Consider the following 57,671-nt stretch of genomic DNA (forward strand, 5'->3'; position numbering starts at 1 on the left):
GTTCACCTCGAGGTTATGAGGGGAAGAGTTCGTGATTTCAAGGCCGCCCATATCCTGCAGCCGCATCAGGATGCGGTGCCGGGCTTCGTCATCCTCCGTATGGTAGCCGAATTTAAGCCACTCCTTCCCTTCGATGGAATCCGTCCAGTGATCCTTGTTGTAGACTCTTTCCACGGAGTAGGCCCAAAACCAGCAGCCTTCGGCGACCGCGATGGCATGCATATCCGAGATCAGCTTCGGGTCCATCAGCGAGCGCTGATGCAGCCGATGCGGGGCACGCCACACTTCGCTGCCGTTGACCGTGATCATCGGCGTCGAAAGTCCGAGTTCCTCCCCGTAAGGAAGCGCGCTCTCGAAGCTTCTTCCCGTCGAGAGGCATACGTGGACGCCTTCTTCTTTCGCCCGCTTGATCCACTCGGCCGTGTCCGGCGAAATGGTCTGGTCGCTCGTCAGCAGCGTCCCGTCCATGTCCAGCGCCAGCATTTTATATTTCGTATTCATATCGCTCCTCCTATTTGTACGCATTTTCACGTTTCACACACACATACGGACATTTTACCATAAGCCGCTTGGGGCCACAAAAGTGTTTTTAAAGGCTCTGCCCGAGCCCTTCCGAAAGCTGCAAGGCGGCAGGCATGCAAAAGGGCAGGTCCGGGTGCCCCCGAATCCTGCCCTCGAGATCTATAACGATCCAATGAGTTCAAAAGAAGATCGAATGCCGGCTTATTGGACGCCGTTCGTCGTTCCGGTCGTTCCGTTTGCCGCCTGGTTGTTTGCAGTTCCTTTCGGCACGCCGTCCAGGCCGTAAACCTGGTCGTAGGCGTCGAATATTTTCCGCGCGACGGGAGCGGCGCTTTGCGAGCCGAAACCGCCTTCCGGAATCATGACTGCGACGGCCAAGACCGGATTATCTCGTGGTGCATAGGCGATGAATACGCCGTTATCGACCGGCTTGTGTCCGACCTGCTGCGTCGATGTCCCCGTCTTCCGGGCAAAATCGTAAGGGAAGTCGCCAAAAGCGGAGACCTCACTTTTCATGCCGCGCCGGATTTCGTTCCAGTAGGATTTCGGGAAACTTACCGTGTTCAGCACCTCAGGCTTGAAGGTTTTGACGATGTTGCCCTTCTCGTCGGTAATTTTGCTGACAAGCTGCGGCTTCAGCCGTTTGCCTTCGTTGGCCAACATCACCGTGTATTGCGCCAGCTGCAGGGTCGTGTATTTCCCCTGCTGCCCGAACGACGCGTACGCCATCGCGGACTGGACACTGCCCGCCTGTTTGATGTTCGTATACTCCTTGCGTCCTTTCCATTCGCCCGGCAGGCCGCTGCCCGTCAGGACGCCAAGCCCGAATTTGGTCATATATTGGTCCCAAATCTCGATACTATTGTCCTTATATTTGTCGTAAAGCCTTTTGCCGATCATATCGACCATAAACGCGTTGGAGGATTTTTCGATCGCGCGCGCCGGGTCCATGCCGCCGTACACGTGGCCTCCGGAGTTTTGCACGCGCGTCTGGTGGCCTTCCTTGCCGAAGTAAGCCGCTCCTTTATCCTGATAATACGTATTGGTCGTTATCAAGCCCTCATTCAAGCCGACCAGCACGCTGAGCGGCTTCTGGGTCGAACCGAGCAGGACGACCGACTCCGGATGGTCGCCTTTTTTCCCCGGATTAAACGAACGGATCGTTCCGTTCAAGTATATGTTCTGGATTTTTTTCCAGTTGTCCGGCGAAACGCTGCCCGTCTGCCAGACGTTTGCATCGTAATCCGGCATGCTGGCCATGGCGACGACATTTCCCGTCTTCACTTCCATCGCGACGGCAAACCCCGTCGTCGCATTCGGGTGGGTACGCCCGGACACCGGGTGGGTATGCAGCCAGCTCAGCTGATCCATGATCGCCTGCTCCGTGGCCAGTTGCACTTGTTTGTTGATCGTGCTGTAAATGTTGTTGCCTTTGACCGGCGGAACGACTTCGTCCACGCCTTCCGGCAAGTTTCGCGGGTTGATCGGCACTTTTTTATAGCCGTTTTTCCCGCGAAGCTCGTCCTGGTACATCAGCTCGAGTCCGTCGAAGCCGACGAATTCGGGTTCCGTGTACACCAGGCCGGGATCGGGCGTGACGTCGCTGCTGCGTTGCTTTTCGTCGATTTCCTTATATTTGCTCAGGCTCTTCGAACCGCTGAACGTGCGGATATACCCGATCGTTTGGACCGCAACGGTCTGCGGATCGTAATGGCGGACGCTTTCCTCTTCGATCGAAATGCCGGGAAACTCGGATTTATGCTCGCTGAAATAAGCGATTTCCTTTTGGCTCAAATCCATTTTGATCCGCCGCGGGGAATAACCGGCGTATTTTTTGTAATCCAAGTCCATGGCGTCGATGATGTCCTGCTTCGTCATCTTTTCAGCGGCAGGATCCCCGTATTTATCGAATACGTCCAGCAGGCGCTGGGCGATCTGCTCCGCTTCGGGACGGTTTTTGCTGCCGTTTTTTTGGCTGTAATCCTTCATTAACGTAATGTAAAGCGATTGCGTCGGGGTCGAGTAAGCCAGCGGCACGCCTGCCGCATCATAGATGGTGCCCCGAATCGGCGGAAGCGGTACGTCCTTGACGATGTTGCTGGATTCCTTCTCCGTGAGCGTAGGCCCTTCGACAAACTGCAAAATGGCGAGTCTGATAATGATGACGCAAAAAATGATGAACGTGCTGAAAAAAAACAGGTTGATCCTTAAGTTCAAATTTCCTTTTTTCTTCGTTTCCTCCTGTTCCGGATTGTCCGGTGTATATTCGGTCACCGGCCTCCCTCCTCTCTGCCTGAACATGATCGGTTCGGATTTTTGAAAAATCCTCGTCTGAAAATAACATTCATATTTTAGCACAGATGGAGGGTGCTCGGCATCTTTCCCTACCGTTCGACACGAAAGGCTTTTTTGCGCAAGCCGGAATGCCTTTTTTCAAGAGACGTATCCCCGTGAATTGAAGCCAGGGAGCCCCGCTGCTCTTGGGGAGATGCATACATACGCAAGAAAAAAACGGCAGCCCGGACGTTCCGGGCTGCCTCGCGCAGACTTACTGCTGTTTGTTGTTATCTTGTTTTCCCGCGGTATCCAAACCGGCTTGGTTTTGCAGCTGCTTTTTCGGCACGCCGTCGAGGCCGTACACCTCATCATAGGCGTCGAATATTTTGCGGGCGATCGGCGCCGCGCTTTGCGAGCCGAATCCGCCCTCCGGAACGACGACCGCGACCGCCAGCTTCGGATTGTTGCGAGGAGCGTAAGCGATAAACACGCCGTTGTCGATCAGTCCGTCTTCCCTCGAAGCCTGCTGCGAGGTACCGGTTTTCCGGGCAAAATCGTACGGGAAACCGGCGAAGGCGGCGCTGACGTTCGTGTTCATTCCTCTGCGAATGAGCTTCCAATACGAAGGATCGAATTGGACTCGGCTCAACACTTCGCGTTTGGTCTGTTTCACGACGTTCCCGTTTGCGTCGGTAATTTTTTTGACGATCTGCGGCTTGATGCGTTCCCCCTCGTTCGCCAGCATGACGGTATACTGAGCGAGCTGCAGCGGCGTATATTTCCCGCCTTGGCCGAAGGAGGCGTACACAAGCGCGGCTTGGGCGCTGCCGACCGATTTGGGGATGTCCTCCGAGGTGCCGTATTCTTTTTTTCCGAGCCATTCGTTCGGCAAGTCGATCCCCGTAGCGACGCCCAGCCCGAATTCCTCCATATATTTGTTCCATACGTCGACGCCTTTTTTGCCGTACTTTTTGTAGAGGGCATTGCCGACCATATCCACCATGAACACGTTCGAAGAATTTTCAATGGCGTCGGCAGGGGTGCGGAAATAACCATAGGCATGCCCCTGGGAGTTTTGGACGCGCGCCTGATGTCCCTCTTTCCCGAAAAAGGCTTCTCCGGTATCAGTATAAGGCGTCGTCGTCTTAAACAGATTTTCCTTTAACCCGATCAGTACGCTCAGCGGTTTGATCGTCGAGCCGAGCAGGACGGCCGAATCGAATTCATGCTTCGATTTGCCGGAGCTCAGCGGCGTGATGGCGCCGTTTTGATAATTGTTGTTCAGTTTATTGAAGTCCTCCGTGGAGGACGCCCCCGTCTTCCAAATGTTCGTGTCGTAATCGGGAATGCTGGCCATGGCCACGACGTTGCCGGTATCGACCTCCATGGCCACCGCGTAGCCGGTCACGGCCTCGGGATGCGTTCTGCCGGATACCGGGTGGGTATGGAGCCATTCCAGCTGGTCCTTGATCGCCTGTTCCGTTTTCAGCTGAACCTCTTTATTGATCGTCAGCCATACGTCATTTCCTTTGACCGGCGGTACGATGTCCACCACTTCTTCCGGAATGTTGGCGGAGCTGACCGATACGACCTTATAGCCGTTTTTCCCTCTCAATTCGTCCTGAAACGAGAGCTCGACCCCGTCGAATCCGACTAGCTCGTCTTTCGTGTACGTTTCGTCGGGTTTCGTGCCGTCTTTGCTATCCTGCCGCGCCTTGTCGTACGCTTTCAGGCTTTCCGTGCGCTTGAACGATTTGACGTAACCCACGGTCTGCACGGCCACCGTCTGCGGATCGTAATGCCGCAGCGTTTCTTCGATGATTTCGATGCCCGGAAACTCGGATTTATGCTCCATGAAATATTGGATTTCTTTTTTATTGAGATCCGACTTTATCCGCCGCGGCGTATAACCGCTGTCCCGTTTGGATTCGAGATCCATTGCTTCGATCACGTCTTCCGGGGTCATCGGCTTGGTGCCCGGGTTTCCGAATGTTTTAAACGCGGCCGCCATCCGTTTCGCCATATCCTCGATTTCGGGACGGTTTTTCTTTCCCTTATCCGAATTGGCGTTGTAATCCTTCATCAGCGTAATATACAGCGATTGGACCGGCTGCGAATAAGCCAGCTTCACCCCGGCGGCGTCGCGGATGTTCCCGCGGTCCGGCGGGAGCGGAATGTTTTTCGTATTCTGGTTCGCTTCTTTTTCGGTCAGCGTCGGCGCTTCCACGAATTGGATGACCGCAAGCCGGACGATGACGACGCAAAAAATGATGAACGTGCTGAAAAAAAACATGTTAATGCGCAGATTCAAGCTATTTTTGCTTTCCTGTTCCATTTCCTCCGGCGATTTCCCGGACAAGAAAAAACGCAAGTTCCTCTCCCCCTTTTTCCTGCGCGTTTACCGAATCAAGCTTTATGTATCCCGATGTCCTGCTCTTATAAATTTTAACATATAAAACCATTAAAAGGAAAACCCGCCGCCATCTCTTTTTTACGTCTTCGCAGCCAAACAAGGCCCAAACGAAGGCTCCAACCCCATCCTATTTCCCGGGCCATAAAACACGCTTTCGGCGGCATGCTTCCTTATGGAAGAAAGCCCCGTTTAGCGGCCGTGATTCTCATTGAAGGAGAAAGAACCGTTCAAAGCTGCGGGAAGAAGGACGCGAAGTAGACGTGGGGGGCATTGAGTCGGCCCTTGCAGGAGCATGGAATGGAGGGAGTCAGCCAGAGACTGGGGCCAGCCTGTCGGCTGTGGCGGTTTTAAATGCCGGCATGTCCCCGATCGTTCGCGCCAAAAAACCTATCATCGTCATTCAGCCATATACCGCAAGCCATTTTTTCAATTCGCGTTTCATCATTTCGCGATACTGCGCGGGCTCGATAATCTCCGCCTCGGATCCGAATTGGGACAGCCAGCTCATAAAGCCCGGAACATCTTCGACGGTGACGTCGATGATGACGCTCCCGTCTTTCTCCTCCGATTGCGCCAGAGGAATGATCGATTCCTTTTCCTTGTATTTGGGGATCGCCGCAGCGGTGAGTCTTATCTTAAAATCTACCGTTTCTTTCTCTTCATTTCCTCGGAAATGTGGGTGCCATTCTTGCTGCATATTGGTATGTACTTTGATAAAAACGTCATCCAGCACGACGACCCGCGCAAAATATTTTAACCTATAGGTATACAGTTTTCCCGTATTATGATTTCGTCCCACGAGGTAAAATCGGTGCTGCCAAGGAACAAGGATATACGGATCGATTTTGCCGTACAGAAGCTCGTTTCGCTCGGGAACGTAATATTCCGCTTGAATGATTTGCTGCGACAACGTCGCAAACAAGATCGGGATAAGATATTGCGACTGTTCCTCCGTTTCCTCGTTCCAGGCCCCTTTTGCCATGAGACTGTCCTGATCGTCAAGCTCGGTCTCCAGTCGTTCCGCCCGTTGTTTGTGATGGGCTGCCATCACCTTTTCGTAAGCTCCTTCAAATCCGCCGGGGAGCAGCGGCTTGACCTGGTGCATCACCTTCGCCAGCGCCGTAAAGGATTGAAGCTCCTCTTCGGTCCAATCAAGCGGATACAAGGCAAAGCTGCCGATAAACCTGTAACCTTTTCCGTATCCGAGATGAGTGATGGGTATATGCATGGCGCTTAACGCTTCCATATCGCGATAAATGGTACGTTCGGTGGTACTGCACCTCTCCGCAAGCTCTCTGGCCAAAATGCCCGGTTTGGCTTGAACGAGAGTAATGATACGCATCAATCGAATCAATCTGTCAGTCATGTGGATTCTCCTAGCTCGTATAGTAAATTAGACTCATATCCATTTTGCGTAATGTAGTCCATTCGACTTGCAGCAAAGTGAATCCTGCCTGATAAATCCGATCCCGCTTACGGCCGCTGACGTCAACCGCAGGCGCTTCGAAAACAGGGGGCTAACCATTTTTGATCTTCAGAACCTTATGATTCCGGTACGTCCCGATATAATGCTCGCTAAGCTGATAAAGCATGTCCGCCTCTTCCAGCAAACGTTCGTCCGTATGGCGCGCCGCTTCGATCAGCATCTCGTCCCCTTTTCGGCGCAGCAGCCATTCCCCGCGTTCGATGTCGCCGTTTTCGAACAAATGGATGGCTTCCTTCAAAATGCTTTGGGTTTCCAGCAGCATGACGTGTTTCCTGACATGAAAGCTCTCCGGCTGTTGCAGCAATCCGGTATGGTACGTGTAGTTCATATATAATTCCTTCACAGGAAGTTCCTTGATCCGTTCCTTGTTTTTTTCTTTGAATTTCCACTGGGCGGACAAAACGCCATGCATGCCGGCGCTTTGGGGCTGAAGAGCAAGCTCGATGGCCAGAAACTGCTTCACGCCGTCATACAGATGACCAAGAGGAATCATGAGTGATTGACCCAGGTTTTTCATCGCCTTCGCTCCGTGGATGCGGACCAAAGCAACTTGCGGTTCAAGCCATAAGTGCAGTTGCACATCTTGGGCGATCAGTTTGGGCGTGTTTCTTCTTCTGGATTGGCGGAAGGATCCCCCGTACCACTCAACCAACAAAGTGACTGTATTGGAGCCGCTTGCAAGAATATGACTCCGGTTCCATGTAAAATTTTCCTGAATACCTGAATGCAAGGATTTCACCCCTCTTCATGTCATCTTTCTATCGTACCAAGATCGACTGACATCATTATGTCATGGAACGTATGTTCGCATGATATATTTCTTTCATGTTAGCATATTTTCAACAGCCAGCGAAGATATTTGGCGATTTTTAATTCCCCCCCATCCTTGCTCAGATGCGCAAAAAGACCTACTCAATACCCATTATAGTATATAAGAACTACACAAAAATAAATGTCGAATTGTGTAACTATGGGTTGAAATAAAAATATTATTTTGCCGGGCGCGCAGCAAACTTCACACTTTCGGCCCATTTCGGCAAAAACACCGAAAAAAGCCCGAATCCCTTCGGATTTCGGACTTTTACGCACGGTTATGATATGATGTAAAAAAGGGCTGGATCATTCCTATAAACGAAGGCAGGCTTTCAGCCCGCCACCGGTCCGGTTCCGGTACCGGACGCCTTGTCGGCTAGCGGGTTCGCCGCTACCGGCGCGTAAGTGACCTTGTCGATCCAGATCTCCCTGCCGACAGGTTTGCCGTTTACCGTGATCAGCATTTTTTTGTATTGGTGTTCTTTTTCCATAACGATCTCTCCTTTTGCGTTTGACGATTTTTCTTCTTAGCGAACCTTTCGCGCAGCGCCTGCAGGCCTTGCGGGATATCGGCTGTCTATGTACAAACATGTACAAGCTTTTTTAACATTGGAATGGGAAGCGGGATCCATCCTGGAAGGGACGGTATCCGCTTCTTTACGATATTTTTTTAAACGGGCGAACCTGGAATGAAACAACCGGGGCTTGTTCCATTTTATGCATCAGGTGGTGTAATCATGACCAAAAGAAAACGGCGCAACGGTTTCGCTTTGCCGCAATTCGCCGTCCTATTTCTGATTCTCTTCTTCGGCCCGGCTCTTTTTCCGCCTCCCGCAAGCGCCAATTATTTTAACGATTTCTATAACGGCGTGGAGAAGTTTTCCGGTCTGCCGGGGGAAGTCAACGAACTGAAGGAAAGCTATCGGCAAACGCTGGACGAGCTGGATCGGGCCAAAGAAAGCGCCAAGGCATTCGAGGAGCAAAACGCGGAGCTCGTGCAGCAAAACCGTCAGCTGGCCGAAACCGTCAACGAGCTGAAGAAACAAAGCGATCTGAAGGACGCCAAAGCCCGAAAATTCAAAACGATGCTGATTGCCGTCATTTTGCTTGTGGCAGGGTATTTTATCGGGATACGCGTACTGAGGTTCTTGATGCGGCGTTCGAACCGTCGAGTGCGGCGGTAGCCTCGGATCGCACCAGAAAGGGGAAAGCGTTTTTGAATATCGATATCCGGGAATCCGGGGGAGAAGTCGGCCAAGCCGTTGATTTTGCGCTTCGTTCCGGCGAAACCGTGCATATTCTTCATCCGGAGCAAATCATCACGTACCGCGGGCCTTCCGACGGCCGCAGCGACCGTTTGATGAACGTCAAGGGTATGTACCGCAAAAAGAAGCTGATTCAGGCGGATCTAAGCGGGCCGTGCGAGTTTACCGCCGCCCTGCCTCCCGGGTTTGCCGTCAAAGCGGTGGAGCTTCGGGAAGGCAGCGATTTGCTGTACGATTTCCGCAACATTTTCTTTTACAGTTCGGGCATCGAAATGCAGGCGCGGATTCTGCACATCAAAAACATGCTGATCACGAAAGACGCGGTCAAAATGAAATTTTCGGGCGCGGGCACGATCGGGCTGTTGACGGAAGGCGCGGTGTACGAAGCCGAACTTCGCCAAAGCGAACCGCTTTACGTGGATGCCCGCAGCCTCGTCGCTTATCCCGAAAACGCCAAGCTGGAATTGACCGTATACGGCAACACGCTGGCCAGCCAGCACATGAACTACCAATGGAAAATGACGGGCAGCGGAACGGTGCTGTTCCATGCGGGACCCAAAGGAAGGCGCCTGCAAAAAGAGATGGACCAGGACCATATTTTAAAGCGGATATTGCGCGAGGTGATTCCTTTCGGAGGGGTCATCATCAAGTAAGGGGTATACGCCTACCCATTATCTGTCATATAATCTCCTTATCCATTCGATGAGATCAGGAGGTCCACATGTCAGTTCCAACCGTCAATACCGCCGCGCCGCAAAAAGAACGGCAGCCTCTGGCCGGCACCGACGCCGGCGCCACCGTCTTCCGCATCCTGATTGCGATCAGTCTCGTTCATTTGTTCAACGATTCGATTCAGTCGGTCATACCGGCGATCTTTCCGATTTTGCGCAGCTCGATGCATTTGAACTACACGCAAATCGGCTGGATTTCCTTTGCCATAAATTTCACTTCTTCCATCATGCAGCCCGTAGTGGGCTGGTTTGCGGACCGCAAGCCGAAGCCGGCGCTGCTGCCGATCGGCATGGGATTTACCTTTACGGGCATGCTTCTTCTTGCCTTCGCGGAATCTTATCCGGCGGTGCTGATTGCCGTCGTCTTCGTCGGCCTTGGTTCGGCGGCCTTCCACCCCGAGGGGTCGAGAGTCGCCCATATGGCTTCCGGCTCGCGCAGAGGTTTGGCCCAGTCCATCTTCCAGGTCGGCGGCAACGCCGGCCAGTCCCTCGCTCCGATGCTGACGATGTGGATCTTCATTCCGCTCGGATTGTTCGGGTCGATCTGGTTCACCCTTGTCGCCGGAGCGGGCATCGCCGTCCAGATGTACATCGCCAGATGGTACGGCCGCAAGCTCCAAAGCGGAGCCCAGGTAAAGAAAAAGGCGCAAGCGCGCCGGTTGAAACCCGAGGTGCGCACCAAGGTCAGATTTGCGATCGTCATGCTTGTCGTGCTGGTTTTCGTCCGTTCCTGGTACAGCTCTTCGATCAGTACCTTTTTTCCGTTTTATTTGATCGATCATTTCGGACTCAGCGTCGACGACGCGCAAATATTCATTTTCCTGTTCCTTGGCGCGGGAGCCGTGGGCACCTTCTTCGGCGGTCCGGTCGCGGACCGGATCGGCAAGCGAAACGTCATTTTTGCTTCCATGGTGCTTGCCGCGCCGCTGGCGCTGCTCCTGCCGCATGTCGGGTTATGGGGCGTCGGCGTCCTCCTTGCGCTGCTTGGGCTGATCGTCTTCTCCAGCTTTTCGGTCACCGTCGTATATGCCCAGATGCTGTTTCCGGGAAAAATCGGCACCGTATCGGGGCTGATTACGGGTCTTGCATTCGGGCTGGGCGGCCTCGGGGCGCTTGTGCTCGGCAAATGGATCGACCTGGCCGGCGTCAATACGGTCATGGCCATTTGCAGCTTCCTGCCGCTCCTGGGCATCCTGACGTTCCTGCTTCCTTCCGACCAGCAGCTGAACCGGTGGTCCGGCGAAAGCGACGAAACGAAATCCTGATCCCGCGGGCATGGCCATCAACGATCCGAATCGTTGATGGCCATGTTTTTTTCGTTCAGCCGCGCCAAAATTCTGCGCTTGCGGTACAGCATTTTCCCCGCCTCCGCCACGTCCCCGATCGTCTCTTTATTGCTGATGGAGCCGAAAATCATGCCGGCTACCGGAATGAGCTGAAACAGCTTTTTCGTGCCGAAGCTGTCCCGGTACGTTTGCACGACCTCCCGCCATCCCTGGATTTGGGAAAAGACCTGGAGCTCCTTGTCCTCGCGCTCGAACAGCGCAAGCTCTTCCAGCACCGCTTTTTTTCCGACGACGTCGGCGGAAGCGAACTGAAGGCATTTTACGATAAAAATCCGTTCCTGCTCCGTGCGGGGATCATAACCGTAACAAACCGCGATTTCCTGCAGCACCTTCAGCGACAAGCCTAATACCATGGGAATGTCCGCGGCCAGCGTAAACACGCCGCCGACACCCGTCGTCGCGCCCTGCACCGCTGCGAATTTGACGCGTCCGCGGATCAGCTCCTCCGCCGTCCGGTCCATGATCGCAAGCGGCAGCTCCCGCGCCTGTTCCAGCGTAAGCCCGCCTTGGGGTTCGTCAATCGTTCCCCCTGCCGCCAAAGTTCCGCTATATTGCTGCCGATTCTGCTCAAGCAGCCTGAGCACGCTTTTGGGCTGAACGAGATATTGCCCGCCGGTCTGCATAAACCTTCCCATTTCCCCGAGCAAATCCCCAAGCTTATCGCGGATCAGCTTCGGCGTGACTTTGTCCAGCAGCATAAAAGGAAGGCGGCTCAGCTTCTCCCAGAAAAAGACCTGCTTCTGCTCCTTCTCCCATGCTTCGATGTTCTGCAGTTCCTTTTGCAGATCAATGTCTTCATCCCAATCTTCTTTCATATTTTTATACGCTCCTCTCATGAACCCGCCTTTTAGGCAAACGAAAATCATTCTTCGGGTATCACCCCTGCAAGTCGGAAATACTGAGGACAAAGGGAAATTAAATCAATAGGCCTTCCCGCTCCTTGAACCTTTTGATCAAAAATTCGCTGTGGACGCCCGTGATGCCTTCCAGCTTCCGAAGCCTTGCGAGATAGCGCTCGACGTGCTCCTGATCGTCCATCAAGGCATGAACGTGCAGGTGCGGGCCGCCGCTCATCTGATATACGCTCGTAATTTCCTCGTCGCCAAGCAGCTGCTCGGCGACGGTTTCCAGCCGGCTCCATTCCACGTCGATGTTAAAATATACGGACATGTTTTTGCCTGCTTTGATCGGATTGACCGTCACGGTAAATTTGTCGATGATCCCCTGTTCCATCAGATGGTTCACCCGTTCCCGGACGGCCGCGCGCGTCAGATTGACAAGCCTGCCGAGCTCGGCGTGGCTCAGTCTGCCGTTATCCAGCAAATGTTTGAGGATCATTTCGTCTTTTTCGTCCAATTGTTTAAATCGCATGGGTCTTCCTCCTCTTCCATGTTAGCGAGCCTCCTTCGGAACGGCTGCCGGTATTTTACAATGTAATTAAAATCGCAATTAAAACATCCGATTGTATATTAATTATTTTACAATCGTTGTATAATAAACCGGTAATCGATTCGATTGTCAAATCAATCTACTTCCTAGTTTACAAGTACTACGGAGGAAAAAGCAATCGGGTTCATTTTTATCGAGAGGAAGGTGTTCTACCTTGGTCATGTATTCATTGGAAATCCTTCTGATCTCCATTTTGGCCGGCATCGTCGGATCCGTTCTGGGGCTGGGAGGGGGCATCATCGTGACTCCGGCCTTGACGCTGCTTTTCGGCGTCAGCATCGAGCATGCCATCGGCGCCAGCATCATTTCCGTCATCGCGACGTCGAGCGGATCGGCGATCGCTTATATACGCGACCGCATCACCAATCTTCGCGTCGGCATGTTCCTTGAGATCGCCACGACTGTCGGCGCCATTACCGGCGCCTTTATCGGAGGACTGATCGCCCCCAATCTTCTGTATATCATTTTCGGCCTGCTGCTGGTCTATTCGGCGGTCAATATGATCAAAAGAAAAAAAGGCGGCCAGCAGGAGCAGATCGCCATGCATCCCGCCGCCGCCAAGCTGAAGCTCGGGGGAAGCTATTACGACAAAGCGTCTCAAGAGCAAATCACTTATAATGTAGGAAATGTGTATGGAGGGTTCGGCGTCATGTACGGCGCGGGCGTCGTATCCGGGTTGCTTGGCATCGGCAGCGGCAGCTTTAAAGTCATGGCGATGGACGTGTTCATGAAACTGCCGCTGAAGGTTTCCACCGCGACGAGCAACTTCATGATGGGAGTCACCGCCGCCGCCAGCGCGGGCGTATACCTGCTGCGCGGGGATATCGATCCGCATATCGCCGGGCCCGTCGCCCTTGGCGTACTTGCGGGGGCTACGATCGGGGCGCAGATCATGCAGCGGATGAAGAGCAAAACGATCCGCATGCTGTTTATCCCGGTGCTCCTTTATGTCGCGTTTCAAATGATTTATGAAGGAGTGGCATTGTAGCATGAACGAAAACAGCGAAATTCAAGACGTCGAACTTGCCGTCAGCCGCTGGCTCCGGATCGGCGTTATCATCAGCGCCGCCGTCATCATCCTTGGCCTCATCCTGCTTTTTATTCAGGGCGGAAGCGGGTACCCCGGAGACACTTACCCGCACGATCTGCCGGACATTTTCCGCGGTCTGATCGAGCTCAAGCCCTATGCCGTGATCACGGTGGGATTGATGCTGCTGATCCTTACGCCGGTGCTGCGGGTCGCGATTTCGATTTGGGTTTTTGTCCGGGAAGGCGACAAGCTGTACGTCGTTATCACGTCCATCGTTTTGATCATTCTGATCGTCAGCTTTGCGCTTGGCAAAGCCTGATAGAAGGAGCAGACAGCGCGAGCAGGAGGCTTCTATCTGTCGGATGCTTCCATGATGCCATGAAAAAAAGCAGAAGGAGCCCTTCTGCTTTTTTGCTTTTCTTCGTCCATTTTAAGCCGCTGCGGGAACTGCATTCCCTTGCCGAACATAATCTACTGTGAGTACGTTATGCGTTTTATCCGGTTGAATCAAGGTTTATGAAAGGAGTGTTCTGTACCCATGCGTGGAAAGAACTGCAATGCCTCCGTCAGTCAGCGCAGCGCTTCTAATAGCCAGCGAAACCATTCCCTTAATCAACGCAATAACTCCCTTAATCAACGTAACGGCTCCCCCGGCCAACGCAATAACTTCCTTAGCCAACGCGCTACCAAAGAGCTTGCCCTGGTTGCGGCGGTTTTGTTTTTGATCGCGGCAACGATCAGCCTTTATCTGGCATGGCTGGACTTGCGGGGAGGCGGCACGGAGGAGGTTCTGGTGTAAGGTCCAAGGCGGTCCCGGCCCCTGCTTTACCCTTTTGGCCCGTCTGCTTTCGGGAAACGGACGACGACCTCCGTTCCGATCCCTTTGCCGCTCTTGAATTCGATCCGCCCCTGCATCGCTTCAATGATTCGGAACGTGACCATCAGCCCGAGGCCGGTGCCTTTCGTTTTGTTCGAAAAATAAGGCTCGCCAAGCCTTGCAAGTTCGGCGGGCTCCATGCCTTCGCCGTTGTCCTGGATATGGATGACGATTTCATGCTTTTGGGCGTAAGCCCAAATCAGGATTTGTCCTTCCTCCCGCAGCGCTTCAATGCTGTTTTTGACGATATTGATAAAGGCCTGCTTGAATTTCGAAGAATTCCCTTGAACATATAAGCCTGGCGGAATTCTTGACGTAATTTTGCTCCCTTGGAAGTTCGCCATCGGAATCAGAATCCCTTCAATATGACGGAACTCGTCGGCCAGGTCCAGCAGCTGAACCTGGTCGATTTCCGGTTTGGCGAAGGTCAGAAAATCGGTGATGATGCCCGAAGCGCGGTCAAGCTCCTCCAAAGCGAGGTTCAGATATTCCTTTTCCTTGCTTCCCGACTTTTTTTCCAGCAATTGCAGGAACCCGCGCGTCACCTGGAGCGGATTGCGCACCTCATGCGCGACGGACGCCGCAAGCTCGCTGATGATCTCCATTTTCTCCGAGCGCTGAAGCTCCGTATTGAACCTTTCCAGTTCCTTCGAATAGATGAGAATCTGACGGTGGTTTTGCGCAAACCGTTGGCCAAGCACGGCGATCAGCGCGATCGCAAACCCGAGCACCCCCCATTTCCACCAAAACAGCTCGTATTTCCCCCCGCTGCCCAAATAGCAAGCCATTTCAACCATGACGGTGAGGCCGAACACGGCAAACCCCAGCGTAAAAATCAACGCGTTCCGGTTCCCTTTGGCCGCATACCAGGTGGAGCTCGCAATCAGCAGAACGACCTGCAAAATGATCAGGTAACCGAGCGTTTTGACCGAAAACAGGTCGTAAATGGCGATAAGCCGGTCGTGGAGCGCGACGTTAACGGCCAGTAAAACGAGACAAAAAGCCGAATAAACGACTTGGAATTTCCGGAAATGCCGGATCAGATGTTTATACCCCGTGCCGACCGTTTTTTCGAAGAAAAAAGTCGTTGCCGGCAGCAGCGTCAGCAGCGCCATGTCGTAAATGACCAAAAAACACTGTCCGTATCGGTTAAACAGGCTGTATAACAGCGGCGAATAAGTCAAAATCAAAACGCCGATCGACGTCAGCACGGCCGTTAACGCCAGCCAGGAGGCCAAATGGCTTTTGCGCATAAACAAAGCGGGAATCAGCATCATGACGCCGAGGAAAACCATGGAGCTGCCCAAAATCAAATCGTCCATATTGGATTGGACGTACTGCTTAAGCAGCGACGCGTAATCCCCCGAAAGAACGTCCCCCCCGATTCCGATCCGGTTCCGCTCCTTCTCCGACACGATTTGGACCTGCAGCGTTTTCCCTTCGTCTTCGGGGCGCAACGGAAGCAAAATTTTATGGACGTCATACATATAGCTGCGGGCCTGCTCGTAAATTTTTCGTTCGTTTAGATAAATCACGATCCGTTCGCCGTAGACCTTTTTCAGCAGCAATGCCGGAGTGCCTTCCGGCAGTCCCGGCACGACGGTCCGGTACCATGCCTCTTTGTCATGTTGGGCGGGCCGGGGAAGCTCCCGCAGCGAATCAAGCCGCCGCCAGCCCCCGTCTTTCTGGTCCGGCTCCGAAAGCGGCGGGCTCCATTTGAACTCCCACTCCCACCGGCCATCCCCCTCCCCCGAAGCCGAAGCCGGCACAGCCGATAAAGAAATGGCGCCAAGGAAATTTCCTATGACGAGAACCAGTAGAATGATGACTTTTTGCAACGATATTTTCATAGGACACACCCCAAATTGGTTCGAATGATGTAAGGCCAACCGACAAAATCGCCCGGCATTCCGCAACATCTCTTTGGGTTCATTATGTTCGATTCCAAAACTTTGCGCAATTTCCCGACACCGAAATGGTTCGGAAGTCCGGCAGGCATGCGGCATTTTACAGCCCGAACCAATTTAAGGTTTATTTCCGTCCGTTTCGGGTAAGGGTAAATATGAATCCCAGACCATTGCATGGAACTATTTCATGAAAAGGAGATGAAGCGAATGCCCGAACCTTACAAATCCGAAGCCGACTGGACCTATGAACGTTATCAAAATGCCGGGGACCATCCCGCCGAGGACGGCCTGCCCGCGGACGATTTACGCGACGTGAACACCGAAACGGCGCAAAGCATTTCCGCGGAACCTGACGCGGCCGACGTGGAATTTTATGTCCGTTCGGACATGAGCGACGAGCTCGGCGGCCGTCGGGAGACAACCTCCGGGCAAGCCGTCGAGGCAGGCGCCGATGAAAGCGGCGAAGAAAGCGGGGATGAATATACCGAGCTGGAAGACGTGCCCGATGCGGACGACATCCAAATGGACAGCCCCGTCGACCCCGTGGCGACCATCGAGGATATGCATGGTACCGACCTGATCAACGGCTTTGACGGCGACGAGACGGAGTAACATGCGGACGTTCTTCAAATAGAAACGAAAGTCTAACGCAGGACATGAAAAAACGGCCCCGGATCACGGCGGCCGTTTTGATGTTTTTTACGCTGCTTTTTTATGCGAACCCCAGCACATGAACCAGCAATAAACCGAGGCCGGCGAGCACGACGGATCCCAACGCTCCGGCGGCAAACGGTTTGACCCCGTTGCGGCGGAAGAAGGCAAAATCCACGTTCAGGCCAAGCCCTGCCATCGCCATGGCGATCAGGATATACGCGAGGTTGATGATTTGCGCGGTCACCGCATGCGGAATGATGCCGAGCGAATTGACGCCGCTCATCAGCAGGAAGCCGAGGACGAACCATGGGATTTGTATTTTGCTTTTTTGCGCCGTCCCCTCCTGCTTGCGGCTTGCCCAATATCCGACGCACAGCGAGACGGGAACCAGCAGCGCGACCCGGGTTAGCTTAACGATAACGGACATATCCTCCGCCTCCTTGCCGCCGGGAGCCGCTGCCGCGATGGCGTGCGCCACCTCGTGCAGCGTGCCGCCCGCAAACGCGCCGTACGCAGAAGGCGTCAGTCCGAGGAACGGGTAAAGCCCGACATATAGCAGCGTAAACAACGTGCCGAGGATCGCGACGGTCGCCGCGCCGACGGCGGTTTCCTGCTCTCTCGCTTTGATCAGCGGCGCGATGGCCACAACCGCGGCGGCGCCGCAAATGGCCGTCCCGCATGCCGTCAATAGCGCCAGCGGACGGTCCACTTTAAACAGTCTCGCCAATCCGTATACAACAAAGATCGTTACCGTAATATTTATGGCGGCAATCAATACGACCCTTGGCCCGGCATGGGCGATATCCACCAAATTCAGCCGCATCCCCAGCAGGATGATACCGAAACGAAGCAGCTTTTTGTTGGAAAAACCTACACCCGGCATAATCGATTCCGGCACGCCGACCGCCGCCTTGTAGATCATGCCTAGAATAATGGCCAGAACCAGCTGACCCATAATGCTCAGAAACGGAAGCAGCGACAGCCCCTTGGCAAGCAAAGATAAAATGAGCGTCAAGCCGATCCCCAACATAAATGCGTTTGTGTTCCTTTTTCTGCGCGGAGCCGCAGATTCCCTTGAAATCATGGCATTGCATCCCCTTTGTTTTCACTCGGTGTTCTCATACGCTCACTATAAAGTCGGCCGGCGGGGAAGGGAAATACCGATTTGCTATCCCTATCATGAGGAAAACTTATCATTGGGAAGATGCGGAATTCTTTTGGTATTGTTCATCTGCGAAATGAAGTTTATACCTGGGGGTATTGCAAACTCATGACCTGATACATCGCAATTTATTTATTGCAAAATGCAAACTATGTATTACGATTTATGGGAAGAAGCAAAAAGACGAAGACGATGCATAAATCAGGGATGACCGATCATCCCGAACCAACACTGGAGGAAGATCCCCATGATTACCGATACATTAAAAGTGTTTGTGACGGTGGCTGAGCAGAGGAACTTCTCGCAGGCCGCCAAGCTGCTGAACTTGTCCCAGCCGGGCGTCAGCCTTCATATCCGCAACCTCGAAAACGAGCTGGGAGCCAAACTGATGCACCGTTCCCCGAAGCTCGTGAAGCTAACCGAGGCCGGAGAAATTTTATTTCTCAAGGCACAGCAAATATTGGCTTTGTACGACGAAGCGAAGGAAGATATCCATATGCTCCGGGACGAAGTGACGGGTTCCCTTTCGATGGGAGCGAGCTTTACGATCGGCGAATACATTTTGCCGAGGGTGCTGGCGGAATATGCGCAGCTGTACCCGCTGGTGGACGTGCAGGTCCATATCAGCAATACGGGCAATATTTTGCAGGATATCCGCGCAGGCAGATTCCACATCGGCCTGGTCGAAGGCAAGGTGGATGCGAAAGACCTGAAGGTGACGGCTTTCATGAAAGACGAAATGGTGCTGATCGCCGCGCCGGACCACCCCATCGCTTCCGAAAAAAGCGTTGATTTCGGCCGGCTTCAAAATCAGGTATGGGTCATGCGGGAGACGGGTTCCGGCACGCGCGCCTACAGCGACAGGCTGATCCAGGACGGGGGGCTTGCCGTGAAACGCAGCTTCGTGTTCAACAGCAGCCAAGGGGTCAAGGAAGCGGTCGGCTGCGGGTTGGGCATCGCCCTTTTGTCGCGCTGGGTCGTCCGCAAGGAGCTGGAAAGCGGGGAACTGCAAGAAATTCCGATCCGGGGAACAAAAATCAGCCGGGATCTGTCCCTGCTGCAAAGCAAGGAAGAACCGGCTGTGATGGCGGTGCTGAAGTTTATTCAAACCTTAAAGCTGAACGTGAAGTCGCTTTACGCCGATTTTTGAGCTTCCTTCATCGTCAGCGCCTCTGCGTTTGCTGGCTGGCGGTAAGCAATAAAGTAGGCGCCGGCCACGAAGACGATGCCTCCGACCAGATTGCCGAGGAAGACGGCCGCGAAGTTCGGGAAGTATTGGCTCCACGTCATTTGCCCGGCAAAAATCGCGGCCGGAATGACGAACATGTTGGCGACGACGTGCTGAAAGCCGATGGCGACGAAAGCCATGACCGGGAACCAGATGCCCACGATTTTTCCGGCAAAATCTTTCGCGCCATAGGCGAGCCATACCGCAAGGCATACGAGCCAGTTGCAGCCGATGGCGGATACGAACGCTTGCCCGAAGCTGTCATGCACTTTCCCGGTGGCGATGGCCACCGTTTTGGCAAGGAAAGCGCCTTCGGTCAAACCGACGACATGGCCGAAAAAATAAGCGACGAATACCGCCCCGATAAAATTGGCGACCGTGACGAGAACCCAGTTTTTCAGCACGGCACCGAACCCGATTTTACGCGAAAACCAAGCCATCGGCAGCGTCATCATGTTGCCCGTCAGCAATTCCCCGCCCGCGAGCACGGTCAAGATGAGCCCCACCGGGAACACCGCCGCTCCCAAAAAACCCGCGACCGAACCCCATTCTTTCGGCGCCGTGCCGATGACGCGAATATCCAGCAAAAATCCCAAAGCGATAAAAGCCCCGGCCAAAAAACCAAGGACAAGCACCGAGGAGACGGGAATTTTGGCTTTCTTTTCCCCGTTTTCGGCCGCGATTTCCTTTATTTGTTGCGGTGTGTAAAACGACATGCTGCATACCTCCATACCATTTCGTTGAACTGAATACCATTTCGTCGTCCGAAAACGCTTACCAGAGCAGCGTTAACGGGAAAACCAAAAAAACCGCCACGAATCTTTCTTCTCGCCAGAACCGAAAAGAAAGATTTGTGCCGGTTAATCCTCCTACACGCATCCTATAGGAGCATCAATCACACGTTCAATCGTTCAAATAAAGCGGCTGCAATGCCTACAACCCCTTCATTTGCTTGACATAACACATGATAACATACGTTTTATTTTTGTCAACAATGTGAACTTCAAGATTTTTTGTCCTCTAAACGTTTCAGCCGCCGATCCGGGACATTTCCACCTTGGCCCCGTCGCGCTTCTGCCTGGCCTCGTCCCGCTCCAGGGAATAACGGTCATGGCGGCCTTCCCAGATCGAACCGATCTCCTTGGCGATCGTCTCGTCCGAAACGTCCGAACGCAGCAGCGTCCGCAGGTCATGCCCCTTCGTGGCAAACAGGCAGGTGTAGAACATGCCGTCCGCCGACAAGCGGCCTCTCGTGCAGGACCGGCAGAACGCGTCGCTGACGGAGGAAATGATCCCGATCTCGCCTTTGCCGTCCGCAAAGCGATAGCGTGAAGCCACTTCCCCCGCGTAATTGGGGGCGGCAGGCTCCAGCGGGAATTCCGCGCCGATCCGCTCCAGCATTTCCTTTTTGCTCACGACATGCTTCAAGTCCCAGCCGTTCGTGTTGCCGACGTCCATATATTCGATCATGCGCAAAATATGGCCTTTTTCGCGGAAATAGCGGACCATCGGCAGCAGGGCATGCTCATTGACGCCTTTTTGTACCACCATGTTCACTTTGACGGCCAACCCGGCATCCGCTGCCGCATCGATCCCTTCAAGCACCTGGCGCACGCTTGCTTTGCCGCCGTTCATGGCCATGAAGGTCTCGTCGTCCAGCGCGTCGAGGCTGACCGCCACCCGCATCAGCCCCGCCTCGCGCAGCTTCGCGGCTTGTTTGGCCAGAAGGCTTCCGTTGGTCGTCAGGGCGATATCCTGCACCCCTTCGATGGCGGCAATGCCGCGAATCATCTCCGGCAGCTCCTTGCGCAGGATCGGCTCGCCGCCCGTGATCCGCATTTTCCGCACGCCGAGCCGGGCGAAAATCCTGGCGATCCTTACCGTCTCTTCGACCGACAGCACGGATTCCCGGGGCAGGAACGGATAATCCTTGCCGAATACCTCCTCCGGCATGCAGTAACGGCACCGGAAATTGCAGCGGTCCGTCACGGAAATCCGCAGGTCCCGGAGCGCTCGTTTGAAATAATCACTGGTTTCCATGATGCTCTCACTCCATTTCGCGTGCCAGCGGCAGCCGGACTTACGCGTCCGGCCGCTCTGCATCTGCCGTATTTTGATTCAGCATCGGCCGGCATTCGATGATGCGCTGCGGGTGCGTATACACGTTGCATGACTGTCCGCGCACGAAGCCGACCGTTGTAATGCCCAGATTCTCCGCCAATTCCAGTGCAAGCGCCGTCGGCGCCGACTTGGACAGGATGACGCCGCAGCCGATTTTGGCGACCTTAAGCAAAATTTCCGAGGAAATCCGCCCGCTGAACACGATGATTTTATCGTTCATGGGAATGTCCCGCCTGAGGCAGTAACCGTAAATTTTATCCAGCGCGTTATGGCGCCCGATGTCCATCCGGTCCAGCAAAATGCCCTGCCTGTCGCAAAGGGCAGCATTATGGACGCCCCCCGTTCGGCTGAACGTCTCCGATCCTTCCTGCATCTGCCGCACCAGCCTGAAAACGTCGTCAAAAGACAGCTCGACCGGTACGTCGTGCAGCCGCTTGGCGGTTTTGGCGTCGTTGAAAAAAACGAATCCCTGCCGGCTGGCGCCACAGCAGGACGTGACGTAACGTTTGCTGTACAGCTGGCGGTGAAGCGGACTCCAGCGGCTGACGGTCGCGTGGACGAACCCTTCCTCCTCCTGCACCCATAACTCCTGCAATTCGTCGATGCCGGCAATGACGCCTTCCGACGCAAGATACCCGACGGCCATATCCTCGATGTACTCGGGCGTGCAGACGAGCGTGGCGAATTCCTCGCCGTTGATTTTGATCGTGACGGGATGCTCGGCGACGACGAGATCGGATTTTTGCGCGATCCGGCCCTGCTCGAAGCGGATGATGCTCCCCCGTTCTTTCGTCACAGCATTCATGCCGGCCACTTCCTCACTCTATATTTTTTTCGAACATGAACACGGAAATTGCCACGTCTTCATCGACCTTGATATCCGTGAACAGATGCACGAGCCGGGAGCCGCAAAGCTCTTCGAGCCCTTCGGGCACCTGGTCTTTGTACAAATCCTTGATCATGTGCGTTCTGGCGCTGTGCACCATCTTTTTGCCTTCCGGCGTCTGCGCGATAAACTTCTCGGTAGGGGTAAAATTCCCGTACATCCGGGTGATCGCCATGTTTTCGACGAAGGTCGTATGAATGCGTTCAGGCCCTTTGCCAAACGTGTCTTTCCGGACTTTCCGGATGATGTCGTTAAACGCAACTTCCTTTTTCATCCCTCAATCACCTCATCACAAGTTTAACACTATACTAAATCTTAGGGACATTGTACAGAATATTTCAACCTTGTTTTTTCGGGCGGAAGTAGTATAATCATGGCGAGACGTGAGTTTTTTCATTGCATGTTAATTTCATAACGGAATGATCAGTTTAGTAGGCCATTGCTAATCGGTTACTCCACTACAACCTGCCGCACCAGAACTAGCGGACCGGGTTTAGTGGAGTTTTTTGTTTGCGGAACTTTTGAGACAAAATTCTGCATGTTTTTGTATGCATATACAAGCGCCCGAAGTCTTCCGTTAACTCCAGGAAAAAATGTTGGGAAGAGAGGTTATTTTCGTGAGCAAACAAACGGTAAGCATTGCTTTGAACGGACAACAGGTCGAAGTCAAAGAAGGAATGACGGTGCTCGAAGCCATTAACCTGGCCGGCCTGTCGCATCCCCAAATCTGTTACGTTCCCGAGGTCGATCCGATCCAGACCTGCGATACGTGCATCGTCGAGATCAACGGCCAGCTGAAACGCGCCTGCTCGACCAAAGCCGAGGACGGCATGGACGTCCGGCTTTCCTCGCAACGAGCGAAAGAAGCGCAAACCGAAGCGATGGACCGGATCCTCGAAAACCATTTGCTGTACTGCACGGTGTGCGACAACAACAACGGCAACTGCAAGCTGCACAACACGGCGGAAATGATGGAAATCGAGCATCAAAAATATCCTTACCGGCCGAAGGTCGACCCTTCCGAGGTCGACATGTCCCATCCGTTTTACCGGTATGACCCTAACCAGTGCATCGCCTGCGGACAATGCGTCGAGGTCTGCCAAAGCCTGCAGGTCAACGAGACGCTGTCGATCGATTGGGAAGCGGACATTCCGCGCGTCAAATGGGACGATGGCGTATCCATCAACGATTCCTCCTGCGTCAGCTGCGGACAATGCGTCACGATTTGCCCGTGCAACGCTTTGATGGAAAAATCGATGCTGGGCGAAGCTGGGTTCATGACTGCGATCGACAAGCCGATCCTCGATCCGATGATCGACCTGGTCAAAGAGGTGGAACCGGGTTACAGCGGCATTTTCGCCATCTCCGAAATCGAGGCCGCGATGCGCGACACGAGAACGCGCAAAACGAAAACGGTATGCACGTTCTGCGGCGTCGGCTGCTCGTTCGAAGTGTGGACCAAAGGCCGCAAAATCCTGAAAATCCAGCCGTCCCACGACGCGCCGGTCAACGCGATTTCGACCTGCGTCAAAGGCAAATTCGGCTGGGATTTCGTCAACAGCGAAGAGCGCATCACGACGCCGCTCATCCGCCAAGGGGACGCGTTCGTGGAAGCGACCTGGGACGAAGCGTTGTCGCTCGTTGCGGAACGGCTCGGCGGGATCAAAAAAGAATACGGTTCCAATGCGCTCGGCTTCATCTCGTCCTCCAAAATCACGAACGAGGAAAATTACGTCATTCAAAAGCTGGCGCGCCAGGTGTTCGAAACGAACAATATCGACAACTGCTCCCGCTACTGCCAGTCGCCCGCCTCGGACGGCCTGATGTCCACCGTCGGCATCGGCGGCGATGCCGGATCGATCAAAGACATCGCTTCGGCCGGGCTGGTCATCCTGATCGGCTGCGCGCCTGCGGAAGGCCATCCCGTGCTGGCGACGCGGATCAAACGCGCCCACAAGCTGCATGGCCAGAAGCTGATCGTAGCCGATCTGCGCAAGCATGAAATGGCGGAACGCTCCGATTTGTTCATCCGTCCGAAACAAGGCACGGATTTCGTCTGGCTGAGCGCCGTCACGAAATACATGATCGACCAGGGCTGGCATGATGAAGCTTTCGTGCAGCAGCATGTCCATCAGTTCGGCGAATACAAGCAGCTGCTTGAGAAATTCACGCTGGAATTCGCGGAACAAGAAACCGGCATTTCCAAAGAGACGCTCATTTCGATCGCGACCATGATCCATGAAGCCGACGGAACCGCGATCTGCTGGGGCATGGGCGTTACCCAAAACGTTGCCGGTTCGCATACGTCCGCCGCGATTTCCAACCTGCTGCTGGCGACGGGCAACTACATGCGTCCGGGTGCCGGCGCGTACCCGCTTCGCGGACACAACAACGTGCAGGGCGCCTGCGACATGGGCACGCTTCCGCCATGGCTGCCGGGCTACCAGCATGTATCGAACGACGAAGCCCGCGGACGTTTCGAGCAGGCGTACGGCGTCAAAATTTCGCCGAAACCGGGCATGGACAACATCCAGATGCTTGACGCGGTGGAGCGCGGCGAGCTGAAAGGGATGTATCTGGTCGGGGAGGACATGGCTTGGGTGGATTCGAACGCCAACCATGTGCAGGATCTCCTCAGCAAACTCGACTTTTTTGTCGTGCAGGACGTGTTCCTGTCCCAAACCGCGCAGTTTGCCGATGTCATTTTGCCTGCCACCCCTTCCCTGGAGAAGGACGGCACCTTCACGAATACCGAACGCCGCGTCCAGCGTCTGTATCAAGCGCTCGAGCCGCTCGGCGACTCCAAGCCGGACTGGTGGATCACGACGCAAATCGCCAAACGCCTCGGCTTTGATTGGGGATACACCCACCCGAGCGAAATTTTCGCGGAAATGGCCAGCCTGACGCCGTTTTTCGCCAAAGCCAGCTACGAGGTGCTCGAAGGCTGGGGCAGCTTCACCTGGGGTTCGCCGACCGGCGAAGATACGCCGCTGCTGTATACCGACGGATTCCATTTCCCGGACAAAAAAGCGCGCTTCTCGCTGGTCGATTACATCCCGCCGGTGGAATTCCCGGCCGAATACGATCTCGTGCTGAACAACGGCCGCCTGCTGGAGCAGTTCCATGAAGGCAACATGACCAACAAATCGCATGGCATCAACGCGAAGCTGCCGGAGGTGTTCGTGGAAATTTCGCCGGAGCTTGCCGCAGAACGCGGCGTCGAAAGCGGATCGCTCGTGCGCCTTGAATCGCCGTACGGCGCGATCAAGCTGAAGGCCCTCGTGACGGACCGCGTGCACCGCAACGAAGTGTACGTTCCGATGCATTCCACCAGCCATGAGACGGCGGTCAACCTGCTGACGGGCGGTGCCGTCGACGTCCGCACGCATACGCCTGCCTACAAGCAGACGAGAGTCCGGATGCAAATCCTGAACGTCAAAGGCGCGAGCCCGCTGCCGCTCAGCAATCCGCGCAACAAAAAGCGGCATCCGCAAAACGGCGTCGAAGTGCACCGCAAATGGAGCCGTCCGGATTATGTTTCTCTTGTGGACTAAAGGAAGGGGGAACGAACATGGCCGAACCTATATCGTTTATCAAAAAGAAAGTTTTAACCGAAGAAGAAGTCAAACAGCAGTCTCTCGACCAGCTCAAGGACTCCCTGGCGGAGCATGAACAGGCGATCGACAAAGCGATCGACGTTCTCAGCGAGCTGTACGGCAGCGGCGTGCTGGAAGCGGCCGAGGCGCTTCTGAAAGCGAAAGCCAAGGTTGCCGAAATCGCCCTGCATCAATTGAAGCGCCCCGAAGTGACAAACATGATCAACAACGGGATGGCGGCGGCCGGAGCGTTGGCCCAGATCGACCCGGAACAGACCTCCAAGCTGCTCGGCAGCGTGGCCAAAGGGCTCGAGGAAGCAAGCAAGCCGCAGGACAAAAAGGTGACCGTATTTTCCCTGATGAGCGCCTTGAAGGATCCCGACGTCAACCGCGCCATCGGCTTCGGCCTGCGCTTCCTCAAAGGGATGGGCAAGGAGCTTGGCGATTAGACAGAGCTGAAATCGATTTGCAAAATAAATAGAGTAAAGAGCCTTCGACCGAATCGGAGGCTCTTTTTTTGTTGCCGCGCATATAAAAACATACCCCGGAGCAGCGGACTCCAGGGCGCAAGAAATATATTTATAAAAGGGGTATGGCTTCATTATAGAAGCCGATTCTTAAAATTAGATGAAAATAACCTTCAAGTTTCCTTAAAATTTTATGACGGAAGGCCTAACATCTCATCGGAACCGGCCGTCGCCCGCTGAACGAGTTCCGCGAGTTTGACGGATTTCCCTTCGTGAAGCCGCGATTCCTCCGCGGCAAACGCGATCAAATGGCTCTGCAGCGAAGCCGTCGCCGAAGTGAGCGCCGCGCCGGAGCCGTCCCCGTGCTCCCGCACCTGGCGAAGGAAATCCGCGACCATCCGCTCGTCTCCCCCGCCGTGGCCGTCCCCGGTAACGCCGCAATGGAATACGATCTTCTCCCCGCCGGCAAAGCGGCGGAGCGTATAGGTTCCTTCCTCCATGTCGCCGTAGATCTCGCCTTTCGTGCCCATGATCCGTACGCTTCGCACTTCCCTTTCGGTAAAGCCCGACAGCGTAAACGTCGCGTTGGCCCCGCCCGCGAACTCCATGTTGACGACCTGGTGGTCAACGACGTTGTTATCGCAGCGGTAAACGCAGCGCCCGAACGGCCCCTCCTTTAAAGCCTTCATGATCCCTTCGGGGGACAGGTCATGCGTAATGTACCGCGCCCATGGATGTTCCGGAGGCTGGTTATACAGCTTCAGCGCCGAGAACGGGCACTCCGTTTCCACCCGGCAGCCGTCCGTGCACCGATCGGTTGAACCGGCGGGCGCATGCTCCTTGCGGAAATGCAGCAGCGATCCGAAGGAGCTGACGCTGGTGCACGGCTGGTCGATCAGCCAGGAAATGATGTCCAGGTCATGGCAGGACTTGGCCAGAATCATCGGGCTCGTTTCGGCCGAATTCCGCCAGTTGCCGCGCACGTAGCTGTGCGTCATATGCCGGTAGCCGACGAATTCCGCATGCTGGATCGTCGCGACGGCGCCGATTTCCCCGGCTTCGATGCAGCGCTTGATGCCGGACCAAAACGGCGAATAGCGCAGCACGTGGCTGACCGTCAGCACCCGCTTGCGGGCGATGGCCGCCTGCTCGATCCGGATGCATTCTTCAGGCACGGGCGACATCGGCTTCTCCAGCAAAATATGATAACCCAGTTCAAGCGCCTTCATCGCCGGCTCAAAATGCAGGTGGTCCAGCGTGCTGATGATCATGACGTCGGCGATCCGCCCGTTTGCGTAAGCCTGCTCCCATGACGCATAGACGTTTTCGGGCGCGATACCATGGATTTCCGCGATTCGCCGCCGGCGCTCCTCGTGGGGCTCCGCGACCGCGACGATTTTTAATTCCTCCGGATGTTTCTCGGCATAAGGCCCGTAAATATACCGTCCCCGGCTCCCTGCTCCAAGCAATACGGCTGTTAATGTCTTCACGCGGGTTCCTCCTCGTTATGGTGATGCAATGCCCTGATTGTACGCCACCATGCGCAAGGCCCGAAAGAGACATTTCCGTACATTCATATACTATTGTTGACTTCCCTTGCCTGGCGCTGCAGCCGGTATTCCTGGGGCGTCGCCTGGTTCTGCTTTTTGAAAAAGCGGATGAACGCCAAAGCCGAATTGTAGCCAAGCTCCCCGGCGATCTCGCCCACTTTCATCGTGCTGTTCAGCAGCCATTCCTTCGCTTTCAGGTTGCGGTATTCGTTGATATAGTCGGACAAGCCGATCCCCGTCAGCTGCTTATACAACCTCGAAAGATAGGAAGGGTTGAGCCCGACATGCTCCGCGATCGCAATCAGCGAGATGTCGCGCGCCAAATGCTCCTCGATGTAACGGTGCACCCGTTTGACCAGATCGCTTGGCACTTCCTCGCCCTGGTCCTCCTGCTTCGCAAAATAACAGTCGGCCAAATTCCAAAAATACTGCTTGACGTCCGGCCAGGCGATGCCTTCATCCTTCCGGTAGAGCAGCATCGTGTCCAGGGTTTTTGACGCTTCCTGCTTGAACTCTTCACTCTGGTCCATCATCGACAGAAACATCGCCGCCATCGAATGATACAACTCCATCTTGCGCCCATAGGCATGGGCATCGTCGGTCCAGACGGACGTCAGATGAAGGTACAGCTTGTTGAACTCTTCCCGGTGCTTGTTTTCGAGGCAGCGCTGCAGCAGCTGCAGCCGGGCATGATGGCAGTAATCGTTTTTGCCTTCCCCGCCTTCCTGCATCTTCAGCAAATCCACGTCGGAGACGATGACGGAAGGGGACAGGCCAAGCCCGTAGACGAAACAATATTTCAGCAAATGGAAGCGCTCCGAGATGGAAGGCAGCGCCGTCGGCTCGCTGCTGATCGCAAAAGATACCGACACGCGCAGCAGCCGCCGGCAGGTCTGCTGAATGGTGTCCAGCAACCCGCTGATATGTCCGTATCCCGCCTTCCAGGCATCCGGCTCCCCGGCGCCTTCCTCCTCCCAAGGCTGCAGCAACCATATGATGCGGGAGTTTTCGTAAACGCAGGAATAACATGTCATGCCGGCTCCGGCGTATTCTTCCGCAATGTTTTGAATGCCGTAGAGGAGCAGCGCTTTGTCCATAGGCGTATACGATTCCTTCCACGTATCCACCCTTCCAAGCAGCAGCAGAACGGGCCGGTCCGCCCGAAGCAAAATGCCAAGCTCCTCGAAATGGCGCGCAAGCTCCTCGGGAGTCTCCTGCTTGCCTTGAAGCAGGTCCCAGATATACTCTTTTTGAAGCAGGGGGAGCGCCTCACGCATCCGCTTGTTGGCCCGCTCCAGCATCCGAAGGTGTTTTCCCTCCTCCTCCAGCTTTTCGAGGGCCCGTTCCACGGAAGCGATAATCTTGTCGTCGCTTTCCACCTTCAGGATATAATCGAATCCTCCGTAAGCCATCGCGCTCCGGATATAATGAAAGTCGTTGTATCCCGTCAGGAAAATCACCTTGCAGGCAGGCCAATCGGCCTGAATGATCTGCAACAGCTCGATGCCTTCCAGTCCGGGCATTTTAATGTCGGATATGACGATGTCGACCGGCCCTTCCCGCATCAACTGGAGCGCTTCTTCGCCCGAATACGCTTTCAACACGTCGAGCTCCAAATGCTCCGTCGTTTGGAACAATTCCAGCAAACCGTCAACGATGATCGGCAAATCGTCTACGATCAAAAGCCTACGCATAACCGATTCCTCCTTATTCCATGCCAAGATGTATAAGCACCTTCAGTCCGCCCAGCGAAGATCGTGATACTTCAAGCCCGTATTCCTTTCCGTAATGAAGCTGAATTCGCCGATGCACGTTGATCAGCCCCGTCGTTTCATCCATGCGGTCCCCGGCATGGGCCAATCGGATCCGCAGTTGTTCCAGCTTCTCCTCGTCCAGGCTGTTCCCGTTATCCTCGACGCAGATCGTGAACCGGTCTTTCCTCTGCTCGCTGTAAACGCGGAGATCGCCTCTGCCCGCCATCCCGCCGATGCCATGTTTATAGGCATTTTCGATAATCGGCTGGAGAATGAGGCGCGGAACCCGCAGCGGAAGCGCCGCTGCTTCGAAACGGACCTGGATGCGATCGCCGTAGCAAACGGTTTGCATGTCGACGTAAGTGCGCGAATGCTGGATCTCGAGCTCAAGCGGAATAATATCTTCGTCATCCCTCGTAATAAATTGGAAATATTCACCGATATAGAGGCAAAACTGGTAAGCTTTCTCCTTTTTGTCGGACTTGATCAGCCTGCACAGCACAAAAAAACAATTGTACAAAAAATGCGGATTGATCTGCGATTGCAGCCGCTTCAGCTCCGAGCGCTGGTTCCGGATCTGCTGCTCGTAATTTTGCTCGATCAGCGTCTTCAGCGAATGGACCGTGTCGTTGAAGGCCTGGTACAAATAACCGAATTCGTCCCGCCTTCGATCGATGGTCAGCGGGATAAGCTCCAGCTTTTGCACCCGTTTGAAACCGTGGATCAGCCTCATTAACGGGCGGTACATCAGCTTGATAAGCGAATAGGAGAAAAACGCCCCTACCCCGACCGCAAGGCCGCATGCCCATAAAAACCATCGTCTGTACGTCTGGATCGGTCCGAGTACCGCCGATTCGGGAATGCAGGTAACGGAATAGGACTTCCACACGTCAGAGTATTTGAAAACGGTAAGGTAACGCCCGTCGTTGAACCGGACCATCTCATAACCCTGCTTGGTTCCTTTCGACTGCTTCTGAAAAATAAAGTCTTTGAGCGCATCCTGCAGTTCGGGTTTTTCGTCGCTGCCGATCACCCAGCCCCGCTCCACGTTCAGGAGCATGCTTTCGCCGCCGGGCGAACCCGCGATTTGCTGCAGCGCTTCCTTGATTTTGCCCGTGGATAATTCGATGCCCACCATATATAAAGGATCCCGGAACGTATTCGTAGGGTAGGACATCGTGAGGAACAAGCGGTCGTTCCAATAGACGAACGGATCGTCGTAAAACGGCCCGTCATGCTGCATCGCCGCGTATTCCGCTTCATTGATCCCCGTCTCGTATTTCACGCTGAGCAGCGTGCGCCCGATCATCGGCACGTAGGCCTTGGATTCCCGAATGAACGGGCTCGAGTTTTTCATCAGGTCGAGGCGTTTTTGGATCAGCGTGATGCTTTGGGCGCGCTCGTAATCCGTCATGTCCGTCCCGATGGCCGCAAGCTCCATCAAATCGTTGTCCATGACGTAGTTGGGCAAATACTGCATGATGCGCTCAACCTCTTTATCGAGCGAATCGAGGTAAAAGCCGGCCGTATTCAAGGTGGAGCGGGAAATTTCCGTCTGGATGCTGCTCGCCCCCCGCTCGTTGATAAACCAGGTAATCATCATGAGGGGGAGCAGAACGATCAGGAACACCGCCATCATTTTCATAAAAATCGAGGAATCTTTCATTCGGAATAACAGCTTCATCGGTCGTCCCCCGTTAGTTGAGATTCTGCCGGAACTATTATTCTTTGACGCTCCCCATCACAATTCCTTTAATGAAAAACCCTTGAAGCACCGGATAGATGACCAGGATCGGGAATGCGGCGACGAAAATTTGCGCGGCCTTGCTCGTCCGGTCGGACAGCTTCTGCATCAGCTCGATGTCCTGCGATTTCAAGAAACGAAGGTCCATCTTGATGATAATCGATTGCAAAAAAGTTTGCAGCGGATAATGGTCGGGATGGTTCATGAGAATCATGCCGTCAAACCAGCTGTTCCAATGCCACACGATGGTGAACAACCCGGTCGTCGCCAGCGCCGGGAGCGACAAGGGCGCATAGATTTTCCACAGCGTCGTGAAGTGGCCCGCCCCGTCGATTCGGGACGATTCCTCCAGCTCCTTCGGCAGGTTGCGGTAGAAGTTCAGCAGCAAAATGATATTGAACACCTGCACCGCGCCCGGCAGCACCAGCGCCCAGATCGAATCGATGAGGCCCACGGCTTTGATCGTCATGTACCACGGAATCAATCCGCCGTTGAACAGGATCGTAAACACGAAAATCCAGGCGTAAAAGGTGCGCATCCCGAATTGATGCGTTTCTTTGGAGAGCGGATACGCCGTCAGAATGGTCAGGAACATGCTGATCGCCGTGCCCAGCACGACCCGCTGAATCGTAACCCAAAACGCCCGCAGGTACTCGGGTTTGCCGAATACGTTCTGGTAAGCCGCCGGCGTGAATTCCACGGGCCAGAGAAGCACCTTGCCGGCCGATGCGGCAGAACCGGAGCTGAACGAAATCGATAAAATATGAAGGATCGGCATGAGACACATTAACGACACTAGCGTCAGAAATACGAGATTGCAGCCCAGAAACAGCCGTCTTCCAAATGACTTCTTCATAAGTATGACTGTTCTCCTTTTCTAAAAAATGCGGTAATTGGCGAAGCGATAGGCCATGACGTACGATACCGAAATCAAAATGAAGGACACGACGGATTTGAGCAGTCCGACGGCCGTCGCGAATCCGTATTGCGCCTGCTCGATGCCCATCCGGTAAACGAAGGTGTCGATGACGTCCCCGCTTTCGTACACTTGCGGGCTGTACAGGTTGAAAATTTGATCGAACCCCGCGTTCAGGACGTTGCCGATATTCAGCGTCAGCATCAACACGATGATCGGCATCATGCCGGGCAGCGTGACGTTCAAGGTCTGCTTCCAGCGGCCGGCTCCGTCGATTTCGGCTGCTTCGTAAAGTGACGGATTGATGTTCGTCAGCGCCGCCAGGTAAATGATCGTGCCGAAGCCGAATTCCTTCCACACATCGGTAATGACCATCACGTAAGGAAACCATTTGTTGTCCCCTAGGAAAAAAATCGGCTTGGCGCCGAACAGCCCCAAAATTTGATTGATAATGCCCGTCGACGGGGACAACACGTCGATGATGATTCCGCTCAGCAGTACCCAGGACAAAAAATGCGGTAAATAGACCATCGTTTGGAACGTGCGTTTCATCCATTCCTGGCGCAGCTCGTTCAGCAAAATCGCGATCGTGATCGGCACGACAAGCCCCGCGATGATTTTCATCGTCGCAATGTACAAGGTATTAAACACGATGCGGCCGATGTCCGGATAATCCAGCAAATATTTAAAGTGCTTCAAGCCCACCATCGGAGAGCCGAACAGCCCTTTGGTCGGGATGTACTTCTGAAAGGCCATCAGGACGCCCGCCATCGGGATGTAACTGAATAGGACAAGGAAAATCAATGCGGGAACCACCATGAAATGCAGCGGCCATTCGCGTTTCCATCTGCGTGCGAGTTGATTCATATACGTCACCTGCTTCAAGTCGAATTAGAAAAAGGGGGGAATCGATTTCCGATTCCCCGCGAATGATCTTACCGTCGTCGTTGTCGAATTGATTTACACCTTCAAGCTTCCAAACCGATTACTTGTTTTTCGCGTACCATTCGTTGACTTCTTTCGTGATGTCGTCGCCGCCAAGCTTCTTCCACTCTTCGACGAACTTGTCGAATTCGTTGATCGATACCTGGTTCATGATAATTTTCAGGAAAATTTCGTCGCGCTTGCGGTTCAAAATTTCCCGTTTTTCCACCATCGTCGGCGTTGGCGCGCCGTAGAACTTGTTCTGATGGAAGAGGTTATGTTCCTTGAGGTAAGGAATGTTTGACACCGCTCCTTTAGGTCCGGAGATCAGATATTCCCACCACATGCTGATGTCTTCGCCGTTGACGTATTTCATCGCGCGCTCGAAGCGCGTTTTTTGGTCCTTCGTTTTCGGCAGGCTGGCATCCTTCGTTTCGATTGCTTTCGGCAGCACGTCGCCGTTGTCGCTCGACAGATTGAACGCCATGACCGGGCTCAACAGCCAATAGTTGTTGCCTTTTTCTTTCAGGTCTTTGCCGTATTCGTAAACCTTCTGCTCGGGGGTCGGATGGTTGTCGACCGCGATCCATTGGTTCAGCAGCTTGATCAGCGCTTCCGGATGTTTGGCCTTTTTGGATACGACGTAATAGCTGTTCGTGCCAAGCTCGATTTGCGTGGAAGCTTCCGTGCCGTCAATGGAAGGCAGGCGGTACACGCTCCATTCCTGGACTACTTTGCCGTCCTTAACGGCGCCTTGGGCCAGATGGGCCGGCGTCCATTCCGCGCCGTACAGCACGCCGATTTTGTTGCTGAAAATCAGTTCGGACTCCTTTTGCATGTCCTTGACGGCGAATTCCGGATCGATCAGGCCTTTTTTGAACATGTCCTGCAGGCCGCGCAGCGCTTCCTTCATCTCGGGCTGGATGTCGCTGTACGTCAATCCCCCGTTTCCGTCGTCGATCCATTGATTCAAATACGCATGGTAGCCGTTCAGGAAACCGACAAGCCCAAGCGCGCCTTCGTCGAATTTTTTGTTCAAGGCGATGCCGTACGATTTTCCCGTTCCGCCCGGATCTTTGGTCGCGAAAGCTTCCATGATGTTCATCAAATCCTGCATCGTCTTCGGTTCAGGCAGGTTCAGCTTCTTGAGCCAGTCCGAACGCACCCATACGAGCTGCGGAGCAAACGGGTTGCCCGTCTGCGGGATCGCCATCAGCTTGCCGTCGAACGTGCCGGACTTCATCTGCAGCCCGCCGTCCTTCTGCATGAACTCTTTCGTCTCATCGCTGGCGTATTGATCGTATACGCTCGTCAGATCCTGAATCATGTCCGCTTCGATGAGCTGCTGCACTTGGGCCGGAGTGGCAGGGAAGAAATCGGGAATGTCGTTGGTGGTGATGGCCATCTTCAGCTTTTCCTGGAACTGCGGCCCGTCCACGGTGCCGTCGACGACCCATTGGTTTTTGATGCGGACGCCGATGTCTTTTTCATACGCGTCGTACACGGCGTTTTTGTCGAAATTTTCCCCTTCGTCAAACTTCAAATACGGGTCTTGCGCACGAACGGTCGATATTTCCATCACGCCCTCTTCCTTTGAGGAAGCCGGCTGCTCGGCCGCTTTCGGGTCCGCCGATCCGGTTTCAGCGGTTTTGCTGCTGCAGGCCGTGACGCTCAGACTTAGGATCAGCGTCAGCGCCAGCCCGATTTTACGTATTTTTTGCACAAATGACCCTCCCATGTTTGGAATTACCGATTTTGTTGAAATTCCTTGATGATGCCTTTCATGATTGTTTCTATCCTTATTATAGGTAGCGCCGCCGGGCAGGGGCTATATACCGGTCTTTACTTCCGTATACAACTGTTGCTGGCCGGAGGGCTCCGGCAGGATATTATTTCAAAAGCAGGCCATGATAAGGGAAGAAAAATACTGATATCCATGTCTGCAAAGGAGCGTTTAGCGTATGAAATTATCCGGCAAATCGGCCATTGTTACCGGCGGCGCCAGCGGGATCGGCCAGGCGACGTCGAGATTGTTCGCGGAGGAAGGCGCCAGCGTCGTGATCGCCGATTTTTCCGAAGCGGGGGAAGAACATGCCAAGCGGCTGCGGGACGACGGCCATCAGGCCATCTTCTTCAAGGTCGACGTCACGAAGGAAGACCAGATCCAGGAGCTCATCGAGCACACGGTGCACGCCTTCGGCAAGCTGGACATCATGTTCGCGAATGCGGGCGTCGCCAATGACGATCCCGCCGACCGGCTCTCGCTGGAAAAGTGGCAGAAGACGATCGACGTCAATTTGACGGGCGTGTTTCTCTCCGACAAATATGCTCTCATTCAAATGCTGAAGCAGGGAACCGGCGGCGCGATCGTCAACACCGCCTCCATACATGGCCATGCCGCGAAAGCCGGGGTCACCGCCTACGGCTCGTCGAAAGGCGGCGTGGTCATGCTGACCCAAACCCTCGGCATCCAATATGCCTCCAGAGGCATCCGCGTCAACGCGGTATGCCCCGGCTATATCGAAACGCCGCTGCTTAAAGTGCTGCCGCCGGAGGAGAAGCAGAAGTTGGTCGATCTGCATCCGATCGGCCGTCTCGGAACGCCGGAAGAGGTGGCCAAGGCCGTCCTGTTCCTTGCCAGCGACGACGCCTCGTTCGTAACGGGCGCCAGCCTGCTGGTGGACGGCGGATATACCGCCCAATAAACGAATAAAAGCGCCGGGAATCTGTCGATTCCCGGCGCTTTTTCATGTTCAGGATTCATGGCGCCAAGCGTTTTGTTTTCATTTGACGAGGATTCGGGTCCCCGGCGGCGTTTCGTTCGGCCGTTTGCCTTTGACGTGCCACAGCGACGGCGTATCCTTTACCTGCCGCAGCTCGATCTGAAAAGGCCGCCGCTCGGGCAGCCGGGGAAATCGCAGCCGCAGCCTGTTCCCGTCGACATGGCTCTCCGCGGGCTGGATCTCGCCCCATTGCCCTTCGTGTTCATCCAGCACGATGACGCCGGTGGATTCGGGATCGAGCCGTTTGTTGAAGGATACGGTCACGTCCGCGGCGCCATGGACGACCGCCGTCAGAGGCTCTGGAGGCTCCTCGTACATGTACCCGCCCAAATGATATTCATAGGCCGTCCAGGTATGATATCCCAGATCGTAGACCGTGTTTTGGAACGCGTTCAGCCACTCCCGGCTTTTGACCATATTGGCCCTGGAGCCGACATCCGCCTGGATGCCGAGCGGAAGCTCGGGATACGCGGCGCGGATCGGCGCGGCAAAACTTTCGTACGACCGGACGTATTCCGCTTTAAGCCCGCGTTTCATCCAATCCGGCCAATGCGTCTGCAGCATGTGCAGGTCCGGTTTGACCTTGCCGATCATGGAAATCGCGTCGAGCCCCTGCCACTCCTTCAGCCTTAACGTGGAGACGGCTCCGCCGTCCACGGCAAGCGACCAGGTGGCAACCAGCGCATCGGGACGGGAATCCCGCGCCCCGCCGCGGCCGTTAATGATTTCATCGATGAGTGCATTGACGGCGTCCACACGGAAATCGATCCATTTGGCGTAAATGTCCGGCGTTTTTTTATAATAATTGGCCGCGAACCTGTTCGCGAACTCGGGAACGTCAAAACCGTATTTTTCTTTGAAAGCCTGCTGAGCCGCAGGCCCGATGTCCCCGTAGACCCCGCGGCGGAGGCCGTCCCATTCGGGGAAATACGGCTCCGCGATTTCGATGCCGTCAAACGGATAGTCGCGGAGCATCCGCGCCACGGCTTCTTTTTTCCACTGCACGTACGCTTTCGAAAACGGGGAAAACCGTACGAACCCGTCGCTTAACTCCTTCATCAGCCCCATTTTCCAGGACGGCCATTCCGGAGGCAAACCTGCGGTCGAAAACGTCCCGTTGCCGATCACAAGCGCCCAGACGGCGATGCCCCGCCGGTGCAGGCAATCGATCAATTCGCCGTCGACCGCCGTTTCCTTCACGACGAAATAATGGACCGTCCGGTAACCGGCAAGCTCGATTTCTTCGGCGACGCTGTCTCTGGAACGGTCCTGATAGTACGGAAACGTCGGGTCGATTTGAATGCTGGGGCCTTCCAAAGCCCAAAGTTTCACGTTCTCGGAATCCTTTTTCACGTTGTTCTCCTTCCCTCCCGGCTTCGCTTGCTGCGCCTTCCCGTAGTAGCATTGCCGGAAATGGAAAATTTCACCCTTCGTCTTTTTTCCCCGGGAGCCTCTTCACCCCGCACCCGCCCAAAAAGGAGCTCATACAATAGAACAAACACGAAACGGAGGGGATTTCCTTGTCGATACTCAAACGGAGGAAAAACATTACGCTCCAGCAGCGGCTTGCCCAATTGACGGGCCATCTGGCGGAAATCAACGGCGAAGGTTTGGGGCTTGAGCCCGGAAGATTGCAGCGCGTCTTCAAAAGAAATTTCATCCAGGTTTCGGGCGAATTGTTCGTCCCGCTAAGCCTGCAGTCGATCCGGGTCTTCGACGTTAAACCCGCTGCCCGGACCGTCCGGGTCGGCCTTAGGACGACCTTCAAAACGGGGAAAGCCTTCTCCAGCATCCGCCTGGTGCAAATCGGGACCGATTTTGTCGAAGTACAGGCCAAAGGGAAGTTTCCTTCCCGGATTCTTTTCCCGCTGAATAAAATCGAAGGCATTTTTCCGGTCGGTTACCATGCGGCCCCTTCCAAGACGGCTAGCGTCAGCAAATGAAGGGGATAAAAGGAACGCCACACCCATTTACGCACCCGGAATTCCTCAAGCCTCTTCCATGCGGCCGGCCCATAGACGAGAACCAGCGTCGGCACGATGCTCAGCATCTGCAGCATGCCGCCGAGCCCGTAAACGAGCATGTAAACCAAATTCAGCAGCAAATGGATAAAAAGAAGGCGTTCGGATGCAAAATAGCGGAAGGACAAGACAAGAAGCAGCCCGTAACAACCGTAATCAAACGGAAAAAGCTGCATGACCGCCCCGGCGCCAAGCACGATGCCAACCTTCGCCCAAACCCGGGACGTACGGTCAAGCGCCTGCATCACGGCCGCAGCCATGAACAGGGTAGCGACGACGTTCATCCCTCCCGGATTCAAGGCCAGCTGGTAAGGCACTTGCGACAATAAGGCCAGTACGAACAGCCTGACCAAATATCGGGATGGCGACTTCGTATAACGATGCCCTTGAACGAGGGCGTAGGCATAAATCGGAAATGCCGCCCGGCCGACCATCCGCAGCCAAAGCCGGTCTTCGAAAAATACGATGCCGATATGATCCATGAGCATGGTCAGCATGGCAATCAGCTGCAAGACAACTCCTCTCCCTTGCCGGACAAAGTTTTAATCTAAGCTTATTTTACTCGGCTGCGGCTCCTTCTCCAAGTTTCCCTCTGATATAATATAGGCATGAACGTTTTATTTTCTTCTACTTATCTCCGAGGAGGGCAATATTTTGAATTTTGACAAACCGATATCACGACACATGACCGGCTGCGAAAAGTGGGACGGCATGAAACATATTTTCGGTACGGCGGACGCGCTGCCGATGTGGGTGGCGGACATGGATTTCGAATCCCCGCCATCCGTCATCTCCGCGCTTAAGGAGCGCGTCGAGCATGGGGTATTCGGTTATACCATGCAAACGGACGAATATAAAGGGGCCGTGGCCGGATGGATGAAAGAGCGCCATGGCTGGGAAATCGACACCGATTGGATCGTCTTTTGCCCGGGCGTCGTGCCTGCGTTAAGCTTTGCGGTCCAGGCCTTTACCGCTCCGGGAGACAAAGTGGTGATTCAGCCGCCCGTTTACCCTCCGTTTCACAGCGTCGTGGAAGAACATGGACGCGAGCTGGTCGTCAACCCGCTCCGATCCGAAAACGGCCATTATTCCATGGATTTGAAGGGCCTGGAAGAGATTTTGCAAGGCGGGCAAATCAAAATGCTCATTTTGTGCAGCCCTCACAATCCGGTCGGACGGGTATGGACGCGCGAAGAGCTGGAAGCGTTGGTGACGCTTTGCGTGCGCCATGACGTGCTGATCGTCTCCGACGAGATCCATGCGGACCTGGTATTCGAAGCGAAGGCCCATACGCCGCTCGCCCTGATCTCCGAAGACGCCAAAAAGAGATCCATCATCTGTACGTCGCCAAGCAAAACCTTTAACATTGCCGGATTGAACACGTCCAACATCATCATTCCGGATCCGGACATCCGCAGCGCCTTCCAAAGCGCGCTCCGGCTTTACCATGTGGGATCGATCAGCGCCCTCGGCAGCACGGCGGCGCAAGCGGCCTACACCGGGGGACGCGGATGGCTGGACGAGGTTTTGGTTTACCTGCAGCAAAACATGGATTATGTGATAAACTACATCGAAACGCATATGCCGGAAATTAAGGTACGGAAACCGGAAGCGACCTATCTGCTATGGCTCGATTTCCGGGCTCTCGGCATGGATCAGGACGAGCTTTCCGCTTTCCTGCTGGCCAAAGCGAAGCTGGCTCTGAACAACGGCGGAGCTTTTGGCCAAGGCGGGGAAGGATTCATGCGCATGAACGTCGCCTGCCCGAAAGCGACCGTCGCCGAAGCGATGGAACGGCTGAACGCGGCGATGAAGGAATGGCGGCAATTGCAATAGAAAAGTCCTGCCTGATCAAAGGGGCGTTGGAGAATTCGGTCATGACCGAATTCTCTTTTTTTATTTGCACTATGAAAATTCGCACTGTTTTTGTCGAAATATAGGAGGTGAACTCTTCAAGGGACCACAACATACATATATTTTTGGGGGAATCTTTTTGAAAAAACAACTCAACGCGGTTTTGCGCCTCCTTAAGATCAAAAGACTGCGCACCAGACTCATGGTCATTGTCAGTCTCATGGTCATCATTCCCAACATTTTCGTGGCGTTATTTTCCGTGAACAGCGCGAAAACGGAGCTGCAGGACAAAATGGAGGAAACGACGAAATCCAGCGTCACGCTGCTGGACAACCTTGTGGACAGCATGATTCAAATGCAGGTATCCAACGTAAAAATGCTCGCAGGCCAAATCACGTCCGAGGACATCAGCGTGAACTCGATCAAGGTCCGGAAACTGATCAACGACTACAAATCCCAACACCCGGAGGTTGAATTGGTCTCGGTCGGCAATGACCGGGGAGCCTGGATGAAAGCGCCGGATCCCGGCAAGCAGAACGACTACGATCCGCGCACCCGCGAGTGGTACAAGCTCGCCAAACAATATCCGAATCAGGCGATGGTCGCCGATCCGTCCATATCGTACACGACCGGCAATTACGTGCTTTCCATTTCCAAAATGCTGCCTGATGGAGAAGGGGCGATCACGGTCGACTTCAGCATGAAGGAGATGGATAAGGTCGTCAATAACCTTCACCTTGGCAACAAGGGATACCTGTACATCATGGACCGCAACGACCGCATGATGGCCCATCCGACCAAAAAAATCGGCGATGTAGCGACCGGCCCGCAGCTGGCGATCATGCACAGCCGGAAGGAAGGCTTCGTCCACTATACCAACCCTGACACCCACGTGCCGCAGCAGGGGTATTTCACGACGAACGGAACGACCTCCTTCAAAATCGTGGGCATCCTTCCCGACAGCGAATACGCCGACGCGACGCGCCCGATCCTGTACACTTCCGTTGGCGTGCTCGTTATTTCCGTTGCCGCTATTCTTGTCATCCTGTTCTTCATCATCCGCGGCGTGACCAAACCGATCGAGCAGCTCAACCGCTCGGCCATCCGGGTCAGCAACGGACATCTGAACGAGCGGGTCAGCACCAAACGCACGGATGAAATCGGAACGCTCGCCGAAAATTATAACGGCATGGTCGCTTCCCTCCGCAGCATGGTCATGGACATGGGCAACACCTCCAGCCAGCTGGCGGCGTCCAGCGAAGAGCTGACCGCCAGCACTGAAATGAATGCGCAGACGGTCGAATCGGTTTCCCGCCTCATCTCCGAATCGTCCGAGGGCGCCGCAACCCAGGCTCTGGCCACCGAGGAAAGCGCCCGTACGCTGGAAGAAATGACGCGCGGAATCCAGAAAATCGCCGAGTCGGCAGGAGCGATCGTGGATTCGTCCGGCCGCACGGAAGAAGACGTCGAGGCCGGCAGCCAAAAAATCCGCCAGGTCAGCGCCCAGATGGATACGATCCGCCAATCCACGGTGGAATCCGCGGCGTTGATGGATCAGCTGCATAACCACAGCGCGAGCATCGCCGCGATGAGCACCGCCATTGCCGAAATCTCCAAGCAAACGAACCTGCTATCTCTGAATGCGGCCATCGAAGCGGCCCGTGCCGGCGAACATGGCCGGGGGTTTGCAGTCGTCGCCGATGAGGTTCGCAAGCTGGCCGATCAGTCCAGCATCACGGCCGACGAAATCCAGCAAACGATCGTCAAGATGACCGATCTGATCTCGAGCGCCTTCGACGTCATGAAGAACAAGGTGCAAGCCGACGTCAGCCATGGGCTCGACGTCACCGCGGAAGCGCTCGAAGCGTTCGTGAACATCGAGCGCTCCGCCAAACGGATCTCGGACCAGGTGCAGGACATCTCGGCCATCACGGAACAGATGTCGGCCAGCAGCCAGCAAATTTCGGCTGCGGTCCACGAGGTTGCCGGCATCTCCCGCCATACCGTCTCCTCGCTGGAGCAGGTCTCCGCGGCGAGCCAGGAACAGCTCGCGTCCATGGAGGAAATCAGCTCCTCCGCGGCGGGCCTCGCCCGAATGGCGACGGACATGCAGGCCATGATCGACCGCTTCAAGCTGGACGAATAAGAAAAAAGGCCGCCTTTCAAGCTGCGTCAGCTTGAAAAGGCGGCCTTTTCATCTATTGGGGCCACGAGAGGGGCGCTTATTTGTTCAGCCGTTCATGCAGGAAATCCACGATGTGGACCGCCTCCATCCGCCCGCTGAGCCCGTGTTCCTCGATGCCGTGCTTCATTTGCAGCAGGCAGCCCGGATTGCTGGTCAGAAGGTAGGAAGCCCGGGTAGCTTCGGCATGCTCCATCTTATGGTCCAAAATTTGCCCGGCCATCGCCGGCTGGGTAATGTTGTAGATGCCTGCCGAGCCGCAGCAGCGGTCGGCGCCCGTCATCTCCACGTACTGCGCTCCCTCCACCTGTCGCATCAATTTTCGCGGAGCGTCCGATGAGCGCATGACGTTGCGCAGGTGGCACGAATCCTGATACGTGATCCGGACCGGTTCCGTACCGCCGGCTGCATCGTCCCGGACGAAGTCCAGTTTTCTTCCGAAGCGTACCAGCAAATCGCTGATATCGACGACCCGTTCAGCAAACCAAACGGCATCGTCCCGCCACTGCGGATCCTCATGCAGCAGATGGTCGTATTCGGTCAGAATTGCGCCGCATCCGCCCGCATTGGACACGATATAATCCACGCCGGCCGCCTTGAACGTTTGAATATTGCGTCTGGCCAGCTCGCGCGCGCCCTCCGCTTCCCCGCTATGGGCATGCAGCGCGCCGCAGCAGTTCTGCTCGCGCGGGATGACCACCTCAAAACCGGCGGCCGTCAACAAATCGACCGTGTGGATGTTCGTGTCGGTAAACAGCACGTCCATGATGCAGCCCCTGAACAAGGCTACCGTCGCGATTTTTTCGCCTTTCGCCGGATGGCGGTCGCCGATTTGCTCCACGACGCCGCGCCCGGCGGCATCCGGCAAAATTTTCTCCATATCGCGCAGATGTTTCGGAAACAGCTTCATCGCTCCCGTCGCATGGGCTGCGGCACGGAGCCCGGATTTCTGATAAAACCGCAAGCCGCGCCCGACCCATTTCATCCGGTTCTGATGCGGGAATACCGTCTTGAAGGCGGCGTGGCGGGCGGCTCTCACAAGCGGCTTATGCCGTTTATGGTCTTCGATCGCGTCCCGTGCCTGCTCGATCAGCTGGCCGTATTTGACGCCCGCCGGGCACGCCGGCTCGCAGGCGCGGCAGCCGAGGCAATGGTTCATCTGGTCTTCGAAAGCCTGATCCGGCGCCATCAGGCCGTCCGTCACCGCTTTCATGAGGGCGATCCGTCCCCGCGGGGATTCGGCCTCCAGCCCGGTTTCCGCAAACGTCGGGCAGGCCGGAAGGCAGAAGCCGCAGCGCATGCAGTTGGTCAGCTGATCTTCGTCAAGGCGTAACCGGAGCTTTTCGGTCAGCGGATTCATCGGTTGCGTTTGCCCGTTAGCCACGTTGGATCACCACCCGTTTCCGCGTTTCCTTCGCGAATACTTTGCCCGGATTCAGCAGGTTATCCGGATCGAAGGAGTTTTTGATCGCTTTCATGACGTCCATCCCCGCCGGGCCTACCTTCCATTCCAGATACGGGGACTTGACCATCCCGACGCCATGCTCGCCCGTGATGGTTCCGCCCAGCCGGATCGCCGCTTCGAAAATTTCCTCAAACGCTTCCTCGACCCGGACGATCTCTTCCTTGTTCCGGGCATCGGTCGTTGCCGTCGGATGGAGGTTGCCGTCCCCCGCATGCCCGAACGTGCTGATCTGCACCTGGTGCTTTTTCGCGATCCGGTTGATTTCGACCACCATGTCGGCGATTTTCGAGCGCGGCACGGTCGCGTCCTCCAGTATGGTCGTCGGGCGCAGCCGGGCGAGCGCCGTAAACGCGCTGCGGCGCGCGGTCAGCAGCTTCTCGGCCTCTTCCGGGCTGGCCGCGATGCTGACCTGGTCGGCATGTTCGCTTCGGCAAACCTCGGTAATGATGGCGATATCCCGTTCCACGGCTTCTTGATCGCCGTCCTGCTCGATGATCAGGATCGCCTCCATGTCGAGCGGCAGCCCCAGCTTCGCGAAATCATCCACGACGCGGATGGTGGCGTTATCCAGAATTTCAAGCGTGGCCGGGATGATGCGGTTTTCGATGATTTTCGATACGGTGCGGGCGGCGCCATACAAGTCCTTGTACATGGCCAGCATCGTTTTCTTGTATCTTGGAGGCGGAATCAGTTTCAGCGTGGCCTCCGTAATGATGGCCAGCGTCCCTTCCGAGCCGACCAGCAGCTTGGTCAGGTCGTACCCCGCCACGTCCTTCATCAGCTTGCCTCCCGTGCGGATCACGTCGCCGCTTGCAAGCACCGCTTCCAGGCCGATCACGTAATCTTTGGTCGTCCCGTATTTCAGGCCGCGCAGCCCTCCGGAGCATTCGGCAATGTTTCCCCCGATCGTGGAAATGGCCATGCTGCTCGGGTCCGGTGGGTAAAACAAGCCGAGGCTTTCAACATGCGTGCTGAACTGTTTCGTGTTCAATCCGGGCTGTACCGTGGCCGTCAAATTTTCCAGGTCGATTTCCAAAATGCGGTTCATCCGGTGCATGACCATGACGATGCCGCCCTGCACGGGTACCGTGCCCCCGCATAAATTGGTGCCGGAACCTCTGCCCACGACCGGGATTTTGTAGCGGCTCAGCACCTTCATGATCCGCGACACCTCCTCGGTGCTGGACGGGTAAACAACGCCGTCCGGCAAGGATTGCAGCATCGGCGTGCCGTCATAGGAATGGGTGACGAGCGACTGCGGATCGTCCTTGACGTATGCGCTGCCGAGGATCGAGATCAGTTCGCGTTTGACTTCTTCTTGCAGCAAGGAAAGTCCCTCCCTTGGATTCGTTCGGTATCGATGGAATATTTAAATTAATCAGGTCATCTGATGACTTTTCTTGGGAACAAGTATACACTAGAATAGATGAATCGAAAATAGACGCGTCGAAATTTTTTTTCATACTTGTCCGCTGCCGATGATAAAAATGCTTCAGATGTTATAAACTCGCGAAACATGCTGCATGACGGGCCAGTTGAATACCAATAACGGAATGAAACCATAGAGACGGATCAGGAATTTCGGAAAGGACGTTGAGGAAGATGACCAACCAGCAGAGACCGCTTAAGCAGTACGAATGGGTCATGAACGATTTGAAGGAACGGATGCTCGACGGGCGCCTTGCGCCCGGGGACCGGCTTGCTTCCGTCGTCGACCTGGCGGCCCAATACAACGTGGGCAGATCGACGATCCGGGAGGCGCTGAGCGCGCTGAAAGCGATGGGATTGCTTAACATTAAACAGGGCGGGGGAACGTTCGTCAAAGCTGTTCCTCCGGAAGCCGCGCCGGTCCACCCGATGCAGCGTTACGACGATTTATGGGAAGGACGGGCCGCATCGCTCCGCCACCTTCTGGAGGTGCGCCGCGTTCTGGAGACCGGATGCGCCGCGCTTGCCGCGCTGCATCGAACGGAAGAGGACTTGACCGTCCTCGAAAAGCTGCTCGAAGAGATGGAAAATTCCGATGACGAGCATTTCATCGAACAGGCCGACGTGAAATTTCACCAGCAGATCGCGGCCGCAACCCGCAACCCGCTGCTGCTTGAATTGATGGAATCGCTGTCGAGCCGTCTGCATGAAAACATGAAGGATATGCGCGCGCTGTGGTTTTACGCCGAGCGTTCCTCGGCCGAGCGATTGCTGCAGGAACATATCCGCATCTGCGAAGCCATCGCCAAGCAGGATGCCAGGGAGGCGTCCGCCCGCATGGATTTGCACATTTCGAAAGTCGAGCAGGTGCTAAGCGAGAACAAAGCCGGCGACCATCATCTGCGGATGACGTAACCGGCTTCTTTTTTTTCGCTGCTAGTTTTCAAGCCTGATGACCACGCCGCTGCCAACCGCGCATCGGTCGAGCCCTTCCAGCGTCTGCTCCACCCGCTCGATCATTTTCGTCAGGTGGTCGCCGTCGTTCTGGGCCAAAAAAGCTGAATCTTCCGACTCCGCGATATATTGCAGCGTGTTCAAAAACAGCTCCGTTTCCAAATCGATCTCGGCGACATGCCGAAGCGTACCGATCAATTCGTCATAATACAGATCCTCCGGCGGAAACCTGCCTTCCGATTGCAAATAAATTTGCTTCAGCTTCGCTTTGACGCTCATGTGGGCCACGACCAGCGCCGCTTTGCGGAAGCCCGCATCCAGCAGGGGGCGCGCAAAGTTCATATAACTTCGAGACAAATCGTTCCAGCTGCGGGCTTTGGCGTACAGCTCGTACACATCCTTTTCAAAAAGGCCGTTACGGATGCTTCTTTGCGATTGTTCCGAAAAAGGCAGCATGTAAATAACCTCCCGTTCAGGATTTTGCAAATGTTGCGATGCCTGACGCCTTCCATGCTTTCGACAGCCGAATGGAAAACGGTTCCGTTGAAAGACACTGCATGTAATTCGACAAAATCCCCGTTACACCATTTAAACTTCTACCTTGGGACACTCGAGCTTTATGCCCTGGCGCTGCAATGAATGGTACTAAGGACCTCCATGTTCATGCGTCTGGATACCCAGTGCGATCCCTTATTGCGTGTATGCTATATTTATCGGCCTTTCTTACTAAAAAATGAATATTATTCCAACAAAAAATGCGCGACTTTTGCGAAAAGAGCTTGATTTTGGAGCCCCGCCGCTTTGACGTGGTGCTATAATGAATAAGCCCGCCATTTACATCATGAAGAAAAAGGAAGCTGAATATATGATTGCTACCATATTGCTTGAAGTCGTGCTGCCGGTGTTTGTGCTGATCGCGTTCGGCTCGCTGATGCAGCGGCTTTTCCAACTGGATTTATACACTTTATCCAAAATCAACTTTTATTTCATCACGCCGGCCGCGGTTTTTATGAGCATGTACCATTCCGATATGTCCGGCGAGCTGCTGGGGACCGTCGTTATGTTTTACGCCTTGTACGTCTTCATTTTATGGCTGCTGGGGACCGTGGCGGGGCGCCTGTTCAAATTCGAAAGCAGCATGAAGGCCGCCTTTAACAACAGCATCATGCTCGACAATTCCGGGAATTACGGGATGCCGATCAACGCGCTCGTCTTTAAGGGGGATATGCTCGCTTCGTCGATGCAGGCGCTGATCATGTCCCTGCAAAGCCTGCTGACCTTCACGTACGGCGTCATCGCGATCCAGGGAGCGAAGATGAAAGGCAACTACCGGAGCATGCTGATCGGCTTCTTGAAGATGCCCGTGCCGTATGCTTTGGTTTTGGGGCTGCTGCTGCATGTGCTCCAGGCGCCGCTGCCTTTGTTCGTATCCCAGCCTTTAACCTACGCGCAGCAATCGATGGTTGCCATTGCGCTGCTGACCCTGGGGGCGCAGATCGTCAAATACCCGCTCAAGCTTTACCGCTTGGACGTATACGTCAGCATGTTCCTGAAGCTGATCATCGGTCCGGCCATCGGATGCGCGCTCGTCTTCGCGCTGGGACTCAAAGGAATACCCGCGCAGGCGCTGCTGATCGCATCCGGCATGCCGACGGGCGTCAATACGTCGATTTTGGCCGAAGAATATCGGAACGAACCCGATTTCGCCGCCCAAACCGTGCTGCTCTCCACCCTGTTTAATGTCGTGACCATTACGGGATTGATCTCCCTCGCAAAGATGTTCTGAGCCTATTCCAAGCGAATTCCGAGCATATTTCGTGCTAAATTCGCCGTCATTCTGTGGTAAGATGGATATACGGCAACAGAGCTTAATATTGGGAATTCAGGAGTGGTTAACCATTGGAGTTGGAAAAAAGGATTGAACAGCTAGAAGCCAAAATGAAACAAATGGAGCTTGAGCTGACGGAACTGCGCCATGCCAGGCGCGGGGCGGACCAGCCCGTTCAGGGGCCGGCGCCGGGGGTAACGCCTCCGCACGCGGGCGCTCCGGGGCATGCCGGGTATCCACCGCAGCCCCCTCCGCCTTACGGTCAGCCGCGGGTGCCGAACCAGGCCGTTCCCCCGCAGGGAATGCCGGGGCATCAGGCCCCTCCGGGCCAGGGCATGTATGGCCCTCCGGCTCCGGGACAAGGGGGGCCGGGTTACCGGCCCGGACCGCAGGGCATGCCGGGATATCCTCCTGCAGGCGTCCCGGGCCAAGGTTATCAGGGCCAGGTTCCGCCGCAACAGCCCCGGATGCAGGGGGCCGGCCAGCCTTATCCGCCGGGAATGAATCCGTACGCTTATCCCGGGCAGCAGCCGCAGGTTCCACGCGAACCCAGGCCGCCGAAGGACTGGGAGCATCTCATCGCCAGGGTATGGCTTCCGCGGGTCTTTATCGTGGTCCTGCTGCTCGGCGTGTTATGGGGATTTACGGCCGTGGTCAAAGCCGGATATTTGACCGAGCCCGTGCGCTGCCTGCTGGGCGTCGTCGCAGCCGCCGTCATGTATTGGCTGGGCGAACGGCAGCTCCGCAGCAAACGGGAAGCGCTCGGACAGGTGCTTTTGGGAGGTTCGATCGGCATCCTCATCTTGTCCGTGTTTGCGGCCCATCAGCTGTATGACCTGATCCCTTCGGGCATCGCGTTTGCGCTTTACGTCATTTCGATTGCGCTATGCGTGTTTACGGCGCTCAGACGCCGCTCGCAAACGCTGATCATCATCGCGACGGTGGCGGGGTATCTCGTTCCTTTCCTCGTGCATTCCGCCGAGCCGAATGCTTGGGTGCTGGCGGGATACGAGACCGCGTTTTCGCTGGCGATGATCGCCGTCGCCTTGAAATTCGATTTCCGCGCCGCCTATTTCGTCGCGGCCGGGGTGCTTCATCTGCCGCTTCTGATCGCTTACGCGGCAGGCGACTTCGATGAAAGCCGCCACGTTTTCATCGGAGCGGTATTCATTCAGCATGCGGCATTGCTCGCTTACGCCTTCTTCGGGCCCGGACGCCGCAAGCTTGACGAAACGTTGTCGTTATTCCCCGGATTCGGCGTCATGGCATTATGGATTTATGCCTTGTACCCGCTGTGGGAAGGTTCCGTTCATTGGCGGCCGTTGATGCTGCTGGTGTGGGCGCTGGTTTACACGCTGGCCGCATGGGGCAAATACATGAAGGAACAGCGTTCCCCCGTGTTCGTCTCCATCGCGACCGTCGCATGGTTCCTGTGGGCATTCGATATTTCGAACCAGCATTATGCGCCGGCTTCCGCGATCGTCATTGGAACCGCGGGCATCGTCCTAGGCATGGTGCTGAAAAGTTATATGCAGCAAATCACGGCAGCCATCGTATTGCTGTACGGCGCGGCGGGCACGCTGTTTTTGGCCATCCATCGCATCTTTTCCGCCGAAACCCTTTCCTGGCTCGTGCTGCTGGCCTCCCTTGCGGTTCTGTCGTACGCGCTGCGGCGTATGCCGCAACGGATGTTGTCCAACCGCTGGCCGGATATTCTCATGTGGATCGATGCCGGGCTTGCGATCATTTTTATGACCGAGGCGACCAACGTGCTGACCGGCGGGCTGACGAAAGACCTGCGGCATTTGGTTTTGTCCGCGGTGTGGGCGGTGTACGCCATCGCCGTCATCGTATGCGGCGTCTTGCTTCAGCGCCGGATGGTCCGGCTTGCCGGCATCGGCTTGCTGTTCCTCACGCTGGTCAAAGTCATCGTCGCCGACCTGCCGGACGTATCCGTTGCGGTCAGAGCCATTTTGTTCATCGGACTTGGCGCGATCGGCATCATCGTCTCCAGGCTCATGTACAAACGCAAACAGGTTCCGCCGCAATCGCCGCCTGATGATGCGACTGTGGAACGTTAATGCCGGTGCGTCGGTACCTGCCTGAACTTATACGAGAAATCGTTTATAGGATGTAAATGAAAACAAAGCAGCCGCGACCCCGTAACGGGAATGCGGCTGCTTTGTTTTCGTTCATCCCTGAATCCTTTAAGCCAGCAGCAGCCCGGCAAGCTCCCGGTAACTGCCTGCCGTATACTGCGGCTGATGTTCCGTTTCGGGCTCAACCTGCCTGTGGTTGAACCAGATCGCGGTCCAGCCCGCATCCAGCGCCCCGATCACGTCGTTTCGCCACGAATCGCCGATGTAGAAGCAGCGCGAAGGATCCGTCCCCGTTTGTTCATTGACGCGGGCAAACAGGCGCGGATCCGGTTTGTCGTAACCGACCGCCCCCGATACGAAAATATGGCCAGAAGGGATGGCGGCATCCAGCGCCAGCGCCTTGATTTTGGCCATCTGGTGCTCCGCCGGTCCGTTCGTGATCAGTCCGACGACATGACCGGCCGCCTGCAACTCGCCGATCAGCTCCGTTGCCCCCGGAAACGGGCGGATCCGGAACTGGCGCTCCAGGTATTGTTCCTGAATCCGGGCCGCCTCCCCATCCGTCACCGCGATCCCGAATTCCGCCAAAGCCAGTTTGGCCCTTTGGATCCTCATCTCCTGCAAATCCCGTTCCGCTCCGGCGGCATTGACCGCGCCATGGCTGGCGGAAAGCTTGTCGCTGTAATATCTGAATCGGTGATATACCGCTTCATACGGAAAGTCGTCTCCGGTGCCGAGCACATGCCGAAGCGCCTCCCTCAGCGGCTGCAAATGATCGTAAAGCGTATCATCCACGTCAAAAAATATCCCTTTTGCGTTCGTCCGTTTCTCTCCCATTGCGTTTCCTCTCCTATGGTCCGGATTGCAAAATCCTTATTGTGATGTTTGTTACGGCAAACGAATTTATGTCTATTTTAGCACATGATGCCGCGGTACAAGCGGGTTTCAGCGACCGCCGGACACGGGTAAAAAAACTTACCCCGGGCTTAAAACCCTTTCAATTGTGACAGAACTGGCACAACTGTTCCCCGCCCGTTCAATTTTGAACAAAAATGAAAATCGCCGAATTTAGCCTTTTTCAAAGCTTAATCGGATTTTTTGGCCTTTTTTCGTGAAGAATGTGAAGATTATCACAGAATAATTGTATTTTATTTACAATTATGTATTCTACTGTATTTGTTTTCTTTTTCACAAGTTACTATGCTATGGCTATAAGGATTCGCGAATTATCCAAACACTCAGCGATTAAGGCATGCTAGAAAGGAGTTTCCCGTGAAGAAAAAAAGATGGTTGTTTTCACTCATTTTTATTTCCGTCGTCATGCTGCTCAGCGGATGCGATACGAAACTGATGGTCCTGGATCCGAAAGGGCCGGTAGCGAAAACACAATCCAATACAATTATCTTCTCTATTCTGATGATGGCGCTCGTGTTAATCGTCGTGTACATCCTGTACATTTTCATGTTGACCAAATACCGGGCCAGCAAAACGCCGGACGATTATGAACCGCCTCATATGGAAGGAAGCAAATGGCTCGAATTTATCTGGACTGCCATTCCGATTATCATCGTAGCCATTTTGTCTGTCGTTACCGTACGTACGACTTATGCCGTAGAAAAGGTGCCGGCCGGCTATGAGGATCAAAAGCCGCTTGTCATCTACGCCTCCTCTTCCAACTGGAAATGGCACTTCAGCTATCCGGAGGAAGGCATCGAAACGGTAAACTACGTCAACATCCCTACGCACCGTCCGGTCGAGTTCCGTCTCTACTCGTACGGTCCGATTTCAAGCTTCTGGGTTCCGCAGCTCGGCGGACAGAAATACGCGATGAGCGACATGGTCACCAAGCTGAATCTCGTCGCCGAACATGAAGGTTCGTACATGGGTAAAAACTCGAACTTCTCCGGTAAAGGTTTCGCCCAAATGGAATTCGAGGTACTTGCCCAATCTCCTGCTGATTACACGAAATGGGTCAACGAGGTGCAGCAAACCGCTCCGAAACTGACCGAGCAGGAATTCAACTCCGTATTGCATACGGACTTCGTCGGACGCAAGTCTTACAGCTCCACGCACCTGAAATTCTCGCCTCCGCCTATGGATATGTCCGAACACGGCCATGGCGGGGACAATTCGACAGACAGCAAGGAATCCGGCAAGGATTCCGCGGATCATATGCAGGACATGGGTGACATGAAAGACATGAACGATCATTCTTCCATGGAACACGGTCACTAACATCATGGAGAAAGGAGAACAAACTGCATGAAATGGGACGAATTTTTTGTTACCGGCGAGCCGATGATCTACGCGGCCGATGTCAGCATCGTGCTCGTATCGCTCGCCATCGTGATCGGATTGACCTATTTCAAAAAATGGGGCTATCTGTGGCGTGAGTGGCTCACCACCGTGGACCACAAAAAAATCGGCATTATGTATATTTTGTCGGCGTTGATCATGCTGTTCCGCGGCGGCGTCGACGCCCTGTTGATGCGGGCGCAGCTCGCGACGCCGGACTCCAAATTTTTGGATGCCCAGCACTACAATGAGATATTTACGACGCACGGGGTTATCATGATTTTGTTCATGGCGATGCCGTTTGTCATCGGGATGATGAACGTGGTCGTTCCGCTGCAAATCGGGGCCCGCGACGTCGCTTTCCCTAGACTTAACGCCGTCAGCTTCTGGATGTTCTTTATGGGAGCGATGCTGTTTAACATTTCGTTTGTGATCGGGGGATCGCCGGATGCCGGCTGGTCCGCATACTTCCCGCTCGCAAGCCTTGAATTCAGCCCGACGGTAGGCAATAACTACTACTCGCTCGCGCTGCAAATATCCGGTATCGGTACGCTGATGACGGGCGTCAACTTTATCGTGACGATCCTGAAGATGCGTGCTCCAGGCATGAAACTGATGCGTATGCCGATGTTCACCTGGTCGGTACTCATTACGAACGTCATTATTTTGTTTGCTTTCCCTGTGCTCACCGTAGCGCTTGCCCTGATGATGTTCGACCGCGTGTTCGGAAGCCAGTTCTTTACGATGGCCAACGGCGGTATGGATATGCTCTGGGCCAACTTGTTCTGGGTTTGGGGACACCCTGAAGTATATATCGTTATCTTGCCTGCTTTCGGTATTTTCAGCGATATTATTTCCACGTTCTCGAAAAAGAATTTGTACGGCTACAAATCGATGGTTGTCAGCATGGTCGCCATCTCGGTCCTGTCCTTTCTCGTATGGGCGCACCACTTCTATACGATGGGCCAAGGCGCCATGGTCAACGGCTTTTTCTCCATCACGACGATGGCGATCGCGGTTCCGACCGGGGTCAAAATTTTCAACTGGCTGTTTACGCTCCGCAAAGGCAAAATCTCGTTCACGTCTCCGATGCTGTACGCGATGGGCTTTATCCCGATCTTTACGATCGGCGGCGTAACCGGCGTCATGCTTGCGATGGCAAGCGCCGACTATCAGTATCACAATACGATGTTCCTGGTGGCCCACTTCCACTATGTGCTTATTCCAGGTACGGTATTCGGGGTACTGGCCGGCATGCATTACTGGTTCCCTAAAATGTTCGGCTTCCGCCTGAACGAACGTCTGGCCAAAACGGCCTTCTGGCTGATCATCGTCGGCTTCAACGTGGCTTTCATGCCGCTGTTCTTCCTTGGACTTAACGGCATGACGCGCCGGATGTACACCTATTCGGCCAGCACCGGCTACGGTCCGCTGAACATGATCGCGACGATCGGCGCTCTCATTCTTGCGGTCGGCTTCGTGGTCCTGTGCTACAACTTCTTCTACAGCTTCCGCCACAGCCCACGCAACGAGGGCGGGGATCCATGGGATGCGCGTACGCTGGAATGGAGCACGCCAAGCCCGGTTCCGGTTTACAACTTTGCGAAAGTGCCTGTCGTGCATTCCGAAGATGCTTTCTGGCATGCCAAAAAGCATAACGTTCCGCTTTATGAAGAAGGACCTTACGAAGAGATTCATATGCCAAACAACAGCGGGCAACCGTTCATTCTCGGCGTAATCATGTTTTTCCTGGGCTTTTTCCTCGTGTTCAGCTGGTTCATTCCTGCGATCATCGCGGGCGTCGGCGTGGTCATCATGCTGGCGGTGCGTTCCTTCGAACGCGATCACGGCTATCATATTCCACCGAAGGAAATCGCCGCTACCGAACAGAAACTGCGGGGTGATACCGTATGAAAATAAATGACACGCTGCCGCTGGAGTACAGAACCGAGGAGAACAGCAACAAAATCTTCGGCTTCTGGCTCTTCCTTGGAGCAGAAATCGTCCTGTTTTCCACGTTGTTCGCCGTATACTTCACGCTTTGGAACCGTACGGGCAACGGCCCGACCGGCAAAGAGCTTTTCGAGGTCGGCGGTGTTATCTGGGAAACGTTCCTGCTGCTCACAAGCAGCTTTACCTGCGGCCTTGGCATTCATGCCATGCGCCTCGGCTTGAAAAAACCGATGATGATTTTCTTCGTCGTCACTTTGCTGATGGGCCTCGGGTTCCTCGGCATCGAGATTACGGAATTCGTCAACTACGTGCATGAAGGCGCGACGCTGCAAACGAGCGCATTCCTGTCCAGCTTGTTCGTCCTGCTCGGAACCCACGGTCTTCACGTGACCATGGGGATCCTGTGGGGCGCAGGCATCCTGATTCAAGTGGGTCGCCAAGGCTTTACGGACGAGACCGCGAACAAATCGTTCATCTTCTCGCTGTACTGGCACTTCCTTGACGTCGTCTGGATCTTTATCTTCAGCTTTGTCTACCTGAAAGGATTGATGTAATATGGCACGATTGTTCCCGATACGTCACGTGATGGGATATATCTTTTCGCTGGTCCTTTCACTCGTGGCACTTGGCGTGATTTACTGGGATCTGACGTTTTCGGCCGCCATGGTCATTCTGATCATCAGCGCATTGATTCAGGCTTCGCTGCAGCTGGTTCTGTTCATGCACATCGGCGAAACGTCCTCGAAAAAGACGCTCTACCTCAACATCGCTTATGCGGTATTCGTCGGCGTTGCCACGATTTTCGGTACGCTCTTTGCGATGATCTGGGGATACTGATACACCTGAAATCGAAAAAAGCTGTCCTTTGCGGACAGCTTTTTTTGCGTTATTACGATGGGCATGCCGGTTCGTTTCCCCTCCCCGTATTGCCGGTCACAAGCCGCCCGGAACGGCCTTGCACCAGCATGCATGCGCCGTCCCGTCAATGAAACGCCTTCCAAAACGCCCCTGTCGTATCGATCAAATCGCGAATTTGGGCAAACGGGATCGTAAAGGTTGGGAAACCTGCGGCATACGGGGCGATTTCGTACGGCTCGAAAACAAGATGCAGGGCGTCTTCCGTCACGTAAAAGGATTGATCCGGCGAAATTCCTTTATAACTTCCAGGGAATACATAAGAATATTGCGGGTCTTCCTCAATCTGCCTGCCGACGATGTCGCTCAGCCGCTTTACGTAATCGCTGCCGGGTTTAAACAAGTCCTTAAGGCCGTACATCCGCCCCGTCGCCAGATCGATCATTGCAAATGCCTTTGTCGGCATGCCATGTGCCGCGCCAAGGGGATACCGGTACCCGTCAAGCTCCAGCACCAGCAGGTTTTGTTTATAAAACAGAACCTCAAAGTCGCCCGTATAGGTGTAGTCCAGCGTCTGATCCGCAGGAACGGGCTTTACCTGCGACAGCTCCTTCAACTTGGCATTCACCGACCGCTGAGCTGCCGGGTCCTTGATTCCTTCCACGACCGGATAATACACAATGTAATCCGGATTCGGCTTATATTTCTCTTCTTTCACGAGGTAGGGAGGCTGCAGCGGAATGACGGTGTTTTGCCGCCAAATGACCTGCCCGCTGCGGTCGATATAGGACAACCGCTGGTCGACGAATGCCTTGATCAGTCCTTCGCTTTCCAGCTGCAGGGTTCCGCTGCCGCTGACCCGCGGGTACCCCGGGGCGGGTTGCCCGGACCTGTCGATCAAAAACGTAAACCGCCTGTCATACGCGGATGCCAAACCGCCTTCAAAATTGGAAACGTCTCGGTAAGAAAACTCCGTCAGCCTGCGGCCGTGATCGTCCGCAATGGCATACACCGAGCCGATGAAAGGCTGCTGCGGATCGACGGCACGGCCGAGCGCAAACCGCCCTTCGTTCAGATCCCGAATATCGTCGTATTCCGGGCGGATCACCCATTCCCCCTGCCGGTCGATAACGCCGAATCTGGATTGGTAATCCTCGGCGGTATTAACGATGGCACGGCCTTGATGGAACGGGAACGCCGAGGTAAAAGCGGCCGGAATCACGACGCTGCCCTTCTCGTCGATATACCCGTATTTCCCGCCCGCATCCTTTTGGAATGCAAGGAGCCCCTCTCCAATCGGGCCGACGTAAGCATAAGGGTACGTCGCCAGCCTGCGGCCGGTCCGGTCGATCAAGGCGTATTCGTTTTCTTGGATTTTGACGACGGCCTTGCCGCCGGAAAAATCGCCGGCTTCCGCAAATTGCGCAGCGATGGCTTCATGTCCCTCCGGATCCAGATAACCGTACCGGCTGCTTCCATTCCCGCCGGCCGCGACATTGAAGACGGCCCGGCCTTCATGCATATCCGCAATAAACGCATATGCTTTGCGGGTAAGCACCTGGCCCTCTTGATTGATCAGCCTGAAGCCTTGTTCGTCGTTCGCAACGGCCCGGCCCTCCGAAAAGGGATTGATCCACTGGTACCTTGGTTGAACGACAAAACGCCCCGCCGAATCGATCACCCCGTATTTCCCTCCTGCCGCGGCAATGGCAAGACCGTTCTGTTGAAAATCCCGGGCATCGTCGAACCGGGCCGGAATCACCAATTTACCTTCAGCATCGATATATCCCCACTTCGTTCCGTGCGTCGTTTTCAGGGATGCGGGAAACAACCCGGAAGGCTGCGGAAAGCGTCCGCTTCCGTGCAGCGTCTGCTCGATGTTCCGCTCGAGTTCGCGGAGCGTTTCCTTGGACGGATAGGGATCCGGAAAGGAAAGGGCCCGGCGCACCGAAGCCAGCGCAGGTTCCGGCATCCCGGCCCGATACTGGGCGTCCGCCAGGTAATACCAGTAAAAGGAATAATTCGGATGCTTCCGCGTCAGCCCTTCGTAATACCGCACCACGGTCGGAAAATAGTAACGGTACGCATCCGGCGCGGCAACAAACGCGCCCTGGCTCCACCGAACCACATCCACCCGGTATGCGTCCCCCGTATCATGAATCCAAAGGGCGATTTCGGCCTGTCCGTCCCGTCCGTTCGTCCCGGGCATATCCTCGACATGGACGAAGCTGAAGCTCATGCCGGACGGGGCGGCATCGGTCAGGACTTCACCCGACCAGGCATAAACGGACAACTTCGACCAAATGGAACCGATCCGCCAACCGATGACTAAATTGTTCGTGCTAGGCTGCAGGACCGGCGCGGCAGCCATGTAAGTGACGCCGTATCCCGGTCCCTTCATCCGGGCCGCAGCCTCGTAGCGCCCTTCCCGGTAAACAAGCACCATAACAAATAGTTCGCCTTGCAAACGGTAAACCGCCGTGATTTCGGGAATTCGGTCTCCGGTAATATCGGCGGCAAGAACAGCCGGACGGGGCGCGGGACCGTCGATGTTGGCCAGTTCGGCGCCTTGCGGCAAATGCCGCCTGGCGATCTGGATCGGATGGTCGTGTACGGACATCTTGGGACAACCTCCCTTATTCAACAAGCTCCTTCGCCTAATCGTATGCGGCCAGCCGCCATATATGAATTCTCCCGTTCAAAAACACTGTCGTAAAAGTATTACTTCTTTATATACTCAACCATTTCCTTATGGAGTTCCTGCTCAGAACATTGAAAGATCCCGTTAAAATCATGAGGATTACGAATCACTTTGTTTAATGCATCGATTCCGTAT

The 57,671-nt window shown here is 54.9% G+C and carries 49 protein-coding genes (2 of these 49 only partly in view); 21 read left to right on the plus strand and 28 right to left on the minus strand.

Translation table 11 applies throughout. The annotated features are described in order from the left end of the window. From AC27KL_RS13840 to AC27KL_RS13865, 6 genes are all read right to left on the minus strand, one after another. Positions 1 to 501, minus strand: partial view of a Cof-type HAD-IIB family hydrolase gene (locus AC27KL_RS13840; RefSeq protein WP_487170059.1) — the 5' portion only. It extends 243 nt beyond the left edge of the window; 501 of the gene's 744 nt are visible here — the first part of the coding sequence; the start codon lies at positions 499 to 501; its stop codon lies beyond the left edge, outside the window. Positions 502 to 723: 222 nt separating this feature from the next. Then, positions 724 to 2,796 carry a peptidoglycan D,D-transpeptidase FtsI family protein gene (locus AC27KL_RS13845; RefSeq protein WP_487170060.1) on the minus strand — a complete coding sequence of 691 codons (2,073 nt, stop codon included), beginning with the start codon at positions 2,794 to 2,796 and terminating at the stop codon, positions 724 to 726. A gap of 274 nt (positions 2,797 to 3,070) precedes the next feature. Further along, positions 3,071 to 5,170: a peptidoglycan D,D-transpeptidase FtsI family protein gene (locus AC27KL_RS13850; protein WP_487170061.1), complete on the minus strand. Its 2,100-nt coding sequence runs from the start codon at positions 5,168 to 5,170 to the stop codon at positions 3,071 to 3,073. Between the two features lie 442 nt (positions 5,171 to 5,612). Further along, positions 5,613 to 6,578, minus strand: coding sequence for a helix-turn-helix transcriptional regulator (locus AC27KL_RS13855; protein ID WP_339323754.1), 966 nt, complete (start codon positions 6,576 to 6,578; stop codon positions 5,613 to 5,615). A gap of 151 nt (positions 6,579 to 6,729) precedes the next feature. Then, positions 6,730 to 7,428, minus strand: coding sequence for a hypothetical protein (locus AC27KL_RS13860; protein WP_487170062.1), 699 nt, complete (start codon positions 7,426 to 7,428; stop codon positions 6,730 to 6,732). Between the two features lie 415 nt (positions 7,429 to 7,843). Beyond that, the gene (locus tag AC27KL_RS13865) at positions 7,844 to 8,002 is read right to left on the minus strand and encodes a hypothetical protein (RefSeq protein WP_197069977.1); all 159 of its coding nucleotides are present in this window, start codon (positions 8,000 to 8,002) and stop codon (positions 7,844 to 7,846) included. 246 nt (positions 8,003 to 8,248) lie between these two features. Between AC27KL_RS13865 and AC27KL_RS13870 the strand changes: the two genes are divergently transcribed. From AC27KL_RS13870 to AC27KL_RS13880, 3 genes are all read left to right on the plus strand, one after another. Next, complete coding sequence (locus AC27KL_RS13870) at positions 8,249 to 8,695, plus strand: hypothetical protein (RefSeq protein WP_339323752.1); 447 nt, start codon at positions 8,249 to 8,251, stop codon at positions 8,693 to 8,695. Between the two features lie 32 nt (positions 8,696 to 8,727). Continuing rightward, the gene (locus AC27KL_RS13875; protein WP_487170063.1) at positions 8,728 to 9,429 is read left to right on the plus strand and encodes an AIM24 family protein; all 702 of its coding nucleotides are present in this window, start codon (positions 8,728 to 8,730) and stop codon (positions 9,427 to 9,429) included. Between the two features lie 68 nt (positions 9,430 to 9,497). Further along, on the plus strand, positions 9,498 to 10,772 hold the full coding sequence (locus AC27KL_RS13880; RefSeq protein WP_487170064.1) for an MFS transporter: 1,275 nt from the start codon (positions 9,498 to 9,500) through the stop codon (positions 10,770 to 10,772). A gap of 17 nt (positions 10,773 to 10,789) precedes the next feature. Here the strand turns inward: AC27KL_RS13880 and AC27KL_RS13885 are convergent, their stop codons facing one another. Continuing rightward, on the minus strand, positions 10,790 to 11,668 hold the full coding sequence (locus AC27KL_RS13885) for an EcsC family protein (protein WP_487170065.1): 879 nt from the start codon (positions 11,666 to 11,668) through the stop codon (positions 10,790 to 10,792). 100 nt (positions 11,669 to 11,768) lie between these two features. Next, positions 11,769 to 12,224, minus strand: coding sequence for an Lrp/AsnC family transcriptional regulator (locus AC27KL_RS13890; protein WP_212948225.1), 456 nt, complete (start codon positions 12,222 to 12,224; stop codon positions 11,769 to 11,771). A gap of 238 nt (positions 12,225 to 12,462) precedes the next feature. Here AC27KL_RS13890 and AC27KL_RS13895 point away from each other — a divergent pair, with 238 nt between their 5' ends. The 3 genes from AC27KL_RS13895 (at position 12,463) to AC27KL_RS13905 (ending at position 14,131) form a co-directional block, all read left to right on the plus strand. Further along, the gene (locus AC27KL_RS13895) at positions 12,463 to 13,290 is read left to right on the plus strand and encodes a sulfite exporter TauE/SafE family protein (RefSeq protein ID WP_487170066.1); all 828 of its coding nucleotides are present in this window, start codon (positions 12,463 to 12,465) and stop codon (positions 13,288 to 13,290) included. A gap of 1 nt (position 13,291) precedes the next feature. Then, the gene (locus tag AC27KL_RS13900) at positions 13,292 to 13,651 is read left to right on the plus strand and encodes a DUF1634 domain-containing protein (protein ID WP_212948228.1); all 360 of its coding nucleotides are present in this window, start codon (positions 13,292 to 13,294) and stop codon (positions 13,649 to 13,651) included. 219 nt (positions 13,652 to 13,870) lie between these two features. Beyond that, a complete protein-coding gene (locus AC27KL_RS13905; RefSeq protein WP_487170067.1) occupies positions 13,871 to 14,131 on the plus strand; it encodes a hypothetical protein in 261 nt (86 codons plus the stop codon). 26 nt (positions 14,132 to 14,157) lie between these two features. On the opposite strand, the gene AC27KL_RS13910 is transcribed toward AC27KL_RS13905, so the two are convergent. After that, a complete protein-coding gene (locus tag AC27KL_RS13910) occupies positions 14,158 to 16,059 on the minus strand; it encodes an ATP-binding protein (RefSeq protein ID WP_487170068.1) in 1,902 nt (633 codons plus the stop codon). Positions 16,060 to 16,323: 264 nt separating this feature from the next. Between AC27KL_RS13910 and AC27KL_RS13915 the strand changes: the two genes are divergently transcribed. Further along, positions 16,324 to 16,728: a hypothetical protein gene (locus AC27KL_RS13915; protein ID WP_487170069.1), complete on the plus strand. Its 405-nt coding sequence runs from the start codon at positions 16,324 to 16,326 to the stop codon at positions 16,726 to 16,728. Positions 16,729 to 16,828: 100 nt separating this feature from the next. Here the strand turns inward: AC27KL_RS13915 and AC27KL_RS13920 are convergent, their stop codons facing one another. Then, positions 16,829 to 17,854: a YeiH family protein gene (locus tag AC27KL_RS13920; protein WP_339323745.1), complete on the minus strand. Its 1,026-nt coding sequence runs from the start codon at positions 17,852 to 17,854 to the stop codon at positions 16,829 to 16,831. Positions 17,855 to 18,179: 325 nt separating this feature from the next. On the opposite strand from AC27KL_RS13920, the gene AC27KL_RS13925 reads away from it, so the two are divergent. After that, a complete protein-coding gene (locus AC27KL_RS13925; protein WP_339323744.1) occupies positions 18,180 to 19,082 on the plus strand; it encodes a LysR family transcriptional regulator in 903 nt (300 codons plus the stop codon). On the opposite strand, the gene AC27KL_RS13930 is transcribed toward AC27KL_RS13925, so the two are convergent. From AC27KL_RS13930 to AC27KL_RS13945, 4 genes are all read right to left on the minus strand, one after another. Further along, the gene (locus tag AC27KL_RS13930; protein ID WP_487170070.1) at positions 19,067 to 19,876 is read right to left on the minus strand and encodes a formate/nitrite transporter family protein; all 810 of its coding nucleotides are present in this window, start codon (positions 19,874 to 19,876) and stop codon (positions 19,067 to 19,069) included. The genes AC27KL_RS13925 and AC27KL_RS13930 overlap by 16 nt on opposite strands. Before the next feature lie 313 nt (positions 19,877 to 20,189). After that, positions 20,190 to 21,200, minus strand: a complete 1,011-nt coding sequence (moaA, locus tag AC27KL_RS13935) for a GTP 3',8-cyclase MoaA (RefSeq protein ID WP_339323742.1) — start codon at positions 21,198 to 21,200, stop codon at positions 20,190 to 20,192. A gap of 40 nt (positions 21,201 to 21,240) precedes the next feature. Further along, positions 21,241 to 22,086: a formate dehydrogenase accessory sulfurtransferase FdhD gene (fdhD, locus tag AC27KL_RS13940; protein ID WP_339323741.1), complete on the minus strand. Its 846-nt coding sequence runs from the start codon at positions 22,084 to 22,086 to the stop codon at positions 21,241 to 21,243. A gap of 13 nt (positions 22,087 to 22,099) precedes the next feature. Next, positions 22,100 to 22,441, minus strand: a complete 342-nt coding sequence (locus AC27KL_RS13945) for a Na-translocating system protein MpsC family protein (RefSeq protein WP_339323740.1) — start codon at positions 22,439 to 22,441, stop codon at positions 22,100 to 22,102. A gap of 364 nt (positions 22,442 to 22,805) precedes the next feature. On the opposite strand from AC27KL_RS13945, the gene fdhF reads away from it, so the two are divergent. Continuing rightward, a complete protein-coding gene (fdhF, locus tag AC27KL_RS13950; RefSeq protein ID WP_487170137.1) occupies positions 22,806 to 25,721 on the plus strand; it encodes a formate dehydrogenase subunit alpha in 2,916 nt (971 codons plus the stop codon). Positions 25,722 to 25,738: 17 nt separating this feature from the next. Next, a complete protein-coding gene (locus AC27KL_RS13955) occupies positions 25,739 to 26,212 on the plus strand; it encodes a helical membrane plugin domain-containing protein (RefSeq protein WP_036710951.1) in 474 nt (157 codons plus the stop codon). A 209-nt stretch (positions 26,213 to 26,421) separates the two neighbouring features. On the opposite strand, the gene AC27KL_RS13960 is transcribed toward AC27KL_RS13955, so the two are convergent. From AC27KL_RS13960 to AC27KL_RS13985, 6 genes are all read right to left on the minus strand, one after another. Beyond that, positions 26,422 to 27,720 (minus strand): Gfo/Idh/MocA family protein, encoded by a 1,299-nt coding sequence (locus tag AC27KL_RS13960; RefSeq protein WP_487170071.1) that lies wholly within the window; start codon positions 27,718 to 27,720, stop codon positions 26,422 to 26,424. Between the two features lie 83 nt (positions 27,721 to 27,803). Next, positions 27,804 to 29,474 carry a response regulator gene (locus AC27KL_RS13965; RefSeq protein ID WP_487170072.1) on the minus strand — a complete coding sequence of 557 codons (1,671 nt, stop codon included), beginning with the start codon at positions 29,472 to 29,474 and terminating at the stop codon, positions 27,804 to 27,806. Positions 29,475 to 29,487: 13 nt separating this feature from the next. Beyond that, entirely contained in the window at positions 29,488 to 31,218 is a 1,731-nt protein-coding gene (locus AC27KL_RS13970) for a sensor histidine kinase (protein WP_487170073.1), read from the minus strand. A 37-nt stretch (positions 31,219 to 31,255) separates the two neighbouring features. After that, the gene (locus AC27KL_RS13975; RefSeq protein ID WP_487170074.1) at positions 31,256 to 32,134 is read right to left on the minus strand and encodes a carbohydrate ABC transporter permease; all 879 of its coding nucleotides are present in this window, start codon (positions 32,132 to 32,134) and stop codon (positions 31,256 to 31,258) included. Positions 32,135 to 32,155: 21 nt separating this feature from the next. Continuing rightward, positions 32,156 to 33,061 (minus strand): ABC transporter permease, encoded by a 906-nt coding sequence (locus AC27KL_RS13980; protein WP_339323734.1) that lies wholly within the window; start codon positions 33,059 to 33,061, stop codon positions 32,156 to 32,158. A gap of 118 nt (positions 33,062 to 33,179) precedes the next feature. Continuing rightward, a complete protein-coding gene (locus tag AC27KL_RS13985; protein ID WP_487170075.1) occupies positions 33,180 to 34,841 on the minus strand; it encodes an extracellular solute-binding protein in 1,662 nt (553 codons plus the stop codon). Positions 34,842 to 35,079: 238 nt separating this feature from the next. On the opposite strand from AC27KL_RS13985, the gene AC27KL_RS13990 reads away from it, so the two are divergent. Beyond that, the gene (locus AC27KL_RS13990; protein WP_212948252.1) at positions 35,080 to 35,823 is read left to right on the plus strand and encodes an SDR family NAD(P)-dependent oxidoreductase; all 744 of its coding nucleotides are present in this window, start codon (positions 35,080 to 35,082) and stop codon (positions 35,821 to 35,823) included. 78 nt (positions 35,824 to 35,901) lie between these two features. Here the strand turns inward: AC27KL_RS13990 and AC27KL_RS13995 are convergent, their stop codons facing one another. Beyond that, positions 35,902 to 37,254, minus strand: coding sequence for an N-acyl-D-glucosamine 2-epimerase (locus AC27KL_RS13995; protein ID WP_487170076.1), 1,353 nt, complete (start codon positions 37,252 to 37,254; stop codon positions 35,902 to 35,904). Between the two features lie 167 nt (positions 37,255 to 37,421). On the opposite strand from AC27KL_RS13995, the gene AC27KL_RS14000 reads away from it, so the two are divergent. Next, positions 37,422 to 37,844, plus strand: a complete 423-nt coding sequence (locus AC27KL_RS14000) for a hypothetical protein (protein ID WP_339323731.1) — start codon at positions 37,422 to 37,424, stop codon at positions 37,842 to 37,844. Here the strand turns inward: AC27KL_RS14000 and AC27KL_RS14005 are convergent. Continuing rightward, complete coding sequence (locus AC27KL_RS14005) at positions 37,802 to 38,434, minus strand: TraX family protein (RefSeq protein ID WP_487170077.1); 633 nt, start codon at positions 38,432 to 38,434, stop codon at positions 37,802 to 37,804. The genes AC27KL_RS14000 and AC27KL_RS14005 overlap by 43 nt on opposite strands. 142 nt (positions 38,435 to 38,576) lie before the next feature. Here AC27KL_RS14005 and AC27KL_RS14010 point away from each other — a divergent pair, with 142 nt between their 5' ends. Together AC27KL_RS14010 and AC27KL_RS14015 are read left to right on the plus strand one after the other, a co-directional pair. After that, positions 38,577 to 39,758 (plus strand): MalY/PatB family protein, encoded by a 1,182-nt coding sequence (locus AC27KL_RS14010; protein WP_487170078.1) that lies wholly within the window; start codon positions 38,577 to 38,579, stop codon positions 39,756 to 39,758. Positions 39,759 to 39,915: 157 nt separating this feature from the next. Beyond that, positions 39,916 to 41,922, plus strand: coding sequence for a methyl-accepting chemotaxis protein (locus AC27KL_RS14015; protein ID WP_487170079.1), 2,007 nt, complete (start codon positions 39,916 to 39,918; stop codon positions 41,920 to 41,922). 76 nt (positions 41,923 to 41,998) lie between these two features. Here the strand turns inward: AC27KL_RS14015 and AC27KL_RS14020 are convergent, their stop codons facing one another. After that, a complete protein-coding gene (locus AC27KL_RS14020) occupies positions 41,999 to 43,318 on the minus strand; it encodes a (Fe-S)-binding protein (protein WP_487170138.1) in 1,320 nt (439 codons plus the stop codon). A 16-nt stretch (positions 43,319 to 43,334) separates the two neighbouring features. Beyond that, complete coding sequence (locus AC27KL_RS14025) at positions 43,335 to 44,750, minus strand: FAD-binding oxidoreductase (protein ID WP_487170080.1); 1,416 nt, start codon at positions 44,748 to 44,750, stop codon at positions 43,335 to 43,337. A gap of 275 nt (positions 44,751 to 45,025) precedes the next feature. Between AC27KL_RS14025 and AC27KL_RS14030 the strand changes: the two genes are divergently transcribed. Further along, positions 45,026 to 45,766 carry a FadR/GntR family transcriptional regulator gene (locus tag AC27KL_RS14030; protein WP_487170081.1) on the plus strand — a complete coding sequence of 247 codons (741 nt, stop codon included), beginning with the start codon at positions 45,026 to 45,028 and terminating at the stop codon, positions 45,764 to 45,766. 21 nt (positions 45,767 to 45,787) lie between these two features. On the opposite strand, the gene AC27KL_RS14035 is transcribed toward AC27KL_RS14030, so the two are convergent. Continuing rightward, positions 45,788 to 46,261, minus strand: coding sequence for a hypothetical protein (locus AC27KL_RS14035; RefSeq protein WP_487170082.1), 474 nt, complete (start codon positions 46,259 to 46,261; stop codon positions 45,788 to 45,790). 409 nt (positions 46,262 to 46,670) lie between these two features. Between AC27KL_RS14035 and AC27KL_RS14040 the strand changes: the two genes are divergently transcribed. Continuing rightward, positions 46,671 to 47,591 carry an AEC family transporter gene (locus tag AC27KL_RS14040; protein ID WP_339323724.1) on the plus strand — a complete coding sequence of 307 codons (921 nt, stop codon included), beginning with the start codon at positions 46,671 to 46,673 and terminating at the stop codon, positions 47,589 to 47,591. Between the two features lie 113 nt (positions 47,592 to 47,704). Next, complete coding sequence (locus tag AC27KL_RS14045; protein WP_487170083.1) at positions 47,705 to 49,714, plus strand: DUF2339 domain-containing protein; 2,010 nt, start codon at positions 47,705 to 47,707, stop codon at positions 49,712 to 49,714. A gap of 126 nt (positions 49,715 to 49,840) precedes the next feature. On the opposite strand, the gene AC27KL_RS14050 is transcribed toward AC27KL_RS14045, so the two are convergent. Next, positions 49,841 to 50,569, minus strand: a complete 729-nt coding sequence (locus AC27KL_RS14050; protein WP_487170084.1) for an HAD family hydrolase — start codon at positions 50,567 to 50,569, stop codon at positions 49,841 to 49,843. Between the two features lie 435 nt (positions 50,570 to 51,004). Between AC27KL_RS14050 and qoxA the strand changes: the two genes are divergently transcribed. From qoxA to qoxD, 4 genes are read left to right on the plus strand one after another with little or no spacing between them, the layout of a single operon-like run. Next, complete coding sequence (gene qoxA, locus AC27KL_RS14055) at positions 51,005 to 51,967, plus strand: cytochrome aa3 quinol oxidase subunit II (RefSeq protein WP_339323721.1); 963 nt, start codon at positions 51,005 to 51,007, stop codon at positions 51,965 to 51,967. 27 nt (positions 51,968 to 51,994) lie between these two features. Next, on the plus strand, positions 51,995 to 53,941 hold the full coding sequence (gene qoxB, locus AC27KL_RS14060) for a cytochrome aa3 quinol oxidase subunit I (RefSeq protein WP_487170085.1): 1,947 nt from the start codon (positions 51,995 to 51,997) through the stop codon (positions 53,939 to 53,941). Continuing rightward, positions 53,938 to 54,534: a cytochrome aa3 quinol oxidase subunit III gene (gene qoxC, locus AC27KL_RS14065; RefSeq protein ID WP_036713917.1), complete on the plus strand. Its 597-nt coding sequence runs from the start codon at positions 53,938 to 53,940 to the stop codon at positions 54,532 to 54,534. Before qoxB ends, qoxC begins: the two co-directional genes overlap by 4 nt. 1 nt (position 54,535) lies before the next feature. Then, positions 54,536 to 54,817: a cytochrome aa3 quinol oxidase subunit IV gene (qoxD, locus tag AC27KL_RS14070; protein ID WP_212948263.1), complete on the plus strand. Its 282-nt coding sequence runs from the start codon at positions 54,536 to 54,538 to the stop codon at positions 54,815 to 54,817. A 145-nt stretch (positions 54,818 to 54,962) separates the two neighbouring features. Here the strand turns inward: qoxD and AC27KL_RS14075 are convergent, their stop codons facing one another. Next, a complete protein-coding gene (locus AC27KL_RS14075; RefSeq protein ID WP_487170086.1) occupies positions 54,963 to 57,455 on the minus strand; it encodes a WG repeat-containing protein in 2,493 nt (830 codons plus the stop codon). A gap of 101 nt (positions 57,456 to 57,556) precedes the next feature. Beyond that, a protein-coding gene (locus AC27KL_RS14080) for an RNA polymerase sigma factor (protein ID WP_487170087.1) crosses the window boundary here: on the minus strand, positions 57,557 to 57,671 show its 3' portion. 1,109 nt of this gene lie beyond the right edge of the window; only the last 115 of its 1,224 coding nucleotides appear in the window; its start codon lies off the right edge, out of view — the gene reads right to left on this strand; it ends in the stop codon at positions 57,557 to 57,559.

The sequence above is a fragment of the Paenibacillus sp. YAE3 genome, from assembly GCF_057546105.1.

Coding starts and splice junctions, on each gene's coding strand:
- AC27KL_RS13910 (WP_487170068.1), bottom strand. CDS start 16,059: ATGAAAATATCGTTGCAAAAAGTCATCATTCTACTGGTTCTCGTCATA.
- qoxB (WP_487170085.1), top strand. CDS start 51,995: ATGAAATGGGACGAATTTTTTGTTACCGGCGAGCCGATGATCTACGCG.
- AC27KL_RS13945 (WP_339323740.1), bottom strand. CDS start 22,441: ATGAAAAAGGAAGTTGCGTTTAACGACATCATCCGGAAAGTCCGGAAA.
- AC27KL_RS13885 (WP_487170065.1), bottom strand. CDS start 11,668: ATGAAAGAAGATTGGGATGAAGACATTGATCTGCAAAAGGAACTGCAG.
- AC27KL_RS13975 (WP_487170074.1), bottom strand. CDS start 32,134: ATGAAGAAGTCATTTGGAAGACGGCTGTTTCTGGGCTGCAATCTCGTA.
- AC27KL_RS13955 (WP_036710951.1), top strand. CDS start 25,739: ATGGCCGAACCTATATCGTTTATCAAAAAGAAAGTTTTAACCGAAGAA.
- AC27KL_RS13890 (WP_212948225.1), bottom strand. CDS start 12,224: ATGCGATTTAAACAATTGGACGAAAAAGACGAAATGATCCTCAAACAT.
- AC27KL_RS13990 (WP_212948252.1), top strand. CDS start 35,080: ATGAAATTATCCGGCAAATCGGCCATTGTTACCGGCGGCGCCAGCGGG.
- AC27KL_RS13970 (WP_487170073.1), bottom strand. CDS start 31,218: ATGAAGCTGTTATTCCGAATGAAAGATTCCTCGATTTTTATGAAAATG.
- AC27KL_RS14035 (WP_487170082.1), bottom strand. CDS start 46,261: ATGCTGCCTTTTTCGGAACAATCGCAAAGAAGCATCCGTAACGGCCTT.
- AC27KL_RS13930 (WP_487170070.1), bottom strand. CDS start 19,876: ATGTCGTTTTACACACCGCAACAAATAAAGGAAATCGCGGCCGAAAAC.
- AC27KL_RS14030 (WP_487170081.1), top strand. CDS start 45,026: ATGACCAACCAGCAGAGACCGCTTAAGCAGTACGAATGGGTCATGAAC.
- AC27KL_RS13900 (WP_212948228.1), top strand. CDS start 13,292: ATGAACGAAAACAGCGAAATTCAAGACGTCGAACTTGCCGTCAGCCGC.
- AC27KL_RS13870 (WP_339323752.1), top strand. CDS start 8,249: ATGACCAAAAGAAAACGGCGCAACGGTTTCGCTTTGCCGCAATTCGCC.
- AC27KL_RS14050 (WP_487170084.1), bottom strand. CDS start 50,569: ATGGGAGAGAAACGGACGAACGCAAAAGGGATATTTTTTGACGTGGAT.
- AC27KL_RS14075 (WP_487170086.1), bottom strand. CDS start 57,455: ATGTCCGTACACGACCATCCGATCCAGATCGCCAGGCGGCATTTGCCG.
- AC27KL_RS13920 (WP_339323745.1), bottom strand. CDS start 17,854: ATGATTTCAAGGGAATCTGCGGCTCCGCGCAGAAAAAGGAACACAAAC.
- AC27KL_RS13980 (WP_339323734.1), bottom strand. CDS start 33,061: ATGAATCAACTCGCACGCAGATGGAAACGCGAATGGCCGCTGCATTTC.
- AC27KL_RS13865 (WP_197069977.1), bottom strand. CDS start 8,002: ATGGAAAAAGAACACCAATACAAAAAAATGCTGATCACGGTAAACGGC.
- AC27KL_RS13855 (WP_339323754.1), bottom strand. CDS start 6,578: ATGACTGACAGATTGATTCGATTGATGCGTATCATTACTCTCGTTCAA.
- AC27KL_RS13880 (WP_487170064.1), top strand. CDS start 9,498: ATGTCAGTTCCAACCGTCAATACCGCCGCGCCGCAAAAAGAACGGCAG.
- moaA (WP_339323742.1), bottom strand. CDS start 21,200: ATGGAAACCAGTGATTATTTCAAACGAGCGCTCCGGGACCTGCGGATT.
- AC27KL_RS13965 (WP_487170072.1), bottom strand. CDS start 29,474: ATGCGTAGGCTTTTGATCGTAGACGATTTGCCGATCATCGTTGACGGT.
- AC27KL_RS13895 (WP_487170066.1), top strand. CDS start 12,463: ATGTATTCATTGGAAATCCTTCTGATCTCCATTTTGGCCGGCATCGTC.
- AC27KL_RS13905 (WP_487170067.1), top strand. CDS start 13,871: ATGCGTGGAAAGAACTGCAATGCCTCCGTCAGTCAGCGCAGCGCTTCT.
- AC27KL_RS14040 (WP_339323724.1), top strand. CDS start 46,671: ATGATTGCTACCATATTGCTTGAAGTCGTGCTGCCGGTGTTTGTGCTG.
- AC27KL_RS13925 (WP_339323744.1), top strand. CDS start 18,180: ATGATTACCGATACATTAAAAGTGTTTGTGACGGTGGCTGAGCAGAGG.
- AC27KL_RS13915 (WP_487170069.1), top strand. CDS start 16,324: ATGCCCGAACCTTACAAATCCGAAGCCGACTGGACCTATGAACGTTAT.
- AC27KL_RS14020 (WP_487170138.1), bottom strand. CDS start 43,318: ATGAATCCGCTGACCGAAAAGCTCCGGTTACGCCTTGACGAAGATCAG.
- qoxD (WP_212948263.1), top strand. CDS start 54,536: ATGGCACGATTGTTCCCGATACGTCACGTGATGGGATATATCTTTTCG.
- qoxC (WP_036713917.1), top strand. CDS start 53,938: ATGAAAATAAATGACACGCTGCCGCTGGAGTACAGAACCGAGGAGAAC.
- fdhD (WP_339323741.1), bottom strand. CDS start 22,086: ATGAATGCTGTGACGAAAGAACGGGGGAGCATCATCCGCTTCGAGCAG.